This is a genomic window from Phreatobacter sp. AB_2022a (genome assembly GCF_026847585.1).
Taxonomy (GTDB): Bacteria; Pseudomonadota; Alphaproteobacteria; order Rhizobiales; family Phreatobacteraceae; genus Phreatobacter.
In genome coordinates this window covers 1-55,583 of the sequence record NZ_JAPSET010000012.1, presented here as the reverse complement: position 1 = coordinate 55,583, position 55,583 = coordinate 1, and the positions used below count along the sequence as shown (strand labels likewise).

Annotated in this window: 54 protein-coding genes, 1 tRNA gene and 1 CRISPR repeat array; of the genes, 29 read left to right on the top strand and 26 right to left on the bottom strand. The window is 67.4% G+C overall.

Annotated features, from left to right (window positions below):
• The first annotated feature begins 120 nt into the window (after positions 1-120).
• On the top strand, positions 121-477 hold the full coding sequence (locus OZ671_RS10895; RefSeq protein ID WP_038303211.1) for a hypothetical protein: 357 nt from the start codon (positions 121-123) through the stop codon (positions 475-477).
• Positions 478-486: 9 nt separating this feature from the next.
• Here OZ671_RS10895 and OZ671_RS10890 read toward each other — a convergent pair whose 3' ends face one another.
• Positions 487-1,092, bottom strand: coding sequence for a glutathione S-transferase family protein (locus tag OZ671_RS10890; RefSeq protein ID WP_268860775.1), 606 nt, complete (start codon positions 1,090-1,092; stop codon positions 487-489).
• A 195-nt stretch (positions 1,093-1,287) separates the two neighbouring features.
• Between OZ671_RS10890 and OZ671_RS10885 the strand changes: the two genes are divergently transcribed.
• The 6 genes from OZ671_RS10885 to rpmF all read left to right on the top strand — a co-directional run bounded on the left by OZ671_RS10885 (position 1,288) and on the right by rpmF (position 6,778).
• Positions 1,288-1,923 carry a J domain-containing protein gene (locus tag OZ671_RS10885; RefSeq protein ID WP_268860774.1) on the top strand — a complete coding sequence of 212 codons (636 nt, stop codon included), beginning with the start codon at positions 1,288-1,290 and terminating at the stop codon, positions 1,921-1,923.
• A gap of 133 nt (positions 1,924-2,056) precedes the next feature.
• Positions 2,057-3,046 carry a cobaltochelatase subunit CobS gene (cobS, locus tag OZ671_RS10880; RefSeq protein ID WP_268860773.1) on the top strand — a complete coding sequence of 330 codons (990 nt, stop codon included), beginning with the start codon at positions 2,057-2,059 and terminating at the stop codon, positions 3,044-3,046.
• A 13-nt stretch (positions 3,047-3,059) separates the two neighbouring features.
• Positions 3,060-3,473 carry a GNAT family N-acetyltransferase gene (locus tag OZ671_RS10875; RefSeq protein WP_268860772.1) on the top strand — a complete coding sequence of 138 codons (414 nt, stop codon included), beginning with the start codon at positions 3,060-3,062 and terminating at the stop codon, positions 3,471-3,473.
• The gene (gene cobT, locus OZ671_RS10870; protein ID WP_268860771.1) at positions 3,470-5,368 is read left to right on the top strand and encodes a cobaltochelatase subunit CobT; all 1,899 of its coding nucleotides are present in this window, start codon (positions 3,470-3,472) and stop codon (positions 5,366-5,368) included. The genes OZ671_RS10875 and cobT overlap by 4 nt, the downstream gene beginning before the upstream one ends.
• Positions 5,368-6,456, top strand: coding sequence for an esterase-like activity of phytase family protein (locus OZ671_RS10865; RefSeq protein ID WP_268860770.1), 1,089 nt, complete (start codon positions 5,368-5,370; stop codon positions 6,454-6,456). The genes cobT and OZ671_RS10865 overlap by 1 nt, the downstream gene beginning before the upstream one ends.
• A 130-nt stretch (positions 6,457-6,586) precedes the next feature.
• Complete coding sequence (gene rpmF / locus OZ671_RS10860) at positions 6,587-6,778, top strand: 50S ribosomal protein L32 (RefSeq protein WP_038303221.1); 192 nt, start codon at positions 6,587-6,589, stop codon at positions 6,776-6,778.
• 79 nt (positions 6,779-6,857) lie between these two features.
• On the opposite strand, the gene OZ671_RS10855 is transcribed toward rpmF, so the two are convergent.
• Positions 6,858-7,292, bottom strand: coding sequence for a GlcG/HbpS family heme-binding protein (locus OZ671_RS10855; RefSeq protein ID WP_268860769.1), 435 nt, complete (start codon positions 7,290-7,292; stop codon positions 6,858-6,860).
• Positions 7,293-7,478: 186 nt separating this feature from the next.
• Between OZ671_RS10855 and ggt the strand changes: the two genes are divergently transcribed.
• Positions 7,479-9,068: a gamma-glutamyltransferase gene (ggt, locus tag OZ671_RS10850; RefSeq protein ID WP_268860768.1), complete on the top strand. Its 1,590-nt coding sequence runs from the start codon at positions 7,479-7,481 to the stop codon at positions 9,066-9,068.
• Between the two features lie 7 nt (positions 9,069-9,075).
• Here the strand turns inward: ggt and OZ671_RS10845 are convergent, their stop codons facing one another.
• On the bottom strand, positions 9,076-9,420 hold the full coding sequence (locus tag OZ671_RS10845; protein ID WP_268860767.1) for a hypothetical protein: 345 nt from the start codon (positions 9,418-9,420) through the stop codon (positions 9,076-9,078).
• A 232-nt stretch (positions 9,421-9,652) separates the two neighbouring features.
• On the opposite strand from OZ671_RS10845, the gene OZ671_RS10840 reads away from it, so the two are divergent.
• Positions 9,653-11,383: a bifunctional diguanylate cyclase/phosphodiesterase gene (locus tag OZ671_RS10840; protein ID WP_268860766.1), complete on the top strand. Its 1,731-nt coding sequence runs from the start codon at positions 9,653-9,655 to the stop codon at positions 11,381-11,383.
• 14 nt (positions 11,384-11,397) lie between these two features.
• On the opposite strand, the gene phaR is transcribed toward OZ671_RS10840, so the two are convergent.
• Positions 11,398-12,006, bottom strand: a complete 609-nt coding sequence (gene phaR, locus OZ671_RS10835; protein WP_268860765.1) for a polyhydroxyalkanoate synthesis repressor PhaR — start codon at positions 12,004-12,006, stop codon at positions 11,398-11,400.
• Between the two features lie 232 nt (positions 12,007-12,238).
• On the opposite strand from phaR, the gene OZ671_RS10830 reads away from it, so the two are divergent.
• Both OZ671_RS10830 and phbB read left to right on the top strand, forming a co-directional pair.
• Positions 12,239-13,414, top strand: coding sequence for an acetyl-CoA C-acetyltransferase (locus OZ671_RS10830; RefSeq protein WP_268860764.1), 1,176 nt, complete (start codon positions 12,239-12,241; stop codon positions 13,412-13,414).
• 169 nt (positions 13,415-13,583) lie between these two features.
• Entirely contained in the window at positions 13,584-14,309 is a 726-nt protein-coding gene (gene phbB, locus OZ671_RS10825) for an acetoacetyl-CoA reductase (RefSeq protein WP_038303228.1), read from the top strand.
• A 79-nt stretch (positions 14,310-14,388) separates the two neighbouring features.
• Here phbB and OZ671_RS10820 read toward each other — a convergent pair whose 3' ends face one another.
• From OZ671_RS10820 to OZ671_RS10810, 3 genes are all read right to left on the bottom strand, one after another.
• Positions 14,389-14,796, bottom strand: coding sequence for a (deoxy)nucleoside triphosphate pyrophosphohydrolase (locus OZ671_RS10820; protein WP_328286355.1), 408 nt, complete (start codon positions 14,794-14,796; stop codon positions 14,389-14,391).
• A gap of 26 nt (positions 14,797-14,822) precedes the next feature.
• The gene (argJ, locus tag OZ671_RS10815; protein WP_268860763.1) at positions 14,823-16,073 is read right to left on the bottom strand and encodes a bifunctional glutamate N-acetyltransferase/amino-acid acetyltransferase ArgJ; all 1,251 of its coding nucleotides are present in this window, start codon (positions 16,071-16,073) and stop codon (positions 14,823-14,825) included.
• Positions 16,074-16,187: 114 nt separating this feature from the next.
• Positions 16,188-17,024, bottom strand: a complete 837-nt coding sequence (locus tag OZ671_RS10810) for a YihY/virulence factor BrkB family protein (RefSeq protein WP_268860762.1) — start codon at positions 17,022-17,024, stop codon at positions 16,188-16,190.
• Positions 17,025-17,150: 126 nt separating this feature from the next.
• Between OZ671_RS10810 and OZ671_RS10805 the strand changes: the two genes are divergently transcribed.
• Positions 17,151-18,056 carry a methyltransferase domain-containing protein gene (locus tag OZ671_RS10805; RefSeq protein ID WP_442957071.1) on the top strand — a complete coding sequence of 302 codons (906 nt, stop codon included), beginning with the start codon at positions 17,151-17,153 and terminating at the stop codon, positions 18,054-18,056.
• 76 nt (positions 18,057-18,132) lie between these two features.
• On the top strand, positions 18,133-18,639 hold the full coding sequence (locus tag OZ671_RS10800) for a CoxG family protein (protein ID WP_268860761.1): 507 nt from the start codon (positions 18,133-18,135) through the stop codon (positions 18,637-18,639).
• Between the two features lie 79 nt (positions 18,640-18,718).
• Here OZ671_RS10800 and OZ671_RS10795 read toward each other — a convergent pair whose 3' ends face one another.
• From OZ671_RS10795 to OZ671_RS10785, 3 genes are all read right to left on the bottom strand, one after another.
• Complete coding sequence (locus tag OZ671_RS10795) at positions 18,719-19,702, bottom strand: homoserine O-succinyltransferase (protein WP_268860760.1); 984 nt, start codon at positions 19,700-19,702, stop codon at positions 18,719-18,721.
• A 224-nt stretch (positions 19,703-19,926) separates the two neighbouring features.
• On the bottom strand, positions 19,927-20,343 hold the full coding sequence (locus tag OZ671_RS10790; protein ID WP_038303235.1) for a metallopeptidase family protein: 417 nt from the start codon (positions 20,341-20,343) through the stop codon (positions 19,927-19,929).
• Between the two features lie 29 nt (positions 20,344-20,372).
• Positions 20,373-20,624: a hypothetical protein gene (locus tag OZ671_RS10785; RefSeq protein WP_268860759.1), complete on the bottom strand. Its 252-nt coding sequence runs from the start codon at positions 20,622-20,624 to the stop codon at positions 20,373-20,375.
• A gap of 184 nt (positions 20,625-20,808) precedes the next feature.
• Between OZ671_RS10785 and OZ671_RS10780 the strand changes: the two genes are divergently transcribed.
• A complete protein-coding gene (locus OZ671_RS10780; RefSeq protein WP_268860758.1) occupies positions 20,809-21,075 on the top strand; it encodes a hypothetical protein in 267 nt (88 codons plus the stop codon).
• Between the two features lie 15 nt (positions 21,076-21,090).
• Here OZ671_RS10780 and ftsY read toward each other — a convergent pair whose 3' ends face one another.
• Complete coding sequence (gene ftsY, locus OZ671_RS10775) at positions 21,091-22,197, bottom strand: signal recognition particle-docking protein FtsY (protein WP_268860757.1); 1,107 nt, start codon at positions 22,195-22,197, stop codon at positions 21,091-21,093.
• 147 nt (positions 22,198-22,344) lie between these two features.
• Here ftsY and OZ671_RS10770 point away from each other — a divergent pair, with 147 nt between their 5' ends.
• Positions 22,345-23,070 carry an RluA family pseudouridine synthase gene (locus OZ671_RS10770; RefSeq protein WP_268860846.1) on the top strand — a complete coding sequence of 242 codons (726 nt, stop codon included), beginning with the start codon at positions 22,345-22,347 and terminating at the stop codon, positions 23,068-23,070.
• A gap of 285 nt (positions 23,071-23,355) precedes the next feature.
• Positions 23,356-24,588: a phenylacetate--CoA ligase family protein gene (locus OZ671_RS10765; protein ID WP_268860845.1), complete on the top strand. Its 1,233-nt coding sequence runs from the start codon at positions 23,356-23,358 to the stop codon at positions 24,586-24,588.
• A 16-nt stretch (positions 24,589-24,604) separates the two neighbouring features.
• Here the strand turns inward: OZ671_RS10765 and OZ671_RS10760 are convergent, their stop codons facing one another.
• The gene (locus OZ671_RS10760; protein ID WP_268860756.1) at positions 24,605-24,994 is read right to left on the bottom strand and encodes a hypothetical protein; all 390 of its coding nucleotides are present in this window, start codon (positions 24,992-24,994) and stop codon (positions 24,605-24,607) included.
• 386 nt (positions 24,995-25,380) lie between these two features.
• Entirely contained in the window at positions 25,381-26,412 is a 1,032-nt protein-coding gene (gene hemH, locus OZ671_RS10755; RefSeq protein ID WP_268860755.1) for a ferrochelatase, read from the bottom strand.
• A 248-nt stretch (positions 26,413-26,660) separates the two neighbouring features.
• On the opposite strand from hemH, the gene OZ671_RS10750 reads away from it, so the two are divergent.
• Together OZ671_RS10750 and OZ671_RS10745 are read left to right on the top strand one after the other, a co-directional pair.
• Positions 26,661-27,641, top strand: coding sequence for an SPFH domain-containing protein (locus OZ671_RS10750; protein WP_268860754.1), 981 nt, complete (start codon positions 26,661-26,663; stop codon positions 27,639-27,641).
• Between the two features lie 11 nt (positions 27,642-27,652).
• Positions 27,653-28,105 (top strand): NfeD family protein, encoded by a 453-nt coding sequence (locus tag OZ671_RS10745; protein WP_268860753.1) that lies wholly within the window; start codon positions 27,653-27,655, stop codon positions 28,103-28,105.
• A gap of 7 nt (positions 28,106-28,112) precedes the next feature.
• On the opposite strand, the gene OZ671_RS10740 is transcribed toward OZ671_RS10745, so the two are convergent.
• Entirely contained in the window at positions 28,113-29,078 is a 966-nt protein-coding gene (locus tag OZ671_RS10740) for a 2-hydroxyacid dehydrogenase (protein ID WP_268860752.1), read from the bottom strand.
• A gap of 232 nt (positions 29,079-29,310) precedes the next feature.
• Between OZ671_RS10740 and OZ671_RS10735 the strand changes: the two genes are divergently transcribed.
• The 5 genes from OZ671_RS10735 to OZ671_RS10715 all read left to right on the top strand — a co-directional run bounded on the left by OZ671_RS10735 (position 29,311) and on the right by OZ671_RS10715 (position 34,690).
• On the top strand, positions 29,311-30,375 hold the full coding sequence (locus tag OZ671_RS10735) for an ABC transporter ATP-binding protein (RefSeq protein ID WP_268860751.1): 1,065 nt from the start codon (positions 29,311-29,313) through the stop codon (positions 30,373-30,375).
• A gap of 115 nt (positions 30,376-30,490) precedes the next feature.
• Positions 30,491-31,807 carry an ABC transporter substrate-binding protein gene (locus OZ671_RS10730; protein WP_038303276.1) on the top strand — a complete coding sequence of 439 codons (1,317 nt, stop codon included), beginning with the start codon at positions 30,491-30,493 and terminating at the stop codon, positions 31,805-31,807.
• 83 nt (positions 31,808-31,890) lie between these two features.
• A complete protein-coding gene (locus OZ671_RS10725; protein WP_268860750.1) occupies positions 31,891-32,850 on the top strand; it encodes a carbohydrate ABC transporter permease in 960 nt (319 codons plus the stop codon).
• A gap of 48 nt (positions 32,851-32,898) precedes the next feature.
• Positions 32,899-33,801, top strand: a complete 903-nt coding sequence (locus OZ671_RS10720; protein WP_268860749.1) for a carbohydrate ABC transporter permease — start codon at positions 32,899-32,901, stop codon at positions 33,799-33,801.
• Between the two features lie 4 nt (positions 33,802-33,805).
• A complete protein-coding gene (locus OZ671_RS10715; protein ID WP_268860748.1) occupies positions 33,806-34,690 on the top strand; it encodes an NAD(P)-dependent oxidoreductase in 885 nt (294 codons plus the stop codon).
• 61 nt (positions 34,691-34,751) lie between these two features.
• On the opposite strand, the gene OZ671_RS10710 is transcribed toward OZ671_RS10715, so the two are convergent.
• From OZ671_RS10710 to OZ671_RS10695, 4 genes are all read right to left on the bottom strand, one after another.
• Positions 34,752-35,258: a MarR family winged helix-turn-helix transcriptional regulator gene (locus OZ671_RS10710; RefSeq protein WP_038303287.1), complete on the bottom strand. Its 507-nt coding sequence runs from the start codon at positions 35,256-35,258 to the stop codon at positions 34,752-34,754.
• A gap of 123 nt (positions 35,259-35,381) precedes the next feature.
• Positions 35,382-35,963 (bottom strand): NAD(P)H-dependent oxidoreductase, encoded by a 582-nt coding sequence (locus tag OZ671_RS10705; protein ID WP_268860747.1) that lies wholly within the window; start codon positions 35,961-35,963, stop codon positions 35,382-35,384.
• 55 nt (positions 35,964-36,018) lie between these two features.
• Positions 36,019-37,437 (bottom strand): FAD-binding oxidoreductase, encoded by a 1,419-nt coding sequence (locus OZ671_RS10700; protein ID WP_268860746.1) that lies wholly within the window; start codon positions 37,435-37,437, stop codon positions 36,019-36,021.
• A 4-nt stretch (positions 37,438-37,441) separates the two neighbouring features.
• Entirely contained in the window at positions 37,442-38,776 is a 1,335-nt protein-coding gene (locus OZ671_RS10695; RefSeq protein WP_268860745.1) for a cytosine deaminase, read from the bottom strand.
• A gap of 295 nt (positions 38,777-39,071) precedes the next feature.
• Between OZ671_RS10695 and OZ671_RS10690 the strand changes: the two genes are divergently transcribed.
• A tRNA-Gly gene (locus tag OZ671_RS10690) sits at positions 39,072-39,146 on the top strand.
• 52 nt (positions 39,147-39,198) lie between these two features.
• Complete coding sequence (locus OZ671_RS10685) at positions 39,199-39,396, top strand: hypothetical protein (protein ID WP_103167962.1); 198 nt, start codon at positions 39,199-39,201, stop codon at positions 39,394-39,396.
• 330 nt (positions 39,397-39,726) lie between these two features.
• On the opposite strand, the gene OZ671_RS10680 is transcribed toward OZ671_RS10685, so the two are convergent.
• The 4 genes from OZ671_RS10680 to cas9 all read right to left on the bottom strand — a co-directional run bounded on the left by OZ671_RS10680 (position 39,727) and on the right by cas9 (position 48,067).
• Complete coding sequence (locus tag OZ671_RS10680) at positions 39,727-39,948, bottom strand: hypothetical protein (protein ID WP_146052984.1); 222 nt, start codon at positions 39,946-39,948, stop codon at positions 39,727-39,729.
• 200 nt (positions 39,949-40,148) lie between these two features.
• Positions 40,149-43,488: direct repeats of the CRISPR family, unit length 36 nt; unit sequence GTTGCCGCTGGACCGCGATCTCTGAACCGCTATCGT.
• A gap of 72 nt (positions 43,489-43,560) precedes the next feature.
• Positions 43,561-43,899: a CRISPR-associated endonuclease Cas2 gene (gene cas2 / locus OZ671_RS10675; RefSeq protein WP_038303296.1), complete on the bottom strand. Its 339-nt coding sequence runs from the start codon at positions 43,897-43,899 to the stop codon at positions 43,561-43,563.
• Complete coding sequence (gene cas1, locus OZ671_RS10670) at positions 43,896-44,819, bottom strand: type II CRISPR-associated endonuclease Cas1 (protein ID WP_268860744.1); 924 nt, start codon at positions 44,817-44,819, stop codon at positions 43,896-43,898. Before cas1 ends, cas2 begins: the two co-directional genes overlap by 4 nt.
• Entirely contained in the window at positions 44,819-48,067 is a 3,249-nt protein-coding gene (gene cas9 / locus OZ671_RS10665) for a type II CRISPR RNA-guided endonuclease Cas9 (protein WP_268860743.1), read from the bottom strand. Before cas9 ends, cas1 begins: the two co-directional genes overlap by 1 nt.
• 593 nt (positions 48,068-48,660) lie before the next feature.
• On the opposite strand from cas9, the gene OZ671_RS10660 reads away from it, so the two are divergent.
• On the top strand, positions 48,661-49,209 hold the full coding sequence (locus tag OZ671_RS10660) for a hypothetical protein (protein ID WP_268860742.1): 549 nt from the start codon (positions 48,661-48,663) through the stop codon (positions 49,207-49,209).
• Positions 49,210-49,230: 21 nt separating this feature from the next.
• Here OZ671_RS10660 and OZ671_RS10655 read toward each other — a convergent pair whose 3' ends face one another.
• From OZ671_RS10655 to OZ671_RS10640, 4 genes are all read right to left on the bottom strand, one after another.
• On the bottom strand, positions 49,231-49,590 hold the full coding sequence (locus tag OZ671_RS10655; RefSeq protein WP_268860741.1) for a DUF2794 domain-containing protein: 360 nt from the start codon (positions 49,588-49,590) through the stop codon (positions 49,231-49,233).
• A gap of 124 nt (positions 49,591-49,714) precedes the next feature.
• On the bottom strand, positions 49,715-50,290 hold the full coding sequence (locus OZ671_RS10650) for a hypothetical protein (RefSeq protein ID WP_268860740.1): 576 nt from the start codon (positions 50,288-50,290) through the stop codon (positions 49,715-49,717).
• Between the two features lie 42 nt (positions 50,291-50,332).
• Entirely contained in the window at positions 50,333-52,156 is a 1,824-nt protein-coding gene (locus tag OZ671_RS10645; protein WP_268860739.1) for an ABC transporter ATP-binding protein/permease, read from the bottom strand.
• Between the two features lie 207 nt (positions 52,157-52,363).
• Positions 52,364-53,296: an AEC family transporter gene (locus tag OZ671_RS10640; protein ID WP_268860738.1), complete on the bottom strand. Its 933-nt coding sequence runs from the start codon at positions 53,294-53,296 to the stop codon at positions 52,364-52,366.
• A gap of 81 nt (positions 53,297-53,377) precedes the next feature.
• Between OZ671_RS10640 and OZ671_RS10635 the strand changes: the two genes are divergently transcribed.
• The 3 genes from OZ671_RS10635 (at position 53,378) to thpR (ending at position 55,242) form a co-directional block, all read left to right on the top strand.
• The gene (locus OZ671_RS10635; RefSeq protein ID WP_268860737.1) at positions 53,378-53,716 is read left to right on the top strand and encodes a response regulator; all 339 of its coding nucleotides are present in this window, start codon (positions 53,378-53,380) and stop codon (positions 53,714-53,716) included.
• A 193-nt stretch (positions 53,717-53,909) separates the two neighbouring features.
• Positions 53,910-54,593, top strand: a complete 684-nt coding sequence (locus tag OZ671_RS10630; protein WP_268860736.1) for a glutamine amidotransferase — start codon at positions 53,910-53,912, stop codon at positions 54,591-54,593.
• Positions 54,594-54,702: 109 nt separating this feature from the next.
• Entirely contained in the window at positions 54,703-55,242 is a 540-nt protein-coding gene (gene thpR, locus OZ671_RS10625) for an RNA 2',3'-cyclic phosphodiesterase (protein ID WP_038303308.1), read from the top strand.
• The last annotated feature ends 341 nt before the right edge of the window (positions 55,243-55,583 follow it).

Here is a 55,583-nt window from a genome sequence, read left to right as displayed (position 1 = left end):
AGGACGACACCCGCCATCCCAATGGTTCGGTGTCCGGTTTTTCGAGAGGTCCGCCGCGCGCGCATCCGTCGCATGCAGCGCCGGATCACAAAAAACGCCGGCACTGGCAGGAGACCTGTCATGCACCGTCCGATCCTGGCCGCCTCCCTCCTTGTCCTGTCCGGCTGCAACAGCCAGCCGGATCTGGTCGTGGTCTCGCCGCCGATCCAGGCCGAGACGACGGCGATCTGCGCCACGACCGGGCGCGGCGCGCGCATCCATGTCACCGCCAGCAACAATTCGCCGCGGCCGATGATCTGCCAGGTCGCCTGCTCGTTCGAGCGACCGGGCGGCGAAACGGGGCAGGTCGTCTGCGACGGGGCGGTGGCCGGCAATGCCGATGCCGCCCCATTCTGCGAAAACATCGACCGGAACCGGCGCGTGCGGCGGCTGACCGGTACGCTGGTCGACTGCACCTTCGCCCGGGAGCCGGGCTGATGCCGGTGATCAGGCCGGGCTCGTCCGCTGCCAGGCGGCGGGCATCAGGCCGATGAAGCCGTCGAGCCAGGCGACGAGCCGCGGGTGATCCGCCCGCCAGGCGCCATCGAAGCGGATGTCCTGGTAGCCGAGGGCGCAGGCGAGCGCGAGCGTGCCGACATGAATGTCGAGCGTGGGCGGCTCCGCCTCCAGCCGCGCCATGGCGCGAGCGACCTTGCCGCCCTGGTGGTCGAGCCAGCGCGGTTCGCGCCGGTCCTCGGGCCGGAACATCGCCTCGTAGCGCTGCAGGATGAGCGCGTCGAGAACGCCGTCGGCGAGCGCCTGCAGCGTCAGCACGGCGATCCGTGCCCGCGGTTCGGCCGGAATGATCTTGTTTCCGCCGGCTTCCATATCCAGATATTCGACGATCACGCGGCTGTCGTAGACGACCGATCCGTCGTCGAGCACCAGGGCGGGAATCTTGCCGAGCGGGTTCTGCTCGCGCAGGATGTCGCCGGCATCCATCGTATCTGCCGTCTCGACGATCACCCGGTCGGCAAGACCGAGATGGTCGAGTGCGAGTTTGACCTTGCGGCCGAACGGCGAAAGCGGAGAAGAGCGCAGAACGAGCGGCATGCCCTGGAGCTTCCTGTGTCTTTGGGAAATGGCGGCGGGACCCTGCGCAGGCGGCCGCCGGCCGGTCAAGAGGCCGGCGCCCGAACCGCCCCGCGCCCGTGACCGGAATTCATCGGGGCCGGCAAACCGGCCTCGTCGTCTTGCCGCGCCGCGCCGGCGCCCTCATAATTGCCGTTCGCTTCGAAGCTGAGCCACATGAAGATTGAATCGCCCTATTTCGACCGCATCCGCGTCAAGCCGGAAGACGACCGCCGCGCCAAGGCACGTCCCGGCATGCGCGTCTGCGGCGCTCCCGGCTGCGACTGCGAAGCGACGCACCGCGCTCCGCTCGGCCGCGACCGCGAGGGCGAGTTCGTCTGGTTCTGCCTCGACCACGTGCGCGAGTACAACGCCACCTACAACTATTTCGCCGGCATGAACGATGCCGCCGTCGCCGCCTATCAGAAGGACGCGCTGACCGGCCACCGGCCGACCTGGAACATGGGCGTCAACGCCTGGAGCCGCGGCGGCCGGCGCGCCGGGCCGGAGGTCCATATGGGCCCGCGCGGCGCGGCCGACCCCTTCGGCATCTTCGAGGGCGAGGCCTGGCGACCCGCCGGCAGCCACCAGGCCGAGCCGGAGGGCGGACGGATGATCCGCAATGCCGAGCGCAAGGCGCTCAGCGCGCTCAACCTCGACGTGCATGCCACCGCCGCCGAGATCAAGGCGCGCTTCAAGGAGCTCGCCAAGCGGCTGCATCCGGACGCCAATGGCGGCGACCGGTCGCGGGAGGACAAGCTGCGTGAGATCATCCAGGCCTACAACTATTTGAAGCAGGCTGGCTTCTGCTGATCGGACGCATCAATAATGCGAATGGCATTCCCGCATGTGGCGGCCTTCCGGGCGCGACCCGCGATCTGATAAGGTCCTGCCGATCTTTTTAAGGAAACGGCTCGCCGCTGAAGGAGCGGCATCGGAGGTATTCGTGACAGTGCAGCCTGAAAAGGGTACCGGGACCCCGGATACCACGGTGTCGGTGCGCAAGGTGTTTGGCATCGATTCGGATATGACCGTGCCGGCCTATTCCAAGCCCGACGACCATGTTCCCGACCTTGATCCGGACTACCTGTTCGACAAGCCGACGACGCTCGCGATCCTCGCAGGCTTCGCCCACAACCGTCGCGTCATGGTGTCCGGCTTCCACGGCACCGGCAAGTCGACCCATATCGAACAGGTCGCGGCCCGGCTGAACTGGCCCTGCGTGCGCGTCAATCTCGACAGCCACGTCTCGCGCATCGATCTCGTCGGCAAGGACGCGATCGTGCTCAAGGACGGCAAGCAGGTCACCGAGTTCCGGGACGGCATCCTGCCCTGGGCCTACCAGCACAATGTGGCGCTCTGCTTCGACGAATACGACGCCGGCCGCCCGGACGTGATGTTCGTCATCCAGCGCGTCCTGGAATCCTCCGGCCGCCTGACCCTGCTCGACCAGAGCCGGGTGATCCGCCCTCATCCGGCCTTCCGCCTGTTCGCCACCGCCAACACGGTGGGCCTCGGCGACACGACCGGCCTCTATCACGGCACGCAGCAGATCAACCAGGCGCAGATGGACCGCTGGTCGATCGTCACCACGCTGAACTATCTGCCGCACGACAACGAGGTCGGCATCATCCTGGCCAAGGCCAAGAATTTCGCCAAGACCACCGAGGGCCGCGACCAGGTGAACAAGATGGTGCGCGTGGCGGATCTCACCCGCAACGCCTTCATGAACGGCGACCTGTCGACGGTCATGTCGCCGCGCACCGTGCTGACCTGGGCCGAGAATGCCGACATCTTCAAGGATATCGGCTTTGCCTTCCGGCTGACCTTCCTGAACAAGTGCGACGAGATGGAGCGGACCCTGGTGGCCGAGTTCTATCAGCGCTGCTTTGGCCAGGAGCTGCCGGAAAGCGCCGTCAACGTGGCGCTGAGCTGACGGAGGCCGGGCGGTGCGCGTCGTCGAAGAACGGACGACAGGCGAAACCGCCCGAACCGTCGCCAAGGGGCTTTCGGCGTACAATACGGCGAAGGCCGGTCCGCCGCGCTACAAGCGTTTCGCCGTGTCGGTGCGTGACGAGCGGAACGCCATCCGCGGCGGCATCGTCGGCTACACGGTCTGGAACTGGTGCTTCGTCGAGATGCTCTGGCTTGACGAAGCGGCCCGCAGCGGCGGTCTCGGCACCGAGCTGCTGCAGCGGGTGGAGAACCGGGCCATGCGGCTGGGCGCAAGGCACGTCTTTCTCGATACGTTCAGCTTCCAGGGCGACGGATTCTATCAGCGCCTCGGCTACGAGGTCTTCGGCGAGCTGACCGATTTTCCGCCCGGCGAGCGCCGCATCTGGTTGAAGAAGGATCTTCCGTGAGTTCCAATTCCAAGGCCAAGCCATCACAGAAGGAAAGTCCGACCGAACCGTTCAAGCGGTCGGTGGCCTCGTGCATGCGCGCCATTGCCCGGCGCGAGGACCTCGAAGTGACCTATGCGGCCGACAAGCCGGGCCTTGCCGGCGACAAGGCGCGCCTGCCCGAGCCGCCGCGCAAGCTGTCGCCCCATGACGCGGCCATCGTGCGCGGCCATGGCGACGCCATGGCGCTGCGGCTTGCCGTCCACAATCCGAAGGTCCACCGCGCCATGGCACCGGACGGCCAGGCGGCCCGCGCGGTGTTCGAGGCGGTCGAGACCGCCCGCATCGAGGCGATCGGCGCCAACCGCATGGCCGGCGTCTCCAAGAACCTGACGGCGCGGCTCGAGGATCATTATCACCGTCTCGGCAAATACGAGGACATCACCGACAAGGCCGATGCGCCGATCGAGGACGCGCTGGCCCTGATGGTGCGCCAGCGCCTCACCGGCCTCGAACCGCCCGGCCAGGCCGCCCGGATCGTCGACCTCTGGCGCGAGACGATCGAATCCAAGGCCGGCAAGAACCTGGAAAACCTGGTCGGCCTCGAAAACGACCAGCGCGCCTTCGGCAAGGCCGTCCGCGACCTGCTCGTCTCCCTCGACATGGGCGACGAGAAGGGCCAAGCCGACGAGAACGACGAGGACGACAAGGACAGCCAGGAGCAGGAATCGCCCGAATCCGGCGAGAGCCCCGACAGCCAGCAGGACGAATCCTCCGACGGCATGCAGATGGAGGAATCCGAGCAGATGTCGGACGAGGCGCCCGACGGCGCCGAGGAGGCATCCGACGCCCAGGCCGCCGAGCTGCCCGACGAGAACGACATGGGCGACGCCGACGAGGCGAGCGAGCCCTGGCGGCCGAAAAATCAGGGCAGCGAGAAGAAGGGGCCCGACTATCGGCCCTTCACCGCCAAGTTCGACGAGATCGTCGATGCCCAGGATCTCTGCGACACGGAAGAGCTCGACCGCCTGCGCGCCTATCTCGACAAGCAGCTCGCCCATCTCGGCCCGGTCGTGGCCCGGCTCGCCAACCGCCTGCAGCGCCGCCTGATGGCGCAGCAGAACCGGGCCTGGGACTTCGATCTCGAGGAGGGCGTGCTCGACCCTTCGCGGCTGCCGCGGGTCATCATGGACCCGATGGCCGCGCTGTCGTTCAAGCGCGAGCGCGACACCAATTTCCGCGACACGGTGGTGACGCTGCTGCTCGACAATTCCGGCTCGATGCGCGGCCGCCCGATCACGGTCGCCGCCACCTGCGCCGACATCCTGGCGCGCACGCTCGAGCGCTGCGGCGTGAAGGTCGAGATCCTCGGCTTCACCACGCGCGCCTGGAAGGGCGGCCAGTCACGCGAGTTCTGGCTGCAGAACGGCAAGCCGGCCAATCCGGGCCGGCTCAATGACCTGCGCCACATCATCTACAAGTCGGGCGATGCGCCCTGGCGCCGCGCACGCAAGAATCTCGGCCTGATGATGCGCGAGGGCCTGCTGAAGGAGAATATCGACGGCGAGGCGCTCGACTGGGCCCACAAGCGGCTCCTGGCCCGCACCGAGCAGCGCAAGATCCTGATGATGATCTCGGACGGCGCTCCCGTCGACGATTCCACGCTGTCGGTGAACCCCGGCAACTATCTGGAGCGGCACCTGCGCTGGGTGATCGAGGAGATCGAGACGCGCTCGCCGGTCGAGCTCATCGCCATCGGCATCGGCCACGACGTCACCCGCTACTATCGGCGCGCCGTCACCATCGTCGACGCCGAGGAACTGGGCGGCGCCATGACCGAGAAGCTCGCCGAGCTGTTCGACGAGTCGACCGGCGGCGCGGAGCCGGCCGCGCCGCCGCGCCGCAAGGTCGCCTGATGCGCATGCAGGACCGCGACGGTCCGCCAGCCGCTCCGTCCGCCGAACCGCTGTCAGCGGATCTGCGCCTGTCCCGCCGCCGGCTTCTTGCCACCGGCGCCGGGGCCGCTCTCGCGGCCCTGGCCGGAGCGGGACGGGCCGCGGCCCAGCCGGCCCGCGCCGTCGGCACCGACATCACCATCCGCTCCTTCCCGATCAACGCCTTCTCGCCGGGCCAGCCGACGCGCACGGCCTTCGGCCGCCTCGAATTTCGCGGCGGCCTCGAGCTGCAGTCCGACTATCGCGGCTTCGGCGGCCTGTCCTCGATCCGCACGGACGCGACAGGCCAGCGGCTGACCGCCGTCACCGACAAGGGCCAGTGGCTCGGCGCGCGGCTCGAGACCGAGGGTGGCAAGCTCACCGGCCTTTCCCAGGCCCGCATGGCGCCGATCCTCGGGCCGAACGGCCGCCCGCTGGCCGAAACCGGCAATTGGGACACCGAGGCGCTCTGGATCGAGGGCGGCACGGCCTATGTCGGCGTCGAGCGCACGCATCGCATCTTCCGCTTCGACAGTTTCGGCCGCGACGGCTTCGCCGCGCGCGGCACCGCGATCGCGGTGCCCATGGGCAACCGGCGCCTGCCGGGCAATGGCGGCATCGAGGCGCTCGGCGTGCTGCCGCGGCCCTCGCCCCTCGCCGGCACGCTGATCGCGATTTCCGAGCGCGGCCTCAACGAACGCGGCGACATCAGGGGGTTCCTGATGACGCCGACGCCCGCCGAGTTCTTCGTCAAGCGCACCAACGAGTTCGACATCACCGACCTCGCCTTCCTGCCTGGCGGCGACCTGCTCATCCTGGAGCGCTGGTTCTCGGTCTGGCGCGGCCTCGGCATGCGCATCCGGCGCATCGACACGGCTGGCATCCGTCCCGGTGCGACCGTCGACGGGCCGATCGTGGTCTCGGCCGATCTCGGCTCGCAGATCGACAATATGGAGGGGCTGAGCGTGCACCGCGACAGCCAGGGCGAGACCGTCCTGACGCTGGTCTCCGACAACAACTTCTCGTTCCTGCAGCGCACCGTGCTGTTGCAGTTCACCTTCAAGGGCTGAACCGGAGAGCGCCGCAGCGGCATCCGAGATTCCCTCTGGAACATCGGCCCGAAGTCGTGTATAGGCTCGCGACTTGACGATTTGCGTGCCGCTGGCCCTGGAGCCCTGTGGCCCCGCTGGAGAGAGTTCCATGGCCGTTCCGAGAAGAAAAACATCGCCGTCGCGTCAGGGCATGCGCCGCTCGCACGACGCCATCAAGGCTCCGACCTATGTCGAGGACAAGGACTCGGGCAATCTGCGCCGTCCGCACCATGTCGACCTGAAGACCGGCATGTATCGCGGCAAGCAGATCCTGAAGCCGAAGGCCACCAGCAACGACTGAGCGCCGGCGGCAACGCTGCGCAGGCGACAAAAAAGCCGGTCTCGCGACCGGCTTTTTGCTTTTGTGCGGGAGGCTTGGCTCAGGCGCCGGTATCGGCCTTGAAGCCGGCCGCCTCGATGCCGGCGATCGCCGCGAGCTCGTCATTGTCCGAGGTGTCGCCGGAAATGCCGACGGCGCCGATCAGCGCGCCCGCCGCGTCGCGGATCAGGACGCCGCCCGGCACCGGCGTCAGCCGGTCGCGGCTGAGGCCGCCGAGCGCGGTGATGAAGTGCGGCCGCTCGACCGCGAATTTCTGCAGGGCGCGGCCGCCGACTCCGACCGCCACGCAGCCATAGGCCTTGCCATGGGCGATGTCGGCGCGCAGCAGGGCATTGTTGTCTTCCACCACGGTCATGCGCACCGCCCCGCGGGCATCGACGACGACCACGCCGATCGGCTTGAAATTTTTCTCGCGGGCGAAGGCCAGCGCCTTGTCGACGATGGTGCGGACCGAGGCGAGTGTCAGCTGGGTCATAGGCGTCTCCAGACAGGTATTAGGACAGCAATAAAGCCCTGCGCCATGCGCGGAACGACGGTCCTTCCGGAGCCATGGCGCAACCGGGGACGCTTGTGTTAGGCCTGCGACAATAGGCCGGCCCTGCTTGCCGGTCATGACAGGTTTCGGCCGTCAGCGGAAGGCCGGGCCGCATGGAGGACGCCAATGACCGCCCAGCTGCGTGACTTCCACAAGCCTGGCCGCTCGCCCGTCTATGCCACCGAGGCGATGGCGGCGACCTCCCATCCGCTGGCCACGGCAGCGGCCATCGAGATGATGCGGGCCGGCGGCACGGCCGCCGACGCAGCCATTGCCGCGGTGGGGGTGATGGCCGTGGTCGAGCCGCACATGACCGGCATCGGCGGCGACTGTTTCGCGCTGGTCTCGCGCCCGGGCAAGCCGATCTGGGGCTACAACGGCTCCGGACGCGCCGGGCGGGCGGCGAGCGCCGCCGCGCTGCGCGATCAGGGCCTGACCACGATCCCGATCGATTCCGTGCACGCCGTCACCGTTCCGGGCGCCATCGAGGCCTGGGAGACCATCCTGAAGACCCACGGCCGGTTCGACCTCGGCCGCGTGCTGGAGCCGGCGATCCGCTACGCCCGCGACGGCTGGCCGGTCGCGCCGCGCGTCGCCTTCGACTGGGCGGCCGACGAGGCGGCGCTCGCCAAGGACGAGGGCGCGCGCCGCCACTATCTGCTGAACGGCCGCGCGCCGCGCGCCGGCGAGCGCATGGCGAGCCCGGCCCTGGCCGAGACCCTCCAGACCATCGCGCGCGAGGGCGCCAAGGGCTTCTACGAAGGCCGGGTCGCCGAGGACATCGTCCGCACCGTCCGCGCCAAGGGCAGCGTCCTGACTCTCGAGGACCTCGCCAGCCACCATGGCACGGTCGAGACGCCGGCCCGTTCGACCTACAAGGGCGTCGAGGTGGTGGAGCTGCCGCCGAACGGCCAGGGCATCACCGCGCTGATCCTGCTCAACATCCTCGAGAACTTCGACCTGCGCAGCCTCGACCCGCAATCGCCGGAACGGCTGCATCTCGGCATCGAGGCCGCCCGCCTCGCCTATGCGGTGCGCGACCAGCACATTGCCGATCCCGCCCATATGCGCTTCAGCGTCGACCAGCTGACCAGCAAGAGCTTCGCCAAGAAGCTCGCCGCCATGATCGATCCGGGCCGGCGCACGCCGCTGCTGGTGCCGCCGCCGCCGACATCGGACACGATCTACTGCACCATCGTCGACCGCGACCGCATGGCGGTGTCCTTCATCAACTCGATCTTCCACCATTTCGGCGCGAAGATCTGCACGCCCGACACCGGCATCCTCCTGCAGAACCGCGGCGCCAGCTTCCGCCTGGAGGACGACCACGCCAACTGCCTCGGATCGGCCAAGCGTCCGATGCACACGATCATCCCGGCCATGCTGGTCGAGAACGGCGAGGTCACCACCAGCTTCGGCGTCATGGGCGGCTCATACCAGTCCTCCGGACACGCCCATGTCGTCGCCAACATGTTCGACTACGGCATGGACCCGCAGGCGGCGATCGATGCGCCGCGCGCCTTCTTCGAGGGCGAGAAAACCACGGTCGAGCCGACCTGGCCGGACGCCACGATCGCCCGGCTGGCGGCCATGGGCCACGATGTCGAGATCACCACCAAGCCGATCGGCGGCGGCCAGATGATCCGCATCGACCGCTCCGGCTTCCTGATCGGCGGCTCGGATCCGCGCAAGGACGGCTCGGCGCTCGGCTACTGAGCGCCCTTCAAACCTTTCGGCTGACCAGCCGGCCACGGCCGGCCGGTCCGCTGCGCCTGCCCTGATATTGCGCCTCGGCGGTGGCGACGCGCTGCCGGCGCGTCACGGAGGTTTCCGGCTGCGGCATCACCTCGGCCAAAAGGTGCGTGGCGAAAACCGAGGTCAGCGGCCGGTTGACGATGCGCCGCTCGATGGTCGGGCGCACCACGACGACGACCTCCTCGGTCGGCTCGGCGGCCATTTCCCGCTCGCCGCCGCTGCGCTCGTCCCGCCGCTGATCGACCGGCCGGCGGTCGGTCCAGCGTCGACCGTAGGTGATCGTCGTATCGGCACCGACGCCGCGGATCGCCATGACTGCTCCTGAATGCGACCGGCGGGATGCCGGCCGGCGTCACGGCGCAAGAGCCGTGCCCATCCGATCCGTTCCGGATTGGCACAGTGTGTTAACAACCGGCCGCTTCGCAAGCCCGCCGCAAACCGAGCCTTTGCCTGGGCGGAAGTGATCCGCGCGGGTCGATACGCTTCATTCATCATTTATGCCCGATGATGGCAGGCGGCGGGCTTAGGCCGGGGTGGATAAAGCTGTGGACAGGGCGGACGGGGTGAGCGCGGTGTCGGGCGCTCAGGATCCCGAAGCATCGATCGATCTTGGGGCGGGCGCCGCGCTGGTGCCGTCCCAGTGTGCAACCTATGAATGGGCCGTACCGTCGGACCGGCTGAGCTGGAGCGCGGAGGCGCCTGCCATGTTCGGGGTCGAGGATTTCGCGCCTTTCGGCACCGGACGCGGGTATGCGCGCATGCTGGCGGCCGAGTCGCCGGCCGGCCGCTACGAGGCGGTGGTCAATTCACCCGGCACCGATCAGGGCGAAGGCGTCGCCTATGCGATCGAATATGCCCTCTCGCCACGGCCCGGTCTCGTCCATTGGGTCGAGGATACCGGCCGCTGGTTCGCCTCCAGCGAAGGCCGGCCGCTGCGCGCCGAGGGCACCGTCAGGATCATCACCGACGAGAGCGACGCGCGCCGCCGGCATGCCGCGGCCAATGCCGTCGATCCCTTGACCGGCCAGCTCTCGCGCACCCGCTTCCTGGAGGTGCTGGCCGCGACCCTCGACGATATCGGCAAGGTGCGCGGGTCGATCGGCCTCCTGGTCGCCGGCATCGACAATCTCGCCCGCATCAACGAGGCCTATGGTTTCGACGAGGCCGACAACATCATCGCCGCCGTCGGCCGCCGCATCCGCTCGCGCATGCGCGGCGGCGACCTGATCGGCCGGCTCTCCGGCAACAAGTTCGGCATCATCATGCGCAACTGCCAGCCGGACGACATGGCGACCGCTGCCGAACGGATCCTGGCGAGCGTGCGCGACGAGGTCTTCGCAAGCCCCGCCGGCCCGGTATCGGTCACCGTCACCATGGGCGGCGTGATCGCCCCGCGCCATGCCCGCGACGCGGCCACGGCTCTCGCCCGCGCCCAGGAAGCCCTCGACGGCGTGAAGACGCGCCGGCGCGGCGTCTTCCAGGCCTACCTGCCCAATCTGGAGCGCGAGCAGAGCCGGCGCGAATACCGGCGCGTCACCGACGAGATCGTCGGCGCGCTCGAGCAGAACCGGATCAGGCTCGCCTTCCAGCCGATCGTCGCGGCGAAACCGCCCTACAGGACGGTGTCCTATGAATGCCTGCTGCGGATCAGCGCCGCGGACGGCACGCTGCTGCCCGCCGCGACCATCGTGCCGGTGGCCGAGAAGCTCGGGCTGATCCGGCTCATCGACCAGCGCGTCCTGGATCTTGCCATCGACGAGCTGGCGGCCGCCCCCGGGCTCCACCTGTCGATCAACGTCTCGCCGGCGACCGCCATGAGCCAGGACTGGGCAGATGCGCTCGCGGCCAGGGTCAAGGCATGCCCGGACCTTGCCGGCCGCCTCACCGTCGAGATCACCGAGACCGACGCCATTGCCGATGTCGAGGATACCCGCCGCTTCGTTGCCCGGGTCCAGGCGCTCGGCATGCAGGTCGCGATCGACGATTTCGGCGCCGGCCACACCTCGTTCCGCAACCTGCGCCAGCTGCGCGTCGACCGGGTCAAGATCGACGGTGCCTTCGTCGAGAATTTCGAGCGGTCGGCCGACGACCGCCACTTCGTCATGACGCTGCTCGGGCTGGCCCGCCACATGGGGCTCGCGACCGTCGCCGAGTGGGTGCCGAACGAAACGGTCGCCGAAGCGCTCGCAGCGCTCGGCTGCGACTATCTGCAAGGAGCCCATTCGGGCCTCGCCAGCGAGGCGCGGCCCTGGCGCGACCATGCCGCCCGGGCCTGAACGCTCCGCCGCATCTATTTGCGCGACAGGCTCTCGAGCTTGCGCTGCATTTCCGCGAGCTGATGCTTCAGCTCGTCGATGTCGCCGTCCTTCGGCGACGCGTCCGGCGCGGCGGCCGGGGCCGGGCGCCTATCCTCCGGCGCCGGTTCGGCGCTCGGCCGCTCCTCGCGCTTGGCGAAGGGCGAGAACATGGCGAAGGCGCGTTCGAACAGCTCCATATTGCGCCGCACATTGGCTTCGAACGGCTGGACCAGGGGATTGGCGCCGAAAGCCGAGCCGAGCTGCTGGCGCAGCCGGTCCTGCTCCTTCGAGAGGCTGTCGATCGACAGCTCCAGGAAGCGCGGCACCAGCAGTTGCATGCTGTCGCCATAGAAGCGGATCAGCTGGCGCAGGAAGGCGACCGGCAGCATGTTCTGCCCGTCCTTGTTCTCCTGCTCGAAAATGATCTGTGCAAGCACTGATCGGGTAATGTCGTCACCGGTCTTGGCATCGTAGACGACGAAATCGGTGCCTGCCTTGACCATCACGGCCAAGTCCTCGAGCGTCACGTAGGTCGAGGTGCTGGTGTTGTAGAGACGCCGGTTGGCGTATTTTTTGATCGTGACCAGGTCGTTCTTGGCCATCGTTCCCCTCGGTCTGGGTGCGGTGGCCCCGATACCGCCGCATGCCATCATTTCATCACGTTATGACGTTTCCGCACGACCTGCTACGGTTTTGTGCAGCGCCAATCGTGCATGGCTCCCGTCGTATGATCGGCTCGGTTGACACATCGCCGATATCGTCGACATGGTCTCATTCGACACAGATGCCGGCCGCGGCCTCGCGGAGGCCTGGTGAGATGAGGAGACACAAGTCATGTCCGAGCAAGTCGTCATCGTCGGCGCTGCGCGCACGCCTGTCGGTTCGTTCAACGGCGCGCTGTCCAGCCTGCCCGCCCACGAGCTCGGCGCCACCGCGATCAAGGCCGCGCTCGAACGCGCCAACGTCAAGCCGGACGAGGTCGACGAGGTCGTGTTCGGCCAGATCCTGACCGCGGGCGAGGGCCAGAACCCGGCCCGCCAGGCAGCGATGAAAGCCGGCATTCCCGCCGAGAAGACCGCCTGGGCGCTGAACCAGCTCTGCGGCTCGGGCCTGCGCACGGTGGCCATCGGCATGCAGCAGATCGCCAATGGCGATGCCAAGATCATCGTGGCCGGCGGCCAGGAGAGCATGTCCCAGGCGCCGCATGTCGCGCATCTGCGCAACGGCACCAAGATGGGCGCGCTGGAAATGACCGATTCCATGCTGAAGGACGGTCTGATCGACGCCTTCCATGGCTATCACATGGGCATCACCGCCGAGAACGTCGCCGAGAAGTGGCAGATCACCAAGGACGAGCAGGACCGCTTCGCCGTGTCCTCGCAGAACAAGGCCGAGGCCGCGCGCAAGGCCGGCAAGTTCAAGGACGAGATCGTCCCCGTCACGATCGCCAGCCGCAAGGGCGACGTCATCGTCGACACCGACGAATATATCCGTGACGGCGCCAACCTGGAGGCCATGGGCAAGCTGAAGCCCGCCTTCAAGAAGGACGGCACGGTCACCGCCGGCAATGCCTCCGGCATCAATGACGGCGCCGCCGCCGTGGTGCTGATGACCAAGTCCGAAGCCGACCGGCGCGGCCTGAAGCCGCTCGCCACCATCAAGTCCTGGGCGACCGCCGGCGTCGACCCGGCGATCATGGGCTCCGGCCCGATCCCGGCTTCGCGCAAGGCTCTGGAAAAGGCCGGCTGGTCGGCCAAGGACCTCGACCTCGTCGAGGCCAACGAGGCCTTTGCCGCCCAGGCCATCGCGGTCAACAAGGACATGGGCTGGGACACCGACAAGGTGAACGTCAATGGCGGCGCCATCGCCATCGGCCATCCGATCGGTGCGTCGGGCGCCCGCGTGCTCGTCACCCTGCTGCACGAAATGCAGAAGCGCGACGCCAAGAAGGGTCTCGCCACGCTCTGCATCGGCGGCGGCATGGGCGTCGCCCTCTGCGTCGAGCGCTGAGCCCGACGCGGCACCGGCAGCTTCGGGCAGGGGCGGTCGCCGCCCCTGCCTCCCCCCTTAAGACTTCAGGACGAAAAGACTTCCAAAAACCCGGTCCCAACAAAACCCGGTCCAACAGAGGCCGGGAACGACCAACTGACCTTCCAATAAACCAAGTGAGGGAATCATCATGGCACGAGTCGCATTGGTCACAGGCGGTACACGCGGCATCGGCGGCGCCATCTCCAGGACGTTGCACGCCGCAGGCTACAAGGTCGCCGCCAACTATGCCGGCAACGACGAGGCGGCCGCCAAGTTCAAGGCCGAGACCGGCATTCCCGTCTTCAAGTTCGACGTCAGCGACTACGATGCCTCCGCAGCCGGCGTCGCCGCCATCGAGAAGGAGGTCGGCGGCATCGACATCCTGGTCAACAATGCCGGCATCACCCGCGACGGCTTCTTCCACAAGATGACCAAGGAGCAATGGTCGGCGGTCATCCGGACCAATCTCGACAGCCTGTTCAACGTCACCCGCCCGGTGATCGACGGCATGCGCGCGCGCTCGTTCGGCCGCATCGTGGTGATCTCCTCGATCAACGGCCAGAAGGGCCAGATGGGCCAGGTGAACTATTCCGCCTCGAAGGCCGGCGATATCGGCTTCGTCAAGGCGCTGGCCCAGGAGAACGCCAACAAGGGCATCACGGTCAACGCCATCTGCCCCGGCTATATCGGCACCGAGATGGTCGCGGCCATCGATCCGGAGGTGCTGAAATCCCGCATCCTGCCGCAGATCCCGGTCGGTCGCCTCGGCGAGCCCGCCGAGATCGCGCGGGCGGTCGCCTTCCTCGCCTCCGACGAAGGTGGCTTCATCACCGGCTCGACGCTGACGATCAACGGCGGCCAGTATTTCACCTGAAGCCCTGCGCTCCCCAGCGGCGCGGAAAGGCCGGGGTCCAAGCCCCGGCCTTTTTTGATGGCGTCGACCGCCCGGCGCGTCAGTCGCGGGCTTCGCCCAGCAGCTCGGTCAGGAACGGGATCAGCGGCTCGTCCGCTGCCGGCATCGGATAGTCGCGCAGCCGTCCCGGCTTGACCCAGGCGAGGCGCTGGCCCTCGCGGCCGGTCACGGTGCCCTGCCAGCGCCGGCAGACCCAGAGCGGCATGAACAGGTGGAAGGTCTCGTAGGAATGGCTCGCGAAGGTGAGCGGGGCGAGACACGGCTCGTCCACGGTGATGCCGAGCTCTTCGTGGAGCTCCCGGATCAGCGTCTGTTCCGGCCGTTCGCCAGGCTCCAGCTTGCCGCCGGGAAACTCCCAGAGGCCGGCCAGCGCCTTGCCCGCCGGCCGCTCGGCGAGCAGGATCCGGTTGTCCGCGTCGACCAGGGCGCAGGCCACCACGAACACCATTTTCAGCGGGGCGGCGGGATCGGCGCTCACGACCGGTAGTCGCCGTTGATCGCGACATAATCCTTGGTCAGGTCGCAGGTCATCACCTTCGCCTGGCCGCGGCCGAGGCCGAGATCGGCGGTCAGCACGATCACGTCCTCCTTCATGATCCGGCTGACGGCGGCCTCGTCATAAGCGGGATCGCGCTCGCCCTCATGGGCCACGCGGATGTCGCCGAAGGAGATCGACAGCCGGTCGCGCTCGGCCGGCTCGCCGGCCTTGCCGACGGCCATGACGACGCGCCCCCAATTGGCATCCTCGCCGGCGATCGCGGTCTTCACCAGCGGCGAATCGGCGATCGACTTGGCGACCTTGAAGGCCGAGGCGTTCGACACCGCGCCCTTGACCACGACGTGGACGAGCTTGCGCGCGCCCTCGCCATCGCGCGCCACCTGCTCGGCGAGGTCGGCGAGCACCGCGTCGAGCACCTTCTTGAAACCGGCGAGCCGGCGGTCGCCGGCTTCGGTGATGCGCGGCGCGCCGCGCTTCGCGGCCGCGCCGGTGGCGAACAGCATCAGCGTATCGGAGGTGGAGGTGTCGCTGTCGACCGTCACCGTGTTGAAGGTCGTCTTGACGCCCTTGGCGAGCAGCGCCTGCAGCGCCTCGGCCGCGATCGGCGCGTCGGTGAACACGAAGGACAGCATGGTGGCCATGTCGGGCGCGATCATGCCGGCGCCCTTGGCCATGCCGTTGATGGTCACCGTCGCCTCGCCGAGGCGGGCGGTGGCGGTGGCCACCTTCGGGAAGGTGTCGGTGGTCATGATGGCGCGCGCCGCCTCCATCCAGGCATCGGCCTTGCCTGCAGCGAAGGTGCTGTCCAGCACGCCCTCGTATTTGTGCGCATCGAGCGGTTCGCCGATGACGCCGGTGGAGGCGAGGAACACCTCGCTCTGCTTGCACCCGGCCGCCTTGGCCGCGATCTTGGCGGTGAGCGCCACGGCCTCGCGGCCCTTCTTGCCGGTGAAGGCGTTGGCATTGCCGGAATTGACGACGAGCGCGCGGGCGGTGCCGCCGGCAAGGTTGGCGCGGCACCAGTCGACCGGCGCCGACGGGCATTTCGACCGCGTGAACACGCCGGCGACCGTGGTGCCCTTGGCGAGGCCGACGGCCAGCACGTCAGTGCGGCCGCTGTAGCGGATGCCGGCCTCGGCGGTGGCGAGCGTCACGCCCTCGATGCCGGGCAGCACGGGGACCGTCTTGGGGGCGAGCGGCGAGACGGGAGGCACGAATTTGGCCATGGACTTCATTCCTCGAGGGCGCAGATCTTCGGCAGGCTTGTCGTCAAGCCCTTAGCCGATCGCATGGATCGCGCAAAGCTGGATGACGGTTGGTCAGGGCTGCATGCCGGCCGATCAGAGGATGCGGCCGCGCGCCCGCCAGATCGCCGCGTTGAGTTCGCCGCCGAGCACGAAGATGGCCGCGATGTAGTAGAGGAAGACCAGCGCCACCATGCCCGAGGCGAGGCCCGCATAGGTGTTGACGTAGTTCTGGACGAAGCTTGCGATATAGCTGCCGAACAGCGTGCCGCCGATGAGCCAGAGCACAAGGGTCACCGCGACCCCGGGCATGACGTCGACGAAGCGCCGCCGGCCGGCCGGCAGGAACAGGTGCACGATGGTCAGGGTGACGATCAGCACCAGGGACGCGGCCGCCACGCGGATGAACAGCACGATCCAGCCGAACGGCGCAAGCCAGGGCACGAAGCGCACGGCGGTCGCCCAGAGCAGCGGGCCGAGCACGACGAGCACCGCGACGACCAGCAGCGCCACCGCGCCGACCAGCACGTAGCCGATCGATTCCAGTCGGCACATGTACCACCAGCGCGTTTCGCGCGCGTCATAGGCGCGGTTGAGGCCCACCCGCAGGGCCTCGACGCCGTTCGAGGAGAAATAGACCGAGAGCAGCACGCCATAGGTCAGGAGGTCGGTGCGGAAGGTGGTCAGCACCGTGCTGAGTTCGTGGGCGATCGGCCGCGCCACGGTCTCCGGCCAGGCTTCGAACAGGAGCTGAGTCACCGTGTCGGCATAGGCCTTGGAGCCGAACAGGCCGCCCATGGCCGTGACCACGATGAGGAACGGGAACATCGACATCAGCCCGTTGAGCGCGATATGGCTGGAAATCGCCCAGCCATCGTCCTCCAGGAACTGTTCACAGGCGTCCCAGGCGATTTTTGCGGCGTTGATGATCATTCCGCTTCCTGTTCCAGTGACTGTCCGTGTCGACTGATGCGGGAAAGAGCTCGCCACGGCAAGAGGGCCGGCCGGCGCCGCGCCCGCGCGATCGGGGTGTTTGACCTTGCGGCGGCGAGCCGCCATATGCCGGTCATGAGCGCTCCGCTGCAGTTCGACCGTACCCTTCTTGGCGTCCGCCGCCGGCGCGCGGCGCGCGGCGAGCCCGCCGATTTCCTCATCCGCCACGTCGCGGAGGATCTGGCCGACCGACTTGGCCTGGTGCAGCGCAGCTTCACCCGCATCGTCGATCTCGGCTCGCCCACGGACGCGCTGCGCGAGGCGCTCGCCGGCCGCGGGCTCGCCATGCCGATCGGCACCGAGACCGTGCCGGCCCTCGCGCCGCGCCGCGCCGCGCCCGTCGTCGCCGCCCACCACGACGCCCTGCCCTTTGCCGGCGCCAGCCTCGACCTCGTCGTCTCCGCCCTGGCGCTGCAGCTCGTCGACGACCTGCCGGGCGTCTTCGTCCAGGTGCGGCGGGCCTTGAAACCCGACGGCCTGTTCCTCGCCGCCCTGCTCGGCGGCGAAACCCTGACGGAGCTGCGCCAGGCCTTCGCCGAGGCGGAAAGCGAGATGGAGGGCGGCCTGTCCCTGCGCGTCGCTCCCTTCGCCGATGTCCGGGACATCGGCGCGCTGCTGCAGCGCGCCGGCTTCGCCCTGCCGGTGGCCGATGCCGACAAGCTGACCGTGCGCTACGGCGACGTCTTCGCCCTGATGCGCGACCTCCGGGCCATGGGCGCCGCCAACCCGCTCGCCCAGCGCCGGCGAACGCCGCTCAGGCGGGCCACCCTGATGCGCATGGCGGACATCTATCACCAGCGCTTCGCCGATCCCGACGGCCGGATCCGCGCCACGTTCCAGGTCATCACCCTGTCCGGCTGGTCGCCGCACGAGAGCCAGCAGCAGCCCCTGAAGCCCGGCTCGGCCAAGGCCCGGCTCGCCGATGCGCTGAACGCGATCGAGCTGCCGGCCGGCGAGAAGCCCGGCGGCTGAGCGGCTCGACAGACCGGGCCATGCCGCCCTACTGTTCATCCCACCCAAAACGATTGAACGGATCGGGACGACGTCCATGGACATGACAGGTTCGCAGCGCATCGAGGCCCCGCGCGAGGTCGTCTGGGAGGCGCTGAACGATCCCGAGGTGCTCAAGCAGTGCATCCCCGGTTGCCAGAGCATGGAGCGATCGGGCGATCACGGCTTCAATGCCAAGGCCGTGCTCAAGATCGGCCCGGTCAAGGCCACCTTTTCCGGCTCGGTGACCCTCTCCGACATCGATGCCCCGAACGGCTACACCATTACCGGCGAGGGCAATGGCGGCGTCGCCGGCATGGCCAAGGGCGGCGCGACCGTCCGCCTGGAGCAGGAAAGCGAAACCGTCACCGTCCTGCACTATGACGTGAAGAGCCAGATTTCCGGCAAGATCGCCCAGCTCGGCTCGCGCCTGATCGACGCGACGGCGAAAAAGCTTGCCGGCGAATTTTTCGAAAGCTTCGGCAAGGTCGTGGCCCCGCCGCCCGAGGGCGAGCAGCCGACCGAAGCCAAGAAGAAGTGGTGGAGCTGGAAGAAAAACAGTTGAAATAGCGATTGGCGAGTAGCGAATGGCGAGTAAGAGTATCCCCTCACCCGTCGCTTCATCCCTACTCGCTGCTTGCCAACTATTTCCCGTCCCAGGCGGGCCGCGGAATGGCGTCGATGTCGTAGGGCGTGACCTCGTAGAGCGCCTTGATCCAGTTGGTATAGATGTGGGCCGTGTGCCGCCAGGTGTTGCGCGGCGCCTGTGCCGGGTCGTTGCCGGGGAAATAGTGCCGCGGCAGCGGCCATGACGGGTCCCGCGCGACGTCGCGGCCATATTCGACGCCGAGCGTCTCGGTGTCGTATTCGGGATGGTTCAGGATGTAGAGCCGGTGCGGGCAGGACGGTGCCGTCGGGCTGCCGGCCATGCTCTCGGCGAGGATATTGGGCCCTGCCTCGTCCGAATCCGCGACGATCTCGATCGCATCGTGCTTGAGGATGTCCTCCCGCCGCGGGCTTTTCCAGCGCGACACGGGAACCGGAAACGTGTCGGGAAAACCGAACAGGATGCCGGTCCGGTCCGAGACGATGCGGTGCTCGAACAGGCCGAACAGCTTCTGCCGGCCCTTGTAGCTCTCGACATCGTGGAAATGTTTCAGAGCCGCCTTCGCCGCCCAGCACAGGAACAGCGAGGACAGGACATGGGTCTGCGACCATTCCAGGATGTCCTGCACCTCCGGCCAGATCGTCTCGTCGCTGACGCGCTCCTTGAGCGCATTGACGCCGGTGACGATCAGGCCGTCGAACTTGCGGTCCTTGATCTCACTCCAGCCGGAATAGAACTTGCGGATATGCTCGGCCGGCGTGTTCTTGGTCTCGCGCCCGGCATGGACGTCGCGCACATAGCCGTCGGTGGTGGCGAAGGTGATCTTCACCTGCAGCATGGTGTTGCCGAGCCAGAGCGCCAGCTGCCGCTCGGTCGTCTGCTTGTCGGCCATCAGGTTGATGATGGCGATCTCCAGCGGCCGGATGTCCTGCTTCTCGGCCTTCGCGCGCTCGATCGCCAGCGACGTGCCGAGCGAGGGCAGGAAAGGATGGATCGCTTCACTGTTGACGATGACCGGCATGACAATCCTCGGCGCGTGTCGGGCTCCTTGGCCCTCGCTCAGGCCCGATATGGGGGCGGGCGCGAACGAGGGAAGCAAAACGACACGTTTATCGATCGGTTGCTCGTGTCCCTCTGGCCCCGGCATTTGCACCCGTCCGCCGGCGAAGGCAAGCGAATGTCGGTCCCGGGGCACGGCGCGGCGGCCGGGCCGCCGGCAGCCTCGTTCCGCGGCAGCCGGCCGATCTAGCCGGCGCGACGCTCGATCGCTTCCATATCGGCATCCGACAGGCCGAAATGATGACCGATCTCGTGCACCAGCACGTGGGCGATGATCGCGCCCAGCGTGTCGTCGTGCTCGGCCCAGTAGTCGAGGATCGGACGGCGATAGAGCCAGATCATGTTGGGCATGGCGGCGGTGAGCTGCTCGGAGCGGAACGGCAGGCCGATGCCCTGGAACAGGCCGAGCAGGTCGAAATCGGTCTCCGCCCCGAGATCCTTCAGCACCTCCTCGGTCGGAAAGTCGTCGACCTGGATGACGAGCCCGGCGCAGAGCTTGCGGAAATCCTCCGGCAGCCGGCCATAGGCATCGTTCGCCAGGGCTTCGAAGGTCTCGAGATCCGGCGCCTTCAGCGCCGCCAGTTGATCATGGGAAAGGGTCATGGCCTTGCATGTATCGCGAGGGATCGGACCTATTGGATATAGGTGATGTAGAGATAGATCAGGCAGCCGACCGCACCGATGACGGCCAGGGCCCGGCCGACCCGCTTGCCCCAGATCTCGGCCGGGTCGGTGCTCTCGTCCTTGGCCGAGAAGAAGTCGGCGCTGCGCTGCAGCAGCGAGCCAAGCACGGTTTCCGACTCGCGCTCGACCCGCTCGAGCGCGCGCCGCGCCTCCTCCTGCCGCTCGCGGTCCTGCCGGCTGCGATGATCGTCCTGTGCCATGAGCGCCGATCCTAGCCCGGATCGGGCCGGTCCGCCATGGCCGGCTGCCGGCCAAGCCTTTCACCGGCAAGGAGAAAAGTGCGGGGCGGCCGGCCGCTGGCGGGGGCTGCGGCGCTCGGCCGCGGCCGGCAAGGGATTGGTATGATCTTCGCGGTAGGCTCTGCCTCCAAACCGGAGACCACGGATGATCGTCAGGCCCGCCGCGCCGCTCACCGCCGCTGCCCTCGTCGCCGCCACCCTGGCCTTGCCCGGGCCCGCCGCGGCCGGCTTTTTCGGGCGCTCCTCCGACGATCCCGTCATCTACCGGCCGATCGTCAGTCCGCGCGTCTATTATTACCAGCCGCCGCGCGCCGACGAGGTCCTGCCCGCCCCGCGCCACCGGCTGAGGACATCGGGCGCCTGCCGCATCCCGAGCCATCACGCCGTGCGGCCGCTGCGGCGCTGCCGCTGACCCGGCGCCTCCGCCTCAATCGTCCATGCCGACGATGGCGCGGGCGAAATCCCGGGCAGCGAAGGGTTCGAGGTCGTCGATGCCCTCGCCCACCCCGATGAAATGGACCGGCAGGCCGAAGCGGGCCGCCACCGCCACCAGGATGCCGCCGCGCGCGGTGCCGTCCAGCTTGGTCATGACGAGGCCGGTGACGCCGGCCGTGCGACCGAAGGCCTCCACCTGGGTGATGGCGTTCTGGCCGGTCGTGGCATCGAGCACCAGCAGCACCGAGTGCGGTGCATCAGGGTCGATCTTGCGGATCACCCGCAGCACCTTTTCCAGCTCGGCCATCAGCTCGGTCTTGTTCTGCAGCCGGCCCGCCGTATCGAGGATGAGGATGTCGGTGCGGGCCTGCTGCGCGGCCTTCATCGCGTCGAAGGCGAGGCCGGCGGCGTCCGAGCCCTGCTCGCGCGCGATGACCGGCGTGCCGGTCCGCTCGCCCCAGACCTTCAGCTGCTCGATGGCGGCCGCGCGGAACGTGTCGCCGGCCGCCAGCATGACCGACCTGCCCTCGGCCCGGAATTTCGCGGCGAGCTTGCCGATCGTGGTGGTCTTGCCCGATCCGTTGACGCCCACCACCATGATCACGAATGGCGCCTTGCCGGCCCCGATGGCCAGGGGGTGGGCGACCGGCTCCAGCACCTTCTCGATCTCGGCGGAGAGCACGCTGCGCACCTCCTCGGGAGCGATGTCCTTGCCGTAGCGGCCCTTGCCCAGCGTCTCGGTGATCTTCGCTGCCGTGTCGACGCCGAGATCGGCCTGGATCAGCAGGTCCTCGAGCTCCTCCAGCGTCGCCCCGTCGAGCTTGCGCTTGGTGAAGACGTCGGTGATGCCGCGGCCGAGCTTGGAGGAGGTCCGCGACAGGCCGTCGCGCAGGCGCTGCCACCACTTCTTTTTCGGCTCGGCGAGGGATGCCGGCACGGCGGGCGCCTCGGCGGGGGGTGCGCTGGCCACCGGCGCGACCGGCACGGCCGGCTCGCTCGGCGGCATCTCCGGCTGCGGCGCGGCATTCTCCTCGCGTCCGAACAGCCGCTTGAAGAAGCCGCTCTTCTTCGGCTCGTCGGACTTCGACTCATCCACCATGGCAGGCGATCTCTGTTGTCCGGCGGCGCGGGCCGTGCGCCGTTGACGGGATCAGGTTGATTTCGGCAGCCCCGTGCGGCGCCAAGGGCGCGCCGCCGGCGGAAGCGTGTTGACTTCGGCTACCCCTTAGGGCGATCGGTGATGCCGATGCAAGCGCCGAACCCGCAAAGCCCCGGACATCCCGCCGTCGACGACCCCTTGGGTCTGCTCCCGCGCGTCCTCCACCGCGACGCCATGATGCTGATCATCGACAAGCCGGCAGGCTTGCCGGTGCACAAGGGGCCCGGCGGCGGCGCCAATCTGGCCGACCATCTCGGCAGCCTGCGTTTCGGCCTGCCGCGCGATCCCGAACTGGCGCACCGGCTCGACAAGGAGACGTCCGGCTGCCTGGTGCTCGGCCGCCACCGCAAGGCGCTGGCCCGGCTCACCGACCTGTTCAAGGCCAACCAGATCGACAAGACCTATTGGGCGGTCGTCGAGGGCGGCCCGCAGGCGGAAACCGGCACGATCGATCTCGCCATGGCCCCGCGCGATCCGAAGCGCGGCTGGTGGATGAAGATCGACCCGAAGGGTCAGCCTGCCGTCACCCGCTTTCAGGTGCTCGGCCGCGGCGGCGGGCTGACCTGGCTGGCGCTCGAACCCGTTACCGGCCGCACGCATCAGCTGCGCCTGCACTGCCAGGCGTCGGGCTTTCCGATCCTCGGCGATCCCATCTATGGCCATGCGCCGCGCCGCGGCGGACCCGGCCTTCACCTGATGGCCCGCGCCATCGCCATTCCCTTCGACGCCAGGAAGCCCGCCGTGACGGCCACGGCGCCGGCGCCCGGCCATATGCAGGGCGCGCTCGCCGCCTGCGGCTGGACGGAGGCCTGACCAGACCTGCCGGGCCGGCGAGGCCGGCGCCTGCTTCCAGCGCATGGCGAACCATCGGGAGCGCCGGCGGCACTGGCCTCGGCCCCGCCCGCCTGTCATAGAGGGATCCTCGTCTCTTCCTTCGGCCGCTGCGTGGTGTGGACCGCCGGCGAGGACGGAGCACCTCAACCATCGACCGTGCGGGCGCCGCCGGCGACCGTCGAAGACTTGCCGATGCCCGACCTTCGGAGGGTTCGCTTTTTGCGTTCGCTCCGGGTTAGGCTTGGCCGAGAGGGAGAAATGACCATGGCTGGCCACTACGACAAGCGGGAAACCCGCGACCCGAGCGTGCGCGAAAAGGACCTGTTCAAACGCCTTCCCGCAGTGATCGCCACCGCCCTGAAGGCGCCCGGCTGGAAGCGCCACCTCGGCAAGATCGATCCGCGCGCCATCACCTCGCGCGCCGCGCTCGCCGAGCTGCCCGTCCAGCGCAAGTCCGAGCTGCCGGCCCTGCAGAAGGCGCATCCCCCGTTCGGCGGCTTCATGCCGGGCAAGGCCGGCACCTTCGGCCGGCTGTTCGTGTCGCCCGGCCCGATCTTCGAGCCCGAGCCGGTCGGCCACGACGTCTGGCGCATGGGCCGCGTCCTGGCGGCCGCCGGCTTCAGGCGCGGCGACATCGTGCTCAACACCTTCTCCTATCACCTGACGCCCGGCGGCTGGGCCTTCGATTCCGGCGCGCGCGCCGCCGGCTGCGCCGTCATTCCCGCCGGCCCCGGCAATACCGAGCAGCAGCTCGACCTGATCGAGGCCTACCGACCGGTCGCCTATACCGGCGTTCCCGATTTCCTGAAGATCCTGATCGACACCGCCAAGGCCAAGGGGCGCGACGTCTCCTCGATCACCAAGGCGCTCGTCTCGGGTGCCGCCTTTCCGCAATCGCTGCAGGCGGAAATCGCCGGCCACGGCATCAGCGCCTTCCAGGCCTATGCCGTCGCCGAATGCGGGCCCATCGCCTACGAGACCGAGGCGCGCGACGGCCTGGTGCTGAACGAGGACATCATCCTGGAAGTCGTGCGGCCCGGCACCGGCGATCCCGTGCGCGACGGCGAGGTCGGCGAGATCGTCGTGACCGTGCTCGACGTGCACCATCCGCTCATCCGCCTGGCGGTCGGCGACCTCACTGCCGTCATGCCTGGCGCCTCCGCCTGCGGCCGCACCAATACCCGCATCCGCGGCTGGCTCGGCCGCGCCGACCAGACCGCCAAGGTGAAGGGCATGTTCGTCCGTCCCGAGCAGGTGGCCGAGGTGGTGCGCCGTCATTCCGAGATCAGCCGCGCGCGCCTCGTGGTCGCCCGCAGCGGCGAGACCGACACGATGACGCTGCATGTCGAGACCCGCGCCAAGTCGGCCGAGTTCCTGGCCGAGGTCGGCGCCACCGTTCAGGCGGTGACCAAGCTGCGCGGCCAGGTCACCGCGGTCGCCCCGGGCAGCCTGCCCAATGACGGCAAGGTGATCGAGGACGTCAGGCCGGTCGGGTGACCGACGCGCGCCCGCCTCAGCGCAGCAGGGCGGCGTAGCGGTCGCGATAGGCGACGATCAGCATCGCGCTCAGCAGGGCGAGGATCGCGGCAACCGGCATGCCGCCGGGATTGAGCACGAGATGGAAGCCGATGATCACCGTGATGATCGGCAGCAGCAGGGCGAGACCGAAGGCCGGAGCGCGGTTGGTCAGCAGCAGCGCCGCGCCTACGAGATCGATCGTCTTCATCAACGGCCAGAAGAAGCCCGACGTCTTGAGCGCATGCTCGAAGGCCTCGCCCGCCGGCGAGGTCGGCGGGTTGATGTAGTTCGTCCCGGTGAAGACCAGAAGCAGGCCGTCGATCCCGCTGACCAGGAACAACAACCCGAGAAGAACACGTGGAATATCGACCAGAACGATCCGCATTTTTCAGCCCCACACTGCATCAGCGCCCATGCGCCGGTTAGCAATGCGAGGGCTTGCGGTCAATGAGACCGGAGCGACCACCGGTCGCGGCCGCGCGCCGCATGGGCCGAGACGTTGCGCCCTTCCCCGATGCGGCAATGTGCCTCCATTGCGGAACGAGGACGGTACCGATCACAACGATGCCGAGCCGCAAGCTCAATCAAGATGTCGGGCGCCGGGAAGGCCGCTCTGAACGGCCTGATCCCTTGTCACGGACCGGGGGCAATCCGGCCCATGTTCTGCTCGGCATGCAAGGCGATCGACGCCTGTTCGGTCTCGCGTGTCTGGCCTCGCGAGCCGCGCGGGTGCGCGCTGATCGATGAGGCGCAGCCCCCGGCACCGGCCGTTCACAGCCAGCCCATCAGCTCGCGCGCGACCAGATCCTCGATCACCTTCATGCCCAGGTCGCTGTCGTTCAGGCAGGGAATGTAGCTGAACTTCTCGCCGCCATTCTCTTCGAAGATGTGGCGGTTCTCGCCGTCGAGCTCCTCGAGCGTCTCCAGGCAGTCTGCGGAAAAGCCGGGGGCGATGATCGCCATCGACTTGACGCCCTGCTTGGCCAGCGACTCGACCGTCGCATCCGTATAGGGCTTGATCCACTCGTCCGGCCCGAAGCGCGACTGGAAGGTCATGGCCAGCTTGTCGGGTCCCATGCCGAGGGCGGCACCGAGCCGTGTCCAGGTTTCGTGGCAATGGCGGTAATAGGGATCGCCGGCATCGACATAGGCCTGCGGCACGCCGTGGAACGAGGCGAGGATCACCTCCGGCTCGTAGTCGAGGCTCGCAAGATGATTGCGCACCGAACGGGCGAGCGCGTCGATATAGACCGGCATGTCGTGATAGGGCGGCGCGATGCGCACCGTCGGCTGCCAGCGCATCTCCATGAGCGCGCGGAACAGCTGGTCGTTGGCGGTGGCGACCGTCGCCGCCGCATATTGCGGATAGAGCGAGACGGCGAGGATCCGGTCGCAGCCGGCGGCCAGCAGCCGCTCGACCGCCGGCTTGATCGCCGGGTTGCCGTAGCGCATGGCCCAGTCGACGATGATCCTGTCGCTGCGGCCGGCAAGCGCCGCACCGAGCTTTTCGGCCTGATTGCGCGTGATCGTCTTCAGGAAGCTCTCGTTCAGCTCCTTGTTCCAGATCGTTGCATAGTCCCGCCCCTTCTTCTGCGGCCGGGTCTGCAGGATGATCAGGTTGAGCAGCGGCCACCAGATCGCCCGCGGCGTCTCGATCACCCGCCGGTCCGACAGGAATTCCTTCAGATAGCGCCGCACCGACCAGTAGTCGGTGCCGTCGGGCGTACCGAGATTCATGATCAGAACCCCGATCTTGCCCTCCTTGGCCGGCTTGGGATCGGGGGGACGCGGCAGTTCGGGCATCGGCGGCTCGCGAGTTCGGGGACGACGGCTCGGATTTCGAAACGAGCCGCGTGATACGCCGGATTTGGAAAGGTTGAAAGCTGCAAGGCCGCTGCTCGGCCCGGCGGCCGGGCACCGGGCGCGAAACGCGCGCCGCCGCGGCGCGCCATCGCAGCGAAACCGGCCGCCGGCCATGCTAGCCTTGCGGCGGGACGGCGCAGGTGCGCACACCGGCCACCGTCCCATACGCGTTCCATCGGAGGCCTGTCATGGTTCCCTTCTCCGGCAGCGACATCGCCCTCGTCGCGCTTGTCGCCCTTGCCGTCCTCATCATCTTCTTCGGCGTGAAGACCGTGCCGCAAGGCTATCAATGGACGGTCGAGCGCTTCGGCCGCTATGTCCGCACGCTGCGGCCCGGCCTGTCGCTGATCATCCCCTTCGTCGACCGGATCGGCCACAAGGTGAACGTCATGGAGCAGGTCCTGGACGTGCCGAGCCAGGAGGTGATCACCAAGGACAATGCCAAGGTGACGGTCGATGGCATCGCCTTCTTCCAGTCGCTGGACGCGGCCAAGACCAGCTACGAAATCACCAATCTCAACCAGGCGCTGCTCAACCTCGCCATGACCAACATCCGCACGGTGATGGGCTCGATGGATCTCGATTCGCTCCTGTCCCATCGCGACGAGATCAACGAGCGGCTGCTGCGCGTCGTCGACCATGCCGCCTCCCCCTGGGGCGTCAAGGTCAACCGCATCGAGATCAAGGACATCGTGCCGCCGACCGATCTCGTCGCGGCCATGGCCCGCCAGATGAAGGCCGAGCGCGAGAAGCGCGCCATGGTGCTGGAGGCCGAGGGACACCGCCAGGCCGAGATCCTCAGGGCCGAGGGCGACAAGCAGGCGCAGATCCTGGAGGCCGAGGGCCGGCGCGAAGCCGCCTTCCGCGACGCCGAGGCGCGCGAGCGGCAGGCTGAGGCCGAAGCCAAGGCGACCGATGTCCTGTCGGCGGCGATCGCCAAGGGCAACGCCCTGTCGGTGAACTATTTCGTCGCCGAGAAATACCTCAAGGCGCTCGGCGCGCTGGCCCAGTCGCCCAACCAGAAGGTGCTGATCCTGCCGACCGAGACCACCCAGGTGCTCGGCTCGCTCGCCGGCATTGCCGAGATCGCCAAATCAGCCTTCGGCCCGGATGCGGCGCCGGCCGGCCGGCAGCCGCAGCGCGGCAGCGTGCCGCCCGCGGGAGGCTGAGGACAGCAGCCATGATCATCGACAGCTTTGCCGCGCTCGGCGCCTGGGGTTGGATCGCGCTCGCCGCGGTGCTGCTGGTGGCCGAGATCGTCGCACCCGGCTATTTCCTGGTCTGGCTCGGCGCCGCCGCGGCGGCGACCGGCCTGATCTTCCTCATCCTGCCCGGCGCCGGCTGGCAGTGGCAGACCGGCGTCTTCGCCGTGCTGGCGCTCGCCAGCGTCATCGGCTGGTTCCGCTTCGCCTGGAACCGCAAGGCCGAGGAGAGCGACCAGCCGCTGCTCAACCGGCGCCTCGAAAGCCTGGTCGGCCGCGAATTCGTCATCGACGAACCGATCCAGTCCGGCCGTGGCCGCCTGCGCGTCGGCGACAGCGTCTGGGCCGCGACGGGCCCGGACTGTCCGTCCGGCACCCGCGTGCGCGTCAGCGGCATCGAGGGCACCACGCTGGTGGTCGAGCCGGTCTGAGGCCTTCTCAGCTGCGCGGCGGCCAGGGGGTCTCCGCGACCGGCGTCAGCGGTCCCTTGCCGTCGGCGAACGAGACGAGATTGTCGACGACGAGCTGCGCCATGGCCCGGCGGGTATGGACCGAGGCCGAGCCGACATGCGGGAACAGCACGATATGGTCCATGGCGATCAGCTCGGCCGGGACCCGCGGCTCGTCCTCGAACACATCGAGCCCGGCCGACCTGATGGTCTTCGCCTTGAGCGCGGCGATCAGCGCCTGTTCGTCGACGACGGAGCCGCGGCCGACATTGATCAGCACGCCGTCCGGCCCCAGCGCCTCCAGCACCTCGGCATTGACGATCTTGTTGGTCGCCTCGCCGCCGGGCGCGACGATCAGCAGCACGTTGACGTCCTTGGCCATGCCGACAAGCGTCGGATAGTAGCGGTAGCCGACATCCTTCTGCTCCGAGCGGCCGTGATAGACGACGGGCACGCCGAAGGCGTCGAGCCGGCGGGCGATGGCCTTGCCGATCCGGCCGAGGCCGAGAATGCCGACCTTGCGGTCGCGCAGCGTGCCGGTCAGCGGATAGGGCTTGTCGAGCCAGCGGCCGGCGCGCAGATAGCGATCGGTCTGCGGCAGCTCGCGCACCGTGCACAGGAGCAGGCCGAGCGCGGTATCGGCGACCTCCTCGTTCAGAACGTCGGGCGTGTTGGTCACGACGATGCCGTGTTCGCCGGCCCAGACCGCGTCGACCGCGTCATAGCCGACGCCGAAACTGCCGACGATCTTGAGGTTGGGCAGCCGGCCCATCAGGGCCGCGTCGGTCGGCGAATGGTTGCCGGTGGCGATCGCCACGATCGACGGCGCCACCGCGCGCAGCATGGCCTCCTTGTCGGCGGCCTCCCACAGCTTGTGCACCGTGAAGCGCTGGGCGAGGCCCTCCTGAACCAGCGGCATCATCGGTCCGGTCATCAGGAGATCGGGCTTCGTCATGATCTGGCTCCCTTGGCGGCGAGCCCCTCCGCGAGGCCGCGCTCGATATCATCCGCGAACTTTCGAAGGGCCGGAAGCGCGACTGTGATCACACTTGATTTCGGAAATTCCAGCGTGCCACACTCCGGCCAACGCACGACCCCTTCAGTCCGGCCACACCGGACCGGATCACAGAGCCCAGGTCAAGGGGCCGAGACGCGGGGGCACCAGTCCATCCTGGGAGGAAGCATAGATGGCATCCGTCGACATCCGCGACGTGCGGAAGGCGTTCGGCTCGACGCAGATTCTGCATGGCGTCTCGGTGCCGATCGCAGATGGCGAATTCGTCGTGCTGGTGGGGCCGTCCGGCTGCGGCAAATCGACCTTGCTGCGCATGATCGCGGGCCTCGAAAACATCACCGGCGGCGAGATCGCGATCGGCGGACGCGTGGTCAACAACGTTCCTCCCAAGGAACGCGACATCGCCATGGTGTTCCAGAACTACGCGCTCTATCCGCACATGACGGTGGCCGACAACATGGGCTTCTCGCTGAAGCTTCGGAAAACCGTCCAGTCCGAGATCGACGTGAAGGTGAAACGGGCCGCCGAGATCCTCAATCTCGGCGCGCTGCTCGAGCGCTATCCGCGCCAGCTCTCCGGCGGCCAGCGCCAGCGCGTCGCCATGGGCCGGGCGATCGTCCGCGATCCGCAGGTCTTCCTGTTCGACGAGCCACTGTCCAATCTGGATGCCAAGCTCAGGGTGGCCATGCGCACCGAGATCAAGGAACTGCACCAGCGGCTGAAGACCACCACCGTCTACGTCACCCACGACCAGATCGAAGCCATGACCATGGGCGACAAGATCGTGGTCATGCATGACGGCGTCGTCGAGCAGATGGGCGCGCCGCTCGAGCTCTACGACAATCCGCGCAACATGTTCGTCGCCGGCTTCATCGGCTCGCCGGCCATGAACTTCCTGCGTGGGCGGATCGACGGCAAGGACTTCGTCCTCGACGGCGGCGAGCGCCTGCCGCTCGGCCGGCCGCCGGCGGGCCAGGACGGCAGGCCGGCGGTCTACGGCATCCGTCCGGAACATTTCGTCCTCGACAACGATGCCGGCGCCGATGCCGAAGTGACGGTGGTCGAGCCGACCGGCTCGGAAATTCAGGTGATGGCCAGGCTGAACGGCCAGGACGTCATCATGGTGTTCCGCGAGCGCCACGACTTCCGGCCGGGCGACATCGTCAAGGTCAGCACCGATCCGCGCGTGACCCATCTCTTCGACGCCGAGACCGGCAACAATCTCGGCCAGCACTGACCGGCCCGCCGGGGCCGCATCGCTTCAAGGGGGAACCCAACCCTTCGCTTCCACGCTTTGGCAAAGACCTGCGCAAGACGGGTCGCCGCAATCATCCAAGGGAGGACAGACCGACATGACCCGTATCGACCGCCGTACCCTCGTCAAGGGGACCGCCGCCGCCGGCATGCTCACCGCATCGGGCGCCACCGAATGGGCCAGGGCCTGGGCGCAGGCCTCGCCCTTCAAGCCCGAGCCGAACGCCCAGATCAGCCTGCTGCGCTGGCGCCGCTTCGTCGAGGCCGAGGACGCCCAGTTCAACAAGATGGTCGCCGCCTTCACGCAGGCCACCGGCGTCAAGGTGCAGGTCGCCAGCGAGAGCTTCGACGACGTCCAGCCGAAAGCGTCCGTCGCCGCCAATACCGGGGCCGGCCCCGACCTGTTCTGGGGCCTCTATTCGCTGCCGCACCTGTTCCCGCAGCGCTGCGTCGACGTCAGCGACGTCGCCGACTATCTCGGCAAGAAATATGGCGGCTGGGTGCCGCTCGCCGAGGCCTATGGCAAGCTCAACGGCAAGTGGATCTCGATCCCCGTCGCGGTCAACGGCGGCTACATCAACTACCGCATCTCCGCGGTCAAGGCCGCCGGCTTCAACGAGGTGCCCGGCGACAATGCCGGCTTCCTGGAGCTGTGCAAGGCGCTGAAGGCCAAGGGCACGCCGGCCGGCTTCCCGCTCGGCCGCGCCACCGGCGACGGCAATGCCTTCGCCCACTGGCTGCTCTGGTCGCACGGCGCCTACCAGGTCGACGACAAGGAGAAGATCACCATCAACTCGCCGGAGACGATGGCGGCGCTGCGCTATGCCAAGCAGCTCTACGAGACCTTCATCCCCGGCACCGCGGCCTGGAACGATGCCAGCAACAACCGCGCCTATCTGGCCGGCGAAATCGCCCTGACCGCCAACGGCATCTCGATCTACGCGGCGGCCAAGATCTCGCCCGACGCCAAGCAGCGCGAGATCGCCGCCGATACCGACCATGCCTTCTGGCCGGTCGGCCCGGTCGGCAAGCCGGCCGAGATCCAGCTCGCCTTCCCGATGCTGGCGATGAACTACACGCGCTATCCGAACGCCTGCAAGGCCTTCATGGCCTTCATCCTGGAGGCGGACCAGTTCAATCCCTGGCTCGAGGCGGCCAACGGCTACCTCACCCACATGCTCAACGCCTATGACAGCAACCCGGTCTGGACCACCGATCCGAAGACCCGGGTGTTCCGCGAGGCGGCCAAGCGCAGCCTGGTGGCCGGCGCGCGCGGACCGCTCAACGAGAAGGCGGCGACCGCGACCGCCGATTTCATCATCGTCGACCTGTTCGCCAATGTCTGCACGGGCAAGGAGACGGAGGCGAGCGCCATCCAGATCGCCGAGCGCCAGCTCCGCCGCATCTACCGCTGATGCCGCTGCGGGCGGCGGCGCGCGGCCGCCGCCTGCGTTCCGGCGGGGCGCGCCGCCCCGTCGCCGAGTGCCGGAGAGCCGCCATGACCGACACCGCCCTGAGCCCAAGCCCTGCGGGAGCCCATGACGTGACGTTGTGGGCGCGCCTCAGGACGAACCGCAACTGGCTCGGCTTCTGGTTCATGCTGCCGGCCATGGGCTTCCTCGTGTTCTTCCTGGTCTATCCGCTGGGCAAGGGCATCTGGATGAGCTTCACCGACATCCGCATCGGCCGCGGCGGCGCCTTTGTCGGCCTGGAAAACTACGAGTGGCTGCTCGACGACCGCGACTTCATCGGCGCGCTCATCTTCACCATCGTGTTCACGGTCATCGCCTCCGCGGTCAAATTCGCCGTCGGCCTCTATCTGGCGCTGCTGCTCAACAACAACCTGCCGTTCAAGGCGCTGATCCGCTCGGTCGTGCTGATCCCCTTCATCGTGCCGACCGTGCTCTCCGCAGTCGCCTTCTGGTGGATCTTCGACACCCAGTTCTCGGTGATCACCTGGGCCCTGGTGAAGGTCGGCCTGCTGCCCAAGGGCGGCGTCATCAACTGGCTCGGCGACCCATTCCTCGCCCAGTGCTCGGTGATCTTCGCCAATATCTGGCGCGGCATTCCCTTCGTCGCCATCACCCTGCTCGCCGGCCTGCAGACCGTGTCGCCCTCGCTCTACGAGGCGGCGACCCTCGACGGCGCGACCAAGTGGCAGAATTTCCGCTATGTCACCTATCCGCTGCTGACCCCGATCATCGCCGTGGTGATGACCTTCTCGGTGCTATTCACCTTCACCGATTTCCAGCTGATCTGGGCGATGACCCGCGGCGGGCCGGTCAATGCCACGCACCTGATGGCGACGCTGTCCTATCAGCGCGGCATTCTCGGCGGCAATCTCGGCGAGGGCGCGGCGATCGCCACCGCCATGGTGCCGTTCCTGCTCGCCACCATCATGATCTCCTGGTTCGGCCTGCAGCGGCGCAAATGGCAGCAGGGCGAAAGCAATGACTGACCGCCCGCCGAGCCCGCCTCCGTCCCCTCTTGCGCGCGCGAGGACCGCATGACCGCCACCAGCACCGCCCGCAGGCCCGACGCCGTCGCCGACGCCCATGAGGGCATGAGCTACCTGGAAAGCCTGCCGCGCAAGACCATCACGGTCTATGTGCCGCTCATCCTGATCATGATCGTGCTGCTGTTCCCGTTCTACTGGATGGTGATCACCTCGATCAAACCCGACCAGCAATTGCTCGACCTCAACAACGGCAATCCCCTGTGGGTGACCGAGCCGACGCTGCGCCACATCCACAAGCTCCTGTTCGAGTCCAACTATCCGACCTGGCTGTGGAACACGATGTTCGTGGCGATCTGCGCCACCGTGCTGTCGATCATGTCCTCGGTGCTGGCGGCCTACGCCATTTCGCGCATCCGCTTCCGCGGCGCCCAGACCGTCGGCGGCCTGATCTTCCTCGCCTATCTGGTGCCGCCTTCGATCCTGTTCATCCCGCTCTCGACCATCATTCACTATTACGGCCTGTTCGACTCGCCCTTCGCGCTGATCCTGACCTATCCGACCATCCTGATCCCGTTCTGCACCTGGCTCCTGATGGGCTATTTCAAGACCATCCCCTTCGAGCTCGAGGAATGCGCGCTGATCGACGGCGCGAGCCGCTGGCAGATCCTGACCAAGATCGTGCTGCCGCTGGCGGTGCCCGGCCTGATCTCGGCCTTCATCTTCGCCTTCACCCTGTGCTGGAACGAGTTCATCTACGCGCTCACCTTCATCTCCTCGAACTGGAACAAGACCGTGCCGACCGCGATCGTCTCGGAATTCGTCGACGGCGACGTGTTCCGCTGGGGTTCGCTGATGGCAGGCGCGCTGGTCGGCTCGCTGCCGCTCGTCATCCTCTATGCCTTCTTCGTCGAGCACTACGTGTCGGCCATGACCGGCGCGGTGAAGGAATAGGCCGATGGCGCGCATCGCCTTCATCGGCCTCGGCGCCATGGGCCGGCCCATGGCGGCGAACCTCGTCAAGGCCGGCCATGCCGTCGCCGGCTACGACGTCAACGCCGCCGCGCTCGACTGGCTGCGCGGGGCCGGCGGGACGCCCGCGCCGAGCGCCGCGCAGGCCGCCGAAGGTGCGGACGCGCTGGTGCTGATGGTGGTCAATGCCGACCAGGCCGAAACCGTCCTGTTCGAGGCGGGTGCGCTCGACGCCCTCGCGCCGCATGCCCTCGTCATCCTCTCGGCCACCTGTGCGCCGGCCCGTGCCGCGGCGATCGCCGACCAGGTGGCGGCGACGCAGCGCCGCTTCGTGGACGCCCCGGTATCCGGCGGCGTGGTCGGCGCCGAGGCGGGCGCGCTGACCATCATGGCCGCGGCGCCAAAGGCCGATTTCGCCGCCGCCGAGCCGATCCTCAGGCCGATGGGCTCACGGCTCTACCATGTCGGCCTGAAGCCCGGCGACGGCGCCATGGTGAAGACCATCAACCAGTTGCTCTGCGGCGTGCATATCGCCGCCGCCGCGGAGGCGCTGGCGCTCGGCGAGCGCGCCGGGCTCGACACCGCCATGCTGCTGGAGATCTTCGGCGCGAGCGCCGCCGGCAGCTGGATGCTGAACAATCGCGGCCCGCGCATGCTGATGGACGATCCGCCGGTCACCTCGGCGGTCGACATCTTCGTCAAGGATCTCGGCATCGTGCTCGATGCCGGCCGGTCCGCGCGGGCACCGCTGTTCCTGGCCGCCGCCGCGCACCAGCTCTTCCTCGCCGCCTCCGGCCTCGGGCTCGGCATGGCGGACGATGCCCTGGTCATCGAGGCCTATCGGGCACTGGCGCCGAAGGACGGGGGCTGAGGCGCGGGCCTCGAAGGACCATCGGCGCCGCGTCGCGAACCTTGACGCTGGCGGCCCGGTCTCACGCGTCGCCGTCGTCGTCCTCGTCGTCGCCGCCGACATGGTCGTGCGGCTGCAAGGTCTTCTCGATCCGGCGAAGCAATTTCCTGAGCCGCTTCACGTCCTTGCCGTCGAGATCGGCAAGCATCTCGTCCTCGGCGGCGAACCAGAGGTCGTCGAGCGCCTGGGCCTTGGCGCGGCCCGCCTCGGTGAGGCCGACGCGCACCAGGCGGCCGTCGCCGCCCTCGCTGGTCTTGCGCTCGACGAGGGCCTGGACGTGCAGGCGGCCGACCGTCTTGGACGCTGTCGGCGGCCTCACGCGCAGCGTCGCGGCGAGGTCACCCATCGTCATGTCGCCGGCATCGGCGAGAATCTTCAGCACCTGTTCCTGGCCGGGATAGAGGCCGAGCGCGGTCAGCTTGCGCGCCACCAGCGCGCGGTGGACGCGCGCGGCGTGCTGCACATGGGCCCCGATCGTCTTGCGATAAGGCTCTCGGACCGGCCTCTCGGCCTCCTTCGTGCGGGTCATGCCATCCCCCTGAAGCCTGACCGGCGCGCTGCTCCATGCCCCGCGCGGCCTCGTGACGTCGCCGAAGCGACCGGCGCATATTCCCCTTGCCAACGTGACAACATCGTGACCAAGCCAGCCGGCTCACAAGCTGGTCATCGCGCCGCGCACCCGGGCAAGGAACGCCGCGCGGCTTTCCGGCGTCGACCGGTTCATGTCGTAATGGGCGAGATAGCGCACCGCGCCGCGGCTGCGCGTGATGCCGCGCAGCGAGCGGGTGCAGAACTTGCGCGGCGGATTGCCGAGCAGGAAGGCCTTGAGGCGGGTGGCGCCGTAGCTCGTCACGACCGCCACCTTGCGGATGTTGGTGAGCATGCCGCGCGCCTTGCCGTCGACGAGGCCGAACGAGACGCCGGGCAGGAAGACCCGGTCGAAATAGCCTTTCAGCATGGCCGGCAGGCCGAAATTCCACACCGGAAAGACCAGCACGAGAGCCTCCGCGGCGCGCAGCCGCGCGACATGGGCCGCCACCGGGCGGGTGTTGCCGGCAAGGTCGTGATAGCCCGCGCGTTCGCTCCGGCTCAGCACCGGGTCGAAACCTTCCGCGTAGAGATCGCAGTCGTCGACCTCGTGGCCCGCCGCCGTGAGCGTCTCGACGACGGCCCGGTGCAGGGCGCCGACATAGCTCTCCGGATTGGGGTGGCAGTAGAGCACCAATATGCGCATCGTCACCTCGGATCCCGCCGGCACGGCCCATCATGGCCGCTGCCGGCACGGACCGTCATTCCGTGACGCCGGCCTCCGCCAGGCTTTTGAACAGGAAATGCTTGCCCGACCGGTAGTCGTAGGTCGGATCCTCCCAGGCGATCATCTTGCCGGGATTGAGCAGGCCCTTCGGGTCGGCCTCCTTCTTGAAGGCGAGCTGGGTTTCGTCGGTCTGCTTCATGCCGCCCTCTTCGAGCGTATAGCGGTGCGGATTGAACACCGGCACGCCCATGTCCTCGTGGATGCGGACGATCTCGTCGAGCCGCTCCTCGGTGGTGAAACGCACCATGGGCAGGCCGAAGCAGGTCACCTTGCCGTCGAACCGGACGAATTCCAGGTGGCCGATCACCTCGTCGCCGAACTGCGCCTCGAGCTTGGTGGCGAGCGCCACCTGGTCGGGGAACGGATGCAGCGTCTGCAGATAGGTGATGGACGGATCGATGCGCAGGGCCCTGAGCGTCGTGTGGTTCCAGGTCAGCTCGAAGCCCGGCGGCAGGCGCTTGCCCTCGTCCTCGTCGACCGTATCCGACCGGAACAGGAGCTCCGCGCCGGCGCGGCGCGAGAAGGCGAGCGTCGCATCGACGGCGAAATCGGCGATCATGGCGATCACCACGTGGCTGTCGCGCGGCAGATAGTCCTGATGGCGCAGGAAATAGGTGTTCGGCGCCGGCGCGGCGACCACGGAAATGTTCTTCTTGGCGATGCCGTCCTGCTCGCCGAGGCCGTTGGCGAAGGCGGCGGCCCGCTCGTAGCTGTCGAAGCCGAAGATGAGATCGACCCAGCCATAGGCGGGGCCGAGCGGCATCTCCACCTCGGTGATGATGCCGTTGGTGCCGTAGGCGTGGGCGACCTTGGCGAGATCGTCGCCGGCAAGTTCCAGCACGCGCGGCTCGGCCTCCATGGTGACCACCTTGAGGCGGATCACATTGCCGGCATCGCGCAGGCCGCCCCAGGTGATCGAGCCGACGCCGCCCGACCCGCCGGCGATGAAGCCGCCGACCGACGCGGTCGCATAGGTCGAGGGGTGCATGCGGATTTCCTGGGCCTGGCCGCGCGCCAGCTTGTCGATGTCGGCGATGACCGCGCCGGCTTCGGCGACGAACCGGCCGGGCTGCACGGCGATCACCGTGTTGAGGCCCGAGAGATCGAGCACGATGCCGCCCGACAGCGGCATGGCCTGGCCGTAATTGCCGGTGCCGGTGCCGCGCGGCGTGACGGGAATGCCGAGCTCGTAGGCGGCGGCGAGCGTGCGCACCACCTCCATCTCGTTCACCGGCGCGACGATGATGTCGCCGACGACATGGTCGAGCTGGCGCTTCAACGTCGGAGAATACCAGTAGAAGTCGCGGCTCTTCTGCTTGACGAGAGCCGGGTTCTCTTCCGTGCGGATGCCGCCGAGGCGGCTCTTCAGGCCCTGGAGGTCGTAGGTGCTCATGGGGTCAGCTCCAGAGGCTGTCGAGGTCGCGGTAGTCGGGCAGGGTCGTGTCGATGGCGGCGCCCGAGCGGATCACCGTGCGGTCGGCCTCGGGCCGCGACATGAGCTCGGTCCAGGTGCGGCCGCGGAACAGCACGAGATCGGCCCCCAGCCGCGGTCCGATGAAGCCGCGCCCGGAGAACCCGCAGACCTCGGCCGGAGTTCCCGTCACGGTCAGCGGCCAGTCCGCCACCGGGTGGTCGAAATGCAGGATGCGGGTGGCCTCGCGATAGACTTCCAGCATGTCGAGGTCGCCATAGGCGTAGAAGGGGTCGCGCGTATTGTCGGACGCGACCATGACGGGCGTGCCGCGCTCCTTCATTTCGTGCAGCAGCGTGACGCCGCGCCGGCGTGGCGTGCGGCCGAACAGCCGGTCCTGCAGATACATGTTGCACATGGGCAGCGAGACCACGGCGAGGCCCGCCTCGGCCACCAGGTCCAGCGTGCGCTGGGCTTCCTCCTCGCCCTGTGCGGCGAGCGAGCAGCAATGGCCGACGACGATGCGGCCATTGCCGTTTTCGGCCCAGCCGAACCGCAAGGCGGCCTCGGCGATCAGGCGCAGCGAATGGGCGCCGGGATCGAGCGTCTCGTCGACGTGGAAATCGAGGCGGAAGCCCTGCGCCAGCGCGGTCGAGAACAGCTGTTCGAGGCCATCGGCGAGATTGGCGGTCATGTAGGTGACGGCGCCGAGCCCGCCGCCCGCCCGCTTCAGGGCACCGACGAGCCGGTCGAGATAGCCGTTCTCCACCACCACGTCGATGCCGCAGAGCGACGAGGCCTGCAGGTCGACGCGGCCTTTCCACTCCTCGCGGATCTCGGCGATCAGCGGCCAGGAAATGCCGATCTGGGCGGGCAGCGAATCGATATGGGTGCGCAGCGCCGCCGTGCCGTGGGCATAGGCGGCCTTCAGCGCGAAGGTGACGCGTGCCCGCACGTCCTCGGCCTTCCAGTTGGCCTCGCGGTCGGCGGCCACCGTCGCCAGCGCTCCGGCGAAGGTGCCGTCCGGATTGGCCGCGCGCGGCCAGATATGGCCCTTGTCGAGATGGACATGGCTGTCGACGAAACAGGGCAGCACCATGCCGCGGTCGAGGTCGAGCGTGGCGATCTCGGACGCCGCGGGCGGGCCGACCCGCTCGATCACGCCGTCATTGATGACGATGTCGACGGCGACGAGATCGGCCTCCGGTCTGCCCGCCTCGGGCGGCGCCATGTCGACGCCGCGCAGCAGCGCCGCCGGCACCGTGGCATTGGCGAGCCGATAGCGGCCTTCGGATGGAAGGGTGGCGAAACCCGAACCCATGCATGTCTCCTGCGCTCTGCCCCTGCCGTCGCGTGCGTCCGCTGCGATGAAGGCGAGTCGCATGGGGCGGCAGGCCCCGCAATAGACCACGGGCGGGGCCACCCCGGCCAGCGCCGCGCCGCGGACGGGCCGCGAAGGGCGCCGCGAGGACCGATTTTTTTCATCTGGCCTGGGGACTGCGGGCAGGCTCATCCACATGACGCGAAAAAAGTGCGACGAGGCCATTGCAATCGTCCGCGTCCTTTGGCATAGAACCGCCCTCTTCGATGCTTCGGCGGTCGAGAGACAAGTTGATGCGGGAGTAGCTCAGGGGTAGAGCACAACCTTGCCAAGGTTGGGGTCGAGGGTTCGAATCCCTTCTCCCGCTCCAATTTGTCTTCCATTCGCGACAGCCGCCAGCCGGACTTCCGGAGATTTTCGTCATGACGTTCGGTTCCGTGAAGTCGCTCATCCGAGCCGTCGATGGCGATTTCGTGCGCGTCGACGGATCCACCGAAACCGCCCGCTTCTTCCTGCCCGCTCCCGGCCGGCGCATCGAGATCGCCGCCCGCGGCGTCACCGTCACCCGCCGCACCCTGAAGCCGCGCGCCCGCGTGAAGCGGTTCATCCGGGTTTCGTGAGGCTGATCCAGGCGGGCGCAGCGTTTCGCTCGGCATCGCCACAATGCGCAGCACCCTCGATCTTTGAGCGGCTCTCGCGATAGCTAAAGCCAAGTCGTTCCAGTTGCTGCTGGACAGAGATCTCCAAACCACGATCGATCGTCGACATCGTTGCGCGGCTGACCGATAATTCGACCCGTTGGGCGCACCTGTTGGGGCGTATCCGGATCTCGAAGAGGCGCGCGAAGTGATGTCACATGCGGCGCGCATCCATGTGCCTCGCCGATCTCCGGCCCAAACGTGAGCTTTTCGCAGCGGACGCGGCAAGATCGAGACCTACGCCCAAACCATCTAGCGGCATGAGGCAAGCTTGTCGGCTTTTGCAATCATTGCGGCCGTAAGCGGAGCATTTTGCGTCGCACAGATTGGGAGACGGGGCGGAGCTTTATGACCCCGCGAAGGGACAGCGAGAGCGACGAAGAAGAACAGCAGCCCCGCCATCAGCAAGCTAACGTCGATGGTCACGCGGTTCAGCATCGCGTTCAAATCATCTTTGGTCGCGAGGTCTTTCATTTGCGCCCCTCACCGATAGACCGGAATGGAGAATAGCACAGCGAGACGTCGCGCAGGAGAGGCCAGTCAATCCTCGACGGAGGACCAGCCGGATACCAATGAGGCTGCAAGGGCGGATTGCGGTTTTGTCCCATTCCTCTTCCCTCCGTGTCGTCTCTGCGGTGTGATCATGCCACAAGGCCGCCGCCTGGGCCGCCACCGTTGCCGCTGGACCGCGATCTCTGAACCGCTATCGTCGGCTGCACCGTGACCGTGACGCCCGCCGCGTTGCCGCTGGACCGCGATCTCTGAACCGCTATCGTTCGCCGAGACGCTGGAGCGCGACAGGGAGGGTTGCCGCTGGACCGCGATCTCTGAACCGCTATCGTTTTGGCCTCGTCGGCATCGTCGTTGATGAGGTTGCCGCTGGACCGCGATCTCTGAACCGCTATCGTACCGCACCAAGTTGACCCACGCGCTGGGCCGGTTGCCGCTGGACCGCGATCTCTGAACCGCTATCGTCGAGGCTGGCGGCGGCCAGGGCAGTCCGGCGTTGCCGCTGGACCGCGATCTCTGAACCGCTATCGTTCGCCTATTGCAAGGGCCTGACGACGGGCGAGTTGCCGCTGGACCGCGATCTCTGAACCGCTATCGTTGCCTTAGCCTTGGGCGCGACCGGCGCGGGGTTGCCGCTGGACCGCGATCTCTGAACCGCTATCGTTCACCCACGCCACCACGCTGGCACGATCGTGTTGCCGCTGGACCGCGATCTCTGAACCGCTATCGTAGGGGCTCTCCCCGGATGGTAAGCCCGATCCGTTGCCGCTGGACCGCGATCTCTGAACCGCTATCGTCTCGGTGCATTCTTCCTGCGCCAAGCCTTGGTTGCCGCTGGACCGCGATCTCTGAACCGCTATCGTCTATCTCGGCTTTCTGCGGCGCGGCTGGCAGTTGCCGCTGGACCGCGATCTCTGAACCGCTATCGTCCTTCGGTGCGCCCGCCGGCGGCCCCGACCGGTTGCCGCTGGACCGCGATCTCTGAACCGCTATCGTGAGCCATGTGGCTGAGCCTCGGTTTGAACGGTTGCCGCTGGACCGCGATCTCTGAACCGCTATCGTACTGTTGGATCAGGATCTCAGCCCGAAAAAGTTGCCGCTGGACCGCGATCTCTGAACCGCTATCGTTGGGACTTGCGCTGGGCGGTGCGGCCCCGGTTGCCGCTGGACCGCGATCTCTGAACCGCTATCGTTCCGCGACAAAAGACGTGCACTTCACGATTGTTGCCGCTGGACCGCGATCTCTGAACCGCTATCGTCGCCATGGCGGTGTCCTGATGGACGGTCCAGTTGCCGCTGGACCGCGATCTCTGAACCGCTATCGTGCGAGGTGTGTCCGAGGCCCGCATGCTCTCGTTGCCGCTGGACCGCGATCTCTGAACCGCTATCGTTGGACGGATAAAAGCGACGGGTGCGCCACCGTTGCCGCTGGACCGCGATCTCTGAACCGCTATCGTCGATCGGATCACCGGGAAGCGCATGGTCCGGTTGCCGCTGGACCGCGATCTCTGAACCGCTATCGTTTGCCCCCAGAACCGCCGGCCGTCCCTCGGGGTTGCCGCTGGACCGCGATCTCTGAACCGCTATCGTGGCCATGGCCATGTCCTGGTGCACCGTCCAGTTGCCGCTGGACCGCGATCTCTGAACCGCTATCGTCACAGCGTCGAACAGGAGCGAAGCGCTGGCGTTGCCGCTGGACCGCGATCTCTGAACCGCTATCGTCTATCGAGCAGCTTGAAGCGCAATTCATAGTTGCCGCTGGACCGCGATCTCTGAACCGCTATCGTCGGCGAACCCGTCAACGCTTCATTCGTCGCAGTTGCCGCTGGACCGCGATCTCTGAACCGCTATCGTCGGCGAACCCGTCAACGCTTCATTCGTCGCAGTTGCCGCTGGACCGCGATCTCTGAACCGCTATCGTCCGACAGTTTGACAAGGCGTCCGGTGCCCTTGTTGCCGCTGGACCGCGATCTCTGAACCGCTATCGTATACATGCCCTCCTGACGATCAAGCGTCTGGTTGCCGCTGGACCGCGATCTCTGAACCGCTATCGTGACCTGCTGCAGCGTGTCGAGCACATAGCGGTTGCCGCTGGACCGCGATCTCTGAACCGCTATCGTCCAGTAGGCGCGCTTGCATCGTCAGATCCTGTTGCCGCTGGACCGCGATCTCTGAACCGCTATCGTGCTGCCGCGGATCGCGACGTCGGCCGAGGCGTTGCCGCTGGACCGCGATCTCTGAACCGCTATCGTGGGCGCATGCGCATACACGCCCGCACGTGAGTTGCCGCTGGACCGCGATCTCTGAACCGCTATCGTCGGTGCCGGCCAGGGGCGCGCAGGGGTTCTGTTGCCGCTGGACCGCGATCTCTGAACCGCTATCGTGATGACATGGCTGTTAAGCGCGGCCGACTTGTTGCCGCTGGACCGCGATCTCTGAACCGCTATCGTGATCCCCGTCACCGTCATGCTGCCCGTATTGTTGCCGCTGGACCGCGATCTCTGAACCGCTATCGTCCTCTCGGCCAGGGAGCGGGCCGTCCTCCAGTTGCCGCTGGACCGCGATCTCTGAACCGCTATCGTCACGTCGAGGACTGGCGCGTTGATCCGCCAGTTGCCGCTGGACCGCGATCTCTGAACCGCTATCGTCGCAGCGACGGCAGCGGGGCGGTGTTCCTCGTTGCCGCTGGACCGCGATCTCTGAACCGCTATCGTTATGTCGAGCGGGTCAACGCCGCGGCCGGTGTTGCCGCTGGACCGCGATCTCTGAACCGCTATCGTGTTGAGCAGTTTCTAGGACATGCTCAGGTCGTTGCCGCTGGACCGCGATCTCTGAACCGCTATCGTATCGATACGGACGGTGTCGTCGAGCGCTTAGTTGCCGCTGGACCGCGATCTCTGAACCGCTATCGTCCCGGGCATGGTCACGCCCAACGCCACCACGTTGCCGCTGGACCGCGATCTCTGAACCGCTATCGTATGGCCAAGGTGTTTAGGCAGGGCGATATGTTGCCGCTGGACCGCGATCTCTGAACCGCTATCGTGCTTCGAGGATCCGACGCCTTTCCTCTTTAGGTTGCCGCTGGACCGCGATCTCTGAACCGCTATCGTGTTGCGCGCCTCTATGCACAGCGCCTCGAGTTGCCGCTGGACCGCGATCTCTGAACCGCTATCGTATCGCGTGGGCCGAGAGCATTCGCAGGCAGTTGCCGCTGGACCGCGATCTCTGAACCGCTATCGTCAGCCTGTCCAAGATCGAACGCCGCCTGCTGTTGCCGCTGGACCGCGATCTCTGAACCGCTATCGTCGGCACATTCACGTTCAATCGGCAGCGCTAGTTGCCGCTGGACCGCGATCTCTGAACCGCTATCGTGGAGTGCTGCATCTCGTCATCGCCGTCGAGGTTGCCGCTGGACCGCGATCTCTGAACCGCTATCGTGCCTGGAAATGGCGGGAGTCCAACGGTACGGTTGCCGCTGGACCGCGATCTCTGAACCGCTATCGTAGATGAAGCGATATCCCGTTGAAATCAAACGGGATATCGCCTTCTCTGCGAACCTCAAAACAAGCGTCCAGATTAGAAAAGCGCGAGCTGGTCGGGATTTTTCTTCGGGCGTTTCCGGCGTTGCCCGGAGAATCGGACAATATTTTCATATTGCTTGTCGGTGAAAGTGAGGATGTGGATCTCGCCGCGATCGGGCAGATTCGCCTCGATGCGCCGCATATAGGTCTCGAACTGTTCCTTGCCGTTGCAAAAGCGAGCGTAGACCGAAAACTGGCTCTTCTCGAAGCCTTGATCGAGCAGAAACTCACGAAATTTCGTCGCCGCGCGGTTTTGCACCTTGGTGGTAACCGGCAGGTCGAACATGACGAAGATCCACATCAGCCGGTATCCGTTGAGCTGGGTCGGAATCATGTCGCAAGTGCGCCGAGGCCGGCGAGCTCGATCGCTGTCGGCGGCCGTGGCAGAACAAGGTTTGACGCATTGCCTAGCTCGAAGCAGCGCGCAAGGGACTGCGCCAGCCGCCCGGCAGCCACGGTCACGGTCGTCGTACCTCCATCGCTTGCCAGATCGAGCGCGATGAGTCCGGCAAAAGCGCGTTTTGCCTCGGGTGTCACCTCCGTGCAGCCCCGCGCCATAAGCAGAACCGTCATCGCATCGACAAGCGGCCTGAATGGCTCGATGAGGTCGTCGGCCAGGGCGAAGGCATTGCCGCGATTGGCATGGTGAATGCCGATGGAGGGATGAAGGCCGGCGGCGACGATCGACCGCGCGACCAGTGATCGCAGCACGGTATAGCCGTAGTTGAGCAGACCATTGGCGCCACCGGCGTCGCGGTCGCGCCGGAATGCCTCGCCCATCAGAAGTGGCCAATAGCGGCGCGCCACTTGCGCCTCGACATTGTCGGGATCTCCGGAACGCACGCGCCGCGCCAGCAGATCGAAGGCATCGGTCGATAGGCCGCGCGACGCGAGGACCGCCGCCTGCCAACGGATCTTAGCAACGACGATCTCGCGCCAGAGCTGCTTTGCCAGAGGCTTCCCGGCCTCCCACTGGGCACGCATGCGCGCGTTTTGCCCATGATGACCCTCCAATGGCAGGCACACCGCCATCGGTGCGTGATTGGCCCCGCACAGAACCATGACGGAGCCACGCTCGGCGAGAGCCACCACGAGGCTGGTGCTCCAGGTTATGCCATGGGCATGAATGATGACGGCTGCGACATCGTCGAGCGGGATGCGGCCAACCTCCTCGCGTGCCTCGCTGACGACGAGAAAACCGCGATGCGCCGAGAGGTGCCGGCCATCGGTGGCAATATCGACGATGCGCTCCATCAGGCAGCGCCGCGTTCGCGGTCCCGTGACCCGGGGTCGAGGACGCGGCCGAGTTCGTCGACCCGCACCTGCCGTGCGCGGACACGCTTGAGCCCGCCGGCGGTCGGCGAAAAATACTTGAACGGGTCGACTTCATTCGATTCGGCGTCCCGCCGTTTCAGATCACCGGCCTCATGGCAGGCGGCAAGGGTGATCTGGCCGCCTTGGCGAAGCTGCGCGACGCGCATCAATTCTCGTTCCTTGCCCTCGGGCTCGATGGCCACAATGTCGTTCTGCTGCAGCGACAAGACCTTCCTTGCCGTGGGGTTCTCGCGCCTGACCGGCGAGGTCCAGGACGATTGATGGGCATCGAACATCGATACCACCTCGGCCACCCATTTGCCGTCCTTCAGCTCCCAGACGTCGTAGCGATAATTCGAGTCACCCTTGTAACCCTTGTAGACGCGCCCGCTGCTGTCGCGGATCGGAATGACCGTCAGCGGCTCGACCACCCGTACCCGCCTGATGCCTCGGAATTGGAGCGGTCCCAACTCCGGGAACCGCGACAAGCGCGCCTCAAACGCCTTGCCGTCATAACTCCGTGTCCAGACAGAAAGTGCCTTACGCAGTTCATCGTCACGCACGGCCTCGATGCTGGTCGGCTTTTTCAGGGCCGTCAGAGGGACACGGCGAACCACGATCGTGTTGCCCTTCTCGTCGGTCTCGCCAGTCAACCCATAGGCCGTATCGTTGTGCAGACGGCCAGCCGTCGAGTCCTGCCCCTTGGCAGCCCCGGCCTTGGATACCGTGCCATGGTCAGCCCGGTGACTGACGACAACCTGCCGGATCACCTGCCCGACATCCCGCTCGAAGTCCGGCCATGGCACGGGCAAATCCGCGGTCATCCGGTTCGCCGCCTCATGGCCGCGCTGCCCCGCCTCGCGTGCGATCGCCTGAAGGAGATGCCTGTCGGTGACGGCGACGACGATCGCATCGATGGCATGATGACGATGGTCGCGCCGATTCTTCGGCTGGTCCGCACCTCCGCCGAGATTGTGATCCGGCAGGAGATGGTTCAGTCCCCAGCTGCGCCGCAGCATCTCGGTCAGCCGGCCCGGGGAAACCCAGACCCGGCCGCTGCCCTCGCCCTTATCGGGAAACAGCACGCCAAGATACTCGCGCGCAAGCCGGGACAAATATTGAGTATCGACCAATTGCCGGGCGAGGAACTTCTCCTCCGTATCGAATCGCGCCATCGCATCGGGCTCGAAACGCCAGCGCTTCTCGCGCGGTAGGCGGGCAGCCCGGGCTGCGATCTCCTCCCAATCGGCCCCCTGCCCGAATGCCTCGAACGGCGAACGGCGGCGCTTGTTGCGATTGGCCTCGCGCAGGCAAAGGAGCTTGTTTGCGTTGGAATCGTCGAGTGTCGCGGCGAAAGGCAGGATGTGGTCGACTTCGACCGCGCCCGAAAACAACATTTCGATGGAGATTTGCCGGCCGGTATAGACACAGCGCCGATCGAGCGCATTGTCGGGATTGAGTTCCTCCCAAAGCTTCAGCAGGGCGCGGTTGGCACCCTTGTCGGCGATGCCGATGTCGACGAGCTTCTGCGAACGCCGTTCGGCAGCCTCGCGGTTCTGCCTGTTGCGGCCGTTGATCTCGCGTTTGCGCTGATCGTCGAGCTTCAGCTCGCGCGCGAGTTCCACGGCAATCTGGCGCGGCGGCCCATAACGCTTGATCAGCCGATTGACGACGCGGCGGAGTTGATTGAGCCCGATATGGACGGTGGGATTGGTGACGCGCCCGACTCGCATTTCGTCGCTGTCGCCGGGATCGCCCGTACCCGGCATGATGTGGCGCTCCAGGGCGATGCCGTAATAGGGCAGTTCCGCCAGGACCTCGCCGTTGCGAAAATCCGAGTGGTGGCCGAGCCCTGCCTTCTGGACCGCTTCGCTGTAGACGATCACCTCATCCTGCAGCGCCTTGATGAGACGCGTCGTCGCGGTCAGGCCGAACCGGCCGAAGCCTTGCGGCAGCCGCGCCGCCGCAACCGCGCCGGTCTGTTCAGGCGTAAGTCCGTAGCGCTCCGCCAGCCAGGCCCGGAACCCCGCTTCATCCTCATCGCTCTCCAAAGCCTGGATGCGCGAGACGATCTCCCACTGATCGGCTGGGGACAGGTGGCTCCAACGGCCGCCGAAACGGCTTTTCGCTCCGAGCTCGGCGGCCACCTCATCGCCTTTCAGGTCCTTGCGGTTCTCGCTCTCCTTGTTGAACCTGGCGTCCGGGTCGAGTTTCAACGTCTTGCGCAGGCTTTCGAAACTGACGGCCCGCTTGTCCTTGAGCTTGAGATAGGCAAGGTCCCGCTGTTCCCGGGACAGCAGTTCGGCCTGCGCGCCGGGGCGCACGATGCGCAATGCGTTGAGCTCCTCCAGAAGCCGACGCTTCTGAAACAGGGGATGGGCCTTGGGCAGCCGCCTTTCACCTTCAACGAGGGTGCAGGTGCCGATCTCCGGCTGTTTCAGCGGCCGCTGATAAAAGATTACCTCGAAGAGGCGTTGCCTGATCTCGTCCGTGAGAACGGCCGGGTGGTGAACCTGCTGGCTCTCCCAGATCGCCTCGAATTCGTCTTCCAGCATGCGCCGGTCGGGATAGAAGTCATAGCCGTCCCCCCGCGCGCCCTCGCCGCTCTCGGCGCGCAAGCGCGTGCGCACGCTGGGGATCTGGTTCGGATCAGTTGCTGCAGCCCGCCGGCCATGGAGGAATTCGCCGAGGGTCGCAGATCCCTTCTCGTGCATCGCTTCCTGAAGGCGAGCGACACCGATCCGGATCTTGCCTTCGTCATCCGTCTTGCCACGATCGGTCCTACGGTTCGATTTGAAGCCGCGCCGCTGGTTGAGATGAAAAAGCGCACGCCCAATATGGTTGAGCGGCAAGGCCTCGTGCAACGCCCGGGCACGCAGCTCATAGGGGTCTCGCCCCGCGAGTTCCCGCCGCGCCGCTTCGTCGGCGGGGAACAGCCCGACACCTGCCAAGTGTTTCAGCAGCGCTGCTTGGCGCTGCTTGAAACGATCACGTCGCCGACGCATGGCGCGCGCCGCACGACGATCGACAGCTAGGGAAGCCTCAGATTTCGGGTCTCTTCCATCGCTGAAAATGCGCGATCCTGCAGCAATGAGCCTGATCGGTACATCGTCGCAATTGAGTTCAACAATCGCCCATCCAAGAGATGCGGTTCCAAGATCAACGCCGATACGATAATTCAAAGCCATGCACGCCCCCCTAGCTGCAACAGCCTATCCGAACACGCTGAAGTGTCGAGTCACAACTGATCTGAGGAGCCTACCGATTGGCAACCGACAGGGCAGACCGGTCGGTGCGTGCGTACCGATCGGCTTTTCGTTGTTCATCCGCGGGGGACGTTTCGCGCCCGAGCGCGCCAGTCTCTCGACGAGCTTGACGGCCACAAGGTTTCGCGCAATGGTTGCACCTTCAGAGATCGTGGTCTGGCGGTTAACAAGTAGCCAGTCTGCACCAGATAAGGGCGGCGCTCCGGCGCCGCCTTTTTTGTTGCGATGGCACGTTTGATCCGACGCGTCCGCGGAGCCCGATCAAGCCGATTGGCGCCATACGCCCAACGGCTCGCACCTGTGTCGAAGAGCGCTTACTGGCGGCGAGCGTCCCGGCCGGCACCCACGGGAGAGGACGGTCGAAACAGGATATGGCGTTCTCCATCCTATGCCCGAGACAAAGCATTGATGAGGTGGCCTTGCCCGCACCATTGTGGCCCGTCAACGCGAGATGGCCTATCCTGTCGCCGTCATGACGCGCGTCAGGCGCCGTGCAGTGCCAGGAAAGGCAGGCCATGTCCGAGGTTGCAGAGCCGACGGCCCCCACCGACGGCGGCAAGGTCCGCGCCGGCGGCCTCGTGATCCGCGAAATCCCCTTCGTCGCCATCCTGGTCCTGACCGTGCTCGGGGTCGGCTATGTCGCGATGACGCGGCACGCCATTCCCTTCTACTGGCAGGGCCTCGCCGTGTTCATCGCGGTGGTCGCGATCGCCATCGGCTGGCGCCGCACCGAGACCGCGGGCGAGCGCTGGCACGTGATCTGGACCCAGTGCCTGCACTGGGGCGCCTTCCTGGTCGTGATGAACCTCGTCTTCCTGCCGAGCGTTCAGGCCATCACCAATGCGGATGCGACGAGCCTCACCATCCTGCTCCTGCTGGCGCTCGGCACCTTCACCGCCGGCGTGCACACGCCGTCCTGGCACATGTGCTTCAACGGCGTGGTCATGGCGCTGAGCGTGCCGGCGATCGCCTGGCTCGATCAGTCCGCGCTGCTGATGGCGCTCGGCGTGCTGGTCGTGCTCTCGATCGCCGTCGCGCTCACCTGGCGCCGCTTCAAGGGGTGATGCCGTCAGGGCCTTGCGGCCCTATTGCACCACCCGCAGCGGCTTCTCCAGGACCGCGAGCACGCGCCTGAGGTCGTGCCCGCGCTTCAGGATGAGGCCGGTCGCGGCGATCGCGGCATAGGCGCCCTGCCGGCTCGCCAGCTTCGGATCCTTGACGATCCGGTAGAGCGGCATTTCCGACGCCCGGCGGAACACCGAGAACACCGCCTTGTCCTTGAAGAAGTCGATGGCGTAGTCGCGCCATTCGCCGGCAGCCACCATGCGGCCGTAGAGATTGAGGATCTCGTCGAGTTCACGCCGGTCGAAGGCGACACGCGGGGCGGAGGCACCGGCGTTCAGGGAAACGACAGTGCCCAGGTAACTCGTCTCGGCATCGGACATGAGGCTCCTTCCAGCGCTCCATCTTCGCGTCACGATCCGGTCATGATCGACCGGCCCGGGCCGCTTGGCAAGGCGGCAGGTAGGAAGGCCACGCCCGGAAGGGAAGGCCTGCCGGCCCGATGGCTCAGACCGGCCTGTCGCTGCGCTCGAACATCGGCAGCGTCTTGTACTGGCCCCGGGGGATCAGAAGTCCCTCGGCCACCAGCCGGTCGTGCACCTCCTTCGCCTTGTCGTAGGCATAGGAGCCCGCATAGAAGGCGATGGTGCCGCCCGGCCGGGTGCGCCCGGCGAGCAGCCGCACCATGGCATCGTCGGTCAGGCCGCCATAGGCGTCGTTCTTTTCGGTACGGAACTCGCCGACATGAAACAGCGTGACGATGTCGAACACCGGCAAAAGCCGCGCGTCGAGCTGGTAGATATCGCCGAAATAGGCCTTGTAGCCCCAGCCGAGCTCCGGATTCTCGGTGATCATGGTCTCATAGGTGCGGATCTCGCCCGGCGAGGCGGTAATGCCGAGAATGGCATTGCCGAGCCCCTTCTCGGCATTGTGCAGGCCGAGCAGGTGATGGCCGCCCGTGCCGAAATGGAAGATCGCCTTGCCGCGCGTGCCGGTCTCCTCCAGCCAGTCGCAGAAATGCGCGTCGCAGGGGCATTCCTTCACGCGCAGGTCCCAGAAATGGTCCCAGATATGCAAGGTCATCGGCAGGGCTCCTTCGGGCGCGGCAACAGCGGCGCGGACAAGTCAGGATGTCGGGGCGGGTAAACGGGCGGCGAGCGGCGCCGAGCTTAATCTCGCGCCGCCGTCGCCGCGGGCGAGCACCAGCTTGCGGTCGTGCAGCGCCTCGAGGCCCGGCCGCAAGCCGACGCTGATCAGCGTCGCGCCGTCGAGCGCGCGTGTCAGCACGGCCATCAGCCGGGCTTCGCCGGCCTCGTCGAGCGCGCTTGTCGCGCCGTCGAGAATGACGAGATCGGGTTTCTGCACCAGGAGGCGCGCCACGGCGAGGCGCTGGCGCTCGCCATTGGAGAGGATCTGGTCCCAGCGCTCGGCGTCATCGAGCCGGCCGGCGAGATAGCCGAGGCCGACCTCGGCCAGCGCCTCGGCGAGCACGGCATCGTCGAGCGCCGCGGACTGGGCGGGATAGGCGAGCGCGGCACGCAGCGTGCCGGCCGGCAGATAGGCCCGCTGCGGCACGAAGGCGACGGCCCCGCCCGCCGGCAGCGCGATGGTGCCGGAGCCCCAGGGCCAGAGCCCGGCGAGCGCGCGCACCAGGGTCGACTTGCCCGCGCCGCTCTCGCCCGAGATCATCACGCGCTCGCCGGGCGCGATCGCCAGGGTCACCGTGTCGATCAGCGGCCGGCCGGAGCGGCCGGCAATGGTGAGCGCCTCCAGGCGCACCGCACCGGACATGCTGGGCGTCAGCCTGACGCCGCCGGTCTCGCCCTCGCCGAAGCCGTCGTCGATCTCGTCGATGGCGCGGGTGAGATCGGTGACGCGCTGCATGGAGGCGTAGCACTGGGCGATGGCGCGGTAATTGTCGACGAGCCAGGCAATGGCGAGTTGCACCTGCATGAAGGCGCCGGCAAGCTGGGTGACCTGGCCGAGGGTGAAGTCGCCCGACAGATATTTCGGCGCGGCCAGCAGCAGCGGCAGGACCGGGATGAACACGCCGTTGGAATTGGTCAGCCAGGTGATCCGGCCGTGGCGGGCGACAACACCGAGCCAGCGCCCGACGAGATCGGCATAGGTCGCGCCCAGCGCCCGCCGCTCGTCGGCCTCGCCCCGGATCAGCGCGACGCTCTCGCTGTTCTCGCGCAGGCGCGTCAGCTCGAAGCGCAGCTTCGCCTCGCCCTCGTTGCGGCGCGCCACCGCGCCCGGCAGCGACCGGCCGATCCACAGCATGAGGCCGGACATGGCGACGCCGTAGACGATGGCGGCCAGCACCATGTAGCCGGGCACGACGAAGCGGCCGTCGCCGACATGGATGGTGAGCGAGCCGCCGACCATCCACAGCACGCCGACGAAGGTCAGCGCCGAAACGAGCGAGGACAGGAGGCCGATGGCGAAGTCGACGATCGGCTCGGTCGCCATGCGGGTGTCGTCGGCAATCCGATATTCGGGATTGGCCGGCTCGGTGCCGGCAAGGCCCATGCGATAGTAGCGCTGGCGGCCGATCCAACGGTCGAGCAGGGTCGCCACCAGCCATTCGCGCCAGCGCACCTGCAGCGTCTCGCGCGACATGACGACGCCGACGCCGACCGCCGCGGCGCCGAGGACGAGGCCGACGAAGGCGACGACGGCCCAGGCGACGGTCGCCGTCTCGGTCGCCTCCAGCGCGTCGAAGAAGCGCCGGTTCCAGGCATTGACCAGGAAGTTGATGCCGACATTGACGATCAGCAGCGCGGCGAGGGCCGCGGTCAGGAACCAGGCCCGGCGGGCGGTGGCGCCGCTCCACCAGCCGCAGGCGAGCGCGAAGAAGTCGCGCACGACCTTGTGGTCGAGCCCGTCATGGGCACCGCCTTGGACGCTGCCGGACTGGGCGCTGGCGCCGGGCGCGGAAGGGGCCATGAACTACCAACCCACCTGTCGGCCCGGGGAGAGGCCGGAAGAGCCATCAGCCTGAACACGAATTCGTGAACGACTCTCCCGGCCATGCGGTGAACCCCAGGTGAACGGCAGGGCCGTGAGACTGCGGCAAATAGCGCGGGCGTGCCCGACGCCAAGTCCCCGGGGACGCACAATCGGTTCGTGCCATGCGGAAGCCGGCGGAGCGGCTCAGCCGATGCCGAGCATCCAGAGCCAGAGGATGGAGGTGGCGACCGACAGGATGGTGGAGAGCGCCACCGCCGTGGAGGCGATGCCGACGCCCTGGCCGTAGCGGGCCGCGAACAGATAGGCGTTGATGCCGGCCGGCATGGCGGCGAACAGGACGACCGTGCCGGTCCAGACCGGCGGCAGGGCGAAGATGCGCGTCGCGACCACGTAGGCGATCGCCGGGTGCACGACCAGCTTCAGGAGGCTGATCATCAGCGCGACCGGCAGGTCGGCCCTCACGCCATAGGCCTTCAGCGACAGGCCGAGCGCGAACAGCGACAGCGGCACGGTCGTGTCGGCAAGCATGCCGAGCGTCGTGCCGAACGGCCCGGACGGCCGGAAGCCGACGAACTGGCAGAGGATGCCCGCGGCCATGGCGATCAGCAGCGGATGGCTGGCAAGGCCGCGCACGAGCTTGCCGGCGACGCCCGCGCCATTGGCCGAGCGTGTCCCCTCCAGCATCAGCGTCGCCACCGTCATGGTGATCGGCAGATTGACCGAAAGCAGCATGGCGATCGGAAAGCCGGCTTCCTCGCCATAGGCCTTCAGGATGATCGGAATGCCGATCAGCACCGTGTTGGCCTGGCCGGCGGCGAGGCCGGCAATGACCGCGTCGCCATGCGAGGTGCGGAACAGCTTGGCCGCGAGCACCGTGGAGGCGAGCCAGACCACGCCCATGCCGGCGTAGTAGGCGATCCAGAAGCCCCAGGGGAAGGCGCCCGGGAACACGGCGGCGGTGATCAGCTTGAACAGCAGCGCCGGCGCGCCGACCGCGAACAGATAGGCGGTGATGCCCTCGTTGGCGCGCTCGCCGAGCAGCCCGGTGAGCGCCGCGACATAGCCGAGCGCCACCAGGCCGAAAACCGGTGCGACGAGCGAGACGAGATCGAGCATGGGGCGGCGGGTTCCGCGAAAAGAATGGGGGCAATAAACACTTTCTTGTCTATTCGGCGTTAACCCTCGCGCATGCCCGCCATGCCGCTGTCCGTCCTGATAGCCGACGATCACCCGTTCTCCCGCGACGTCGTGGCGCGGATCGCGACGGCGCTCGGCCACAGCGTGACGACGGTGGACGGCGGCCAGGCCGCGCTCGACGCCGCCTCCACCGCCCATTTCGATGTCGCCGTGATCGACCGCCGGATGCCCGACATGGACGGCGTTGCGGTGGCCCTGGCGCTGAAATCGCATGGCGCCCATCCGCGCCTGGTGGCGCTCTCGGGCGACGATCCCGCGGACATGCTGCCGGGGCTCTTCGACGTCGTGCTGCAGAAGCCGGTCGAGGCGACCGTGCTCGCCAAGGCGATCGCCGGCTGACGCCCGAAGGTTAAGATCCGGCGCGCAAGGCTGCCATTCGATTAACCAATCTTTCAGCACGCCGCGTTTTTCATCAGATGAAGGACAGATGTCCGCGCCTGGTGATTCTGAGGCGATGCTCGTACCTTCGCAGCTTCCTTCCGAACCGAAACGTCCCGGTCCGCCGCGGCCCGGCCGGCCGCAGCCCAACACCATGCTGATCGTGCTGCACCAGGAGCAGTCGACCCCGGGACGGGTGGGCCGGCTGCTTCAGGAGCGCGGCTACCGCCTCGACATCCGCCGGCCGCGCTTCGGCGATCCGCTGCCGCGGACGACGGCCGACCTGGCCGGCGCCGTCATCTTCGGCGGGCCGATGAGTGCCAACGATTCCGACGACTACATCCGGCGCGAAACCGACTGGATCGGTGTCGCGCTGAAGGAGAACCTGCCCTTTCTCGGCATCTGCCTCGGCGCGCAGATGCTGGCACGGCATCTCGGCGCGACGGTGGCGAGCCATCCGCAGGGGCATGTCGAGATCGGCTACTATCCCTTGCAGGCGACCGAGGCGGCGAAGGCGGAACTGCCCTGGCCCGACCACGTCTATCAGTGGCACGGCGAGGGCTTCGAACAGCCCCGCGGCGCCGAACTGCTCGCCACCGGCGACTGCTTCCGCAACCAGGCGATCCGCGTCGGCCGCGCCGCCTACGGCATTCAGTTCCACCCGGAGGTCACCCACTGGATGATGTGCCGCTGGACCACGCGCTCCGGCGAGCGCCTGTCAGCCCCCAACGCCAAGAGCCGCCAGGAGCATTTCGACGGCCGGTTCGCGCACGATCCCGCTGTGCGCCGCTGGCTGGATGCCTTTCTCGACCACTGGACCGCCCTGAAAGCCGCCTGAAATCGCCGCACTGCGCGGCCCATGTCACGGGCGTGACATCGGGACCGGTCAGCGTCATCCTTGATCGATCCCGGAGCGATTCGGGATCCTGATAGCAGGGAGGTTGCCCATGCCCCGCCTCTTCACCGGCCTCGACGTCCCGGAGAGCATGGCAGACGACCTCTCCAGGCTGCAGGGCGGCCTCGGTTCCGCCCGCTGGATCGACCCGGAAGACTTCCACATCACCTTGCGCTTCATCGGCGATGTCGGCGAACGGGTGGCCAACGACATTGCCGACATGCTCTATGCGGTGCGCAAGCGGCCGCTGGAAGTGACCCTGACCGGACTCGGTTCGTTCGGCGGCGACAAGCCGCACACCCTCTACATCGCCGTGAAGCCGAGCCCGCCGCTGATGGAGCTGCAGGCCGAACACGAGCGGATCATGCGGCGCGTCGGCATGCCGCCGGAAACGCGCAAGTTCACGCCGCACGTCACCCTGGCGCGGCTCGGCCGCAATGCCCGTTCGCGCGACGTCGCCGACTGGATCGCGCTGCGCGGCCTGTTCATGAGCCGCACCTTCCTGGTGCCGGAATTCGCGCTGTTCTCGGCCAAGGAATCGGTCGGCGGCGGGCCCTATCTGGTCGAAGAGACCTATCCGCTGGCCGCCTGACGCACAGTCCTCCGTCGCGCCTCGCCTCGCTCGCGGCCGCGCGTTGAGCATGGCATCGGTGCGGCGGAAGAACCTGCGCCGAGCATCGGGCGCAGCCCGGCGTGGCCCTGTCTCCGCCGGCCTCCTGGAGAGGCGCGAGCACGGCGGACTTCAAGGCACGGCGGACTTTTGTCCGGCCGACCGACCGACGCCGAACGGCGTCAGTTCACGCGGGCCGGCGTTGCGACCGAGGCCTGCGGCCGGGCGGCAGGGACCGGCGCGCCGGTGGCGGGCGTCGCCGTCGGTGCCGGAGCTTCAACCGCAGGCGCCGGGCCGGCCGCCTGGCCCTGGCCGAGCAGACG

Coding starts and splice junctions, on each gene's coding strand:
- OZ671_RS10710 (WP_038303287.1), bottom strand. CDS start 35,258: ATGACCCGCACGAAGGAGGCCGAGAGGCCGGTCCGAGAGCCTTATCGC.
- OZ671_RS10890 (WP_268860775.1), bottom strand. CDS start 1,092: ATGCCGCTCGTTCTGCGCTCTTCTCCGCTTTCGCCGTTCGGCCGCAAG.
- OZ671_RS10750 (WP_268860754.1), top strand. CDS start 26,661: ATGGTTCCCTTCTCCGGCAGCGACATCGCCCTCGTCGCGCTTGTCGCC.
- OZ671_RS10830 (WP_268860764.1), top strand. CDS start 12,239: ATGTCCGAGCAAGTCGTCATCGTCGGCGCTGCGCGCACGCCTGTCGGT.
- thpR (WP_038303308.1), top strand. CDS start 54,703: ATGCCCCGCCTCTTCACCGGCCTCGACGTCCCGGAGAGCATGGCAGAC.
- phaR (WP_268860765.1), bottom strand. CDS start 12,006: ATGGCCAAGAACGACCTGGTCACGATCAAAAAATACGCCAACCGGCGT.
- OZ671_RS10795 (WP_268860760.1), bottom strand. CDS start 19,702: ATGCCGGTCATCGTCAACAGTGAAGCGATCCATCCTTTCCTGCCCTCG.
- OZ671_RS10655 (WP_268860741.1), bottom strand. CDS start 49,590: ATGTCCGATGCCGAGACGAGTTACCTGGGCACTGTCGTTTCCCTGAAC.
- OZ671_RS10730 (WP_038303276.1), top strand. CDS start 30,491: ATGACCCGTATCGACCGCCGTACCCTCGTCAAGGGGACCGCCGCCGCC.
- OZ671_RS10800 (WP_268860761.1), top strand. CDS start 18,133: ATGGACATGACAGGTTCGCAGCGCATCGAGGCCCCGCGCGAGGTCGTC.
- OZ671_RS10845 (WP_268860767.1), bottom strand. CDS start 9,420: ATGGCGATCCGCGGCGTCGGTGCCGATACGACGATCACCTACGGTCGA.
- cas1 (WP_268860744.1), bottom strand. CDS start 44,819: ATGGAGCGCATCGTCGATATTGCCACCGATGGCCGGCACCTCTCGGCG.
- OZ671_RS10680 (WP_146052984.1), bottom strand. CDS start 39,948: ATGAAAGACCTCGCGACCAAAGATGATTTGAACGCGATGCTGAACCGC.
- OZ671_RS10805 (WP_442957071.1), top strand. CDS start 17,151: ATGCCGGTCATGAGCGCTCCGCTGCAGTTCGACCGTACCCTTCTTGGC.
- OZ671_RS10885 (WP_268860774.1), top strand. CDS start 1,288: ATGAAGATTGAATCGCCCTATTTCGACCGCATCCGCGTCAAGCCGGAA.
- OZ671_RS10720 (WP_268860749.1), top strand. CDS start 32,899: ATGACCGCCACCAGCACCGCCCGCAGGCCCGACGCCGTCGCCGACGCC.
- OZ671_RS10770 (WP_268860846.1), top strand. CDS start 22,345: ATGCAAGCGCCGAACCCGCAAAGCCCCGGACATCCCGCCGTCGACGAC.
- OZ671_RS10865 (WP_268860770.1), top strand. CDS start 5,368: ATGCGCATGCAGGACCGCGACGGTCCGCCAGCCGCTCCGTCCGCCGAA.
- hemH (WP_268860755.1), bottom strand. CDS start 26,412: ATGCCCGAACTGCCGCGTCCCCCCGATCCCAAGCCGGCCAAGGAGGGC.
- OZ671_RS10745 (WP_268860753.1), top strand. CDS start 27,653: ATGATCATCGACAGCTTTGCCGCGCTCGGCGCCTGGGGTTGGATCGCG.
- OZ671_RS10810 (WP_268860762.1), bottom strand. CDS start 17,024: ATGATCATCAACGCCGCAAAAATCGCCTGGGACGCCTGTGAACAGTTC.
- OZ671_RS10695 (WP_268860745.1), bottom strand. CDS start 38,776: ATGGGTTCGGGTTTCGCCACCCTTCCATCCGAAGGCCGCTATCGGCTC.
- OZ671_RS10635 (WP_268860737.1), top strand. CDS start 53,378: ATGCCGCTGTCCGTCCTGATAGCCGACGATCACCCGTTCTCCCGCGAC.
- rpmF (WP_038303221.1), top strand. CDS start 6,587: ATGGCCGTTCCGAGAAGAAAAACATCGCCGTCGCGTCAGGGCATGCGC.
- OZ671_RS10650 (WP_268860740.1), bottom strand. CDS start 50,290: ATGACCTTGCATATCTGGGACCATTTCTGGGACCTGCGCGTGAAGGAA.
- OZ671_RS10780 (WP_268860758.1), top strand. CDS start 20,809: ATGATCGTCAGGCCCGCCGCGCCGCTCACCGCCGCTGCCCTCGTCGCC.
- OZ671_RS10765 (WP_268860845.1), top strand. CDS start 23,356: ATGGCTGGCCACTACGACAAGCGGGAAACCCGCGACCCGAGCGTGCGC.
- ggt (WP_268860768.1), top strand. CDS start 7,479: ATGACCGCCCAGCTGCGTGACTTCCACAAGCCTGGCCGCTCGCCCGTC.
- OZ671_RS10705 (WP_268860747.1), bottom strand. CDS start 35,963: ATGCGCATATTGGTGCTCTACTGCCACCCCAATCCGGAGAGCTATGTC.
- argJ (WP_268860763.1), bottom strand. CDS start 16,073: ATGGCCAAATTCGTGCCTCCCGTCTCGCCGCTCGCCCCCAAGACGGTC.
- OZ671_RS10660 (WP_268860742.1), top strand. CDS start 48,661: ATGTCCGAGGTTGCAGAGCCGACGGCCCCCACCGACGGCGGCAAGGTC.
- OZ671_RS10820 (WP_328286355.1), bottom strand. CDS start 14,796: ATGGTGTTCGTGGTGGCCTGCGCCCTGGTCGACGCGGACAACCGGATC.
- OZ671_RS10685 (WP_103167962.1), top strand. CDS start 39,199: ATGACGTTCGGTTCCGTGAAGTCGCTCATCCGAGCCGTCGATGGCGAT.
- OZ671_RS10740 (WP_268860752.1), bottom strand. CDS start 29,078: ATGACGAAGCCCGATCTCCTGATGACCGGACCGATGATGCCGCTGGTT.
- phbB (WP_038303228.1), top strand. CDS start 13,584: ATGGCACGAGTCGCATTGGTCACAGGCGGTACACGCGGCATCGGCGGC.
- OZ671_RS10645 (WP_268860739.1), bottom strand. CDS start 52,156: ATGGCCCCTTCCGCGCCCGGCGCCAGCGCCCAGTCCGGCAGCGTCCAA.
- OZ671_RS10760 (WP_268860756.1), bottom strand. CDS start 24,994: ATGCGGATCGTTCTGGTCGATATTCCACGTGTTCTTCTCGGGTTGTTG.
- ftsY (WP_268860757.1), bottom strand. CDS start 22,197: ATGGTGGATGAGTCGAAGTCCGACGAGCCGAAGAAGAGCGGCTTCTTC.
- OZ671_RS10715 (WP_268860748.1), top strand. CDS start 33,806: ATGGCGCGCATCGCCTTCATCGGCCTCGGCGCCATGGGCCGGCCCATG.
- cas2 (WP_038303296.1), bottom strand. CDS start 43,899: ATGATTCCGACCCAGCTCAACGGATACCGGCTGATGTGGATCTTCGTC.
- OZ671_RS10790 (WP_038303235.1), bottom strand. CDS start 20,343: ATGACCCTTTCCCATGATCAACTGGCGGCGCTGAAGGCGCCGGATCTC.
- OZ671_RS10785 (WP_268860759.1), bottom strand. CDS start 20,624: ATGGCACAGGACGATCATCGCAGCCGGCAGGACCGCGAGCGGCAGGAG.
- OZ671_RS10700 (WP_268860746.1), bottom strand. CDS start 37,437: ATGAGCACCTACGACCTCCAGGGCCTGAAGAGCCGCCTCGGCGGCATC.
- OZ671_RS10735 (WP_268860751.1), top strand. CDS start 29,311: ATGGCATCCGTCGACATCCGCGACGTGCGGAAGGCGTTCGGCTCGACG.
- OZ671_RS10855 (WP_268860769.1), bottom strand. CDS start 7,292: ATGACCCAGCTGACACTCGCCTCGGTCCGCACCATCGTCGACAAGGCG.
- OZ671_RS10630 (WP_268860736.1), top strand. CDS start 53,910: ATGCTGATCGTGCTGCACCAGGAGCAGTCGACCCCGGGACGGGTGGGC.
- OZ671_RS10725 (WP_268860750.1), top strand. CDS start 31,891: ATGACCGACACCGCCCTGAGCCCAAGCCCTGCGGGAGCCCATGACGTG.
- cas9 (WP_268860743.1), bottom strand. CDS start 48,067: ATGGCTTTGAATTATCGTATCGGCGTTGATCTTGGAACCGCATCTCTT.
- OZ671_RS10640 (WP_268860738.1), bottom strand. CDS start 53,296: ATGCTCGATCTCGTCTCGCTCGTCGCACCGGTTTTCGGCCTGGTGGCG.
- OZ671_RS10895 (WP_038303211.1), top strand. CDS start 121: ATGCACCGTCCGATCCTGGCCGCCTCCCTCCTTGTCCTGTCCGGCTGC.